This is a genomic window from Altibacter sp. HG106 (assembly GCF_028561755.1).
GTDB lineage: Bacteria > Bacteroidota > Bacteroidia > Flavobacteriales > Flavobacteriaceae > DFVG01.
This window is the reverse complement of record NZ_JAQQTD010000004.1, coordinates 1-57,671: the sequence shown is the minus strand read 5'-3', so window position 1 is coordinate 57,671 and position 57,671 is coordinate 1. Positions and strand designations below refer to the sequence as shown.

Here is a 57,671-nt window from a genome sequence, read left to right as displayed (position 1 = left end):
CCGCCCTTCAGGGAGTTCAACATTTTTTGACCGTAAGAAACGGTAACACCGGTTTCGGTCGTTTGCTTGTAAAATTCAATAGAAAGGGTGCTCATCGCCACCTTATCTTTCAGATAGTTTAAGCGGCCCTGTTTGGCTTCAATTTCTTCGCGAATAGTTGATAGCTCTCGTTCGATCTCAAGCATTTCCTTCACGTTTTTTGCCTGCCGAAGCAACTCCAAATATCGATTTTCGAGCTCTCGCTTGGCCTTTAACCGGGCTTGAAGGTCTACGAACTCTTCGGTTACATCTCGGCGCGAAATGTCCTTTTGATCGAAATATTCTACGCCTTCTGAAATCCCATCGAGCATGGCCTGGAAGTTATTCGTGGGGACGCGAACCACCATATTTCGATAGTAGCGATTGTAATTCTTTCCAGAATTATCGCTGGCAACAAAACCTTGATATTGTTGCGTGAGTGAAAGAATTTTTTGATGCGTTTCTTCCGGGTTGTCCGTTTCAAAAGAAAGGCGGCCTTCTTTAATGATTTGTTGTTCCGTCCTTTCATCATCTACTTGGGCCACATCTTCTTCCATTTCAGTTACTTCCTCCAGCAGGATCGTTTCATCATACGCCATCGATTTTTCTTCCGAAGGATATGGGATGTCACTACTAGAGCCATTAGAACAACCTAAAATAAATCCAAACAATAAAATAACCAGTGTTTTCATAAGGATACCGTTTTAAGCAGTGCGACGATGGAGGAGGACAAGGCGTCGTACGGCATGGGTTTTTTGTGTATATAGATAAAGAGCAGCGCAAATTTCGGACCGTTTTCGCTGAGATGTTCATTTTTGTGTAAGCGATAGGCCTCTTTAAGTTGTCGTTTGATGCGGTTGCGCGCTACAGCCGACTTAAAATTTCGCTTCGGAACGGCAAAAGCTGCTTGATGATATTCTGCTCCCGCCACCGGAACATAGACCAGCTGCACCGGAAACTTTTTGGCGCGTTGTCCTGTTGCAAACAATTGTTGAAATACAGTTTTGCTTTTTAGACGTTCGGCTTTAGGAAAGGTTTTCTTCACAGGTTAAAGATAACAAAAGACCCTACAGCTTTATGGCGGTAGGGTCTTAATACATTTTGAAAGAAGCGTTTATTGAGCCTCCCACATATTGTTTTCCAAATTAATATCGGCCATACGTTGTGTCGCATCAATTTGTAGCGCTTTGATTTTCTTTCCGGAAGTCACTTCCACTTGATAGGTTGGGTACGCCCAGGCCCAATCAGGCTGCACCTTCCATGTCATTGTTGGAAACGGGTTCTTTTTCTCTGCCCGTGCCATTTGTAATGGGATATGCATGATTTCTTCGGAACCATCTTCGTACATCACATACAGGTCAATCGGCATCGGCATGAGTCCGATTCGCTCCAAGGTCACCGTCGTATTTCCATTAGGAGCCGTTTCTACTCCTTTAATTCCGTAGTCGACGGTATTGGTGGTTTGTGCAAAATCGGTCAAATACCAATCCAATTCAAAACCGGAAGCTTTTTCCGCGACGCGGATAAAATCATTAGGAGTGGGATGTTTAAAAGCCCAGTCTTTATAATAATCGTGTAAGGTTTTCTGAAGATTTTCTTCTCCAATAACATATCCTAATTGCCCCAAAAAGACAGCTCCTTTACCGTAGGCAGCAATCCCATACGATCGATTGGAGGCATAGCGATCGGCATGGGTGGTTTGTGGTTGTTCTTCGCCACTGGTGGCCAAGAACCGATACCCGCGATATGATCCGCTCAATGGGTTGGGGGATTGTTGATCCATTACTTCATTCATGGCCAAGGCAGAAATATAACTGGTAAAGCCCTCATCCATCCATTCATGCTTTGCTTCATTGGTCGCCATTAAAAACTGAAACCAGGTATGCGCCAGCTCATGGGCGGTAACACCCACCAGGCTATTGAATTCGCGTTCTCCAGTAATCAACGTACACATGGCGTATTCCATTCCTCCATCACCACCCTGGATCACAGAGTATTGCTTATAAGGATACTCACCAATATGCTCATTGAAATACGTCATGAGCTCTGCCGTTTTTGGCTGCAGATTCTTCCAGTTTTCTATGATTTCTGGATTGTTCTTATACAAAAAATGAAGTGTTACGCCATTCGGTCCTTCATAGGTGTCATGTATGTACTCATCATCAGCGGCCCAAGTGAAATCATGCACTTTAGGCGCTTTAAAATGCCAGGTATATTTTCCATTTTTGGGCTTCATTGCTTTGAGGCCCTTAGGACCATAACCGTGCCCCACTTCACTTGGGTTTTGCAAGTAACCCGTTCCGCCAATGGTATAATTCGCATCAATTGAAATTTTCACATCAAAATCACCCCAAACTCCATGAAACTCTCTCCCAATATATGGATCGGCATGCCACCCCTGAAAGTCGTATTCGGCTAATTTAGGATACCATTGTGTCATGGAAAGCGCAACGCCTTCGGCATTGTCTCTACCGCTTCTACGAATCTGGATGGGTACCTGCGCGTCCCACTCCATATTGAATGTGGTCGTTGTTCCCGGTTGAATAGGCTTGTCTAACGCTACTTCTAACACGGTGCCCACCACTTCGTACGAAAGGGCCACCCCGTCTTGCGTAAGCTTCGTCGGTTTGATGTAACCAATTTCGGTTGGACTCAATTTTGAGATGCGATCGCCAACGCGGGCATCGGGATCTTTTATAGTGCGTGAACGTACGTCCATTTCGCTTCCCGGTTGAAAGGCGTTAAAATATAGGTGGTAAAACACTCTATCGAGCACATCCGGAGAGTTGTTGGTATACACCAGTGTTTGTGTTCCCTTATATTGATGGGTTTCCACGTTCATGTCGATTTCCATAGTGTAATCGGCATGCTGCTGCCAGTAGGTTGTGTTGTTTTGCGCTTCGGAAAGTACTATAGAAGCGATTAACAATATGCAAGAAAGAATACCTTTCATTATCGAGACATTTTATCTGCCATGATCAAGGCATTATACATGTTTACCATTTTTCCAGACTTGGATATAGCATTAAAGTTTTGCGAGTTGCTAGGATCTCCGCCCAATACCACCGGACTTTTAGATGATAGTCCGCTATCCATAATAATCTGCTTTACTTGTACCGCCGTCAAGTTTGGATATAACGACCGGATGGTAGCAGCAACCCCTGAAACGGCTGGAGCCGCCATAGAAGTTCCTTGCAAATACTCGTAGGTGTTTAAGGGAGTTGTCGCCCAAATTTTAACTCCAGGCGCAAACACATCCACGTTCGAGTCGCCATAGTTTGAAAAATTGGCTACGAGCTCGCTTCCATACTTGTAATTGAGGGCCCCCACGGTGAGGACGTTATTTGCGTATTCTGGACCGGTTAGGGACTGATCGTTTGGATATACTTCAGTTTCGTCAAGATCGATGCCCTCGTTTCCGGCAGCATTTACAATAAGCACGTCTTTAGAAGCAGCGTATTTAATGGCATCTCGAACCCATTCCGGATGTGGAGAATAATATTTTCCGAAGCTGGTATTGATCACTTTCGCGCCATTATCTACTGCGTATCGCAAGGCCAGAGCGATGTCTTTGTCGTACTCATCTCCATCTGGCACGGCACGAACCACCATAATTTTTACGTTATCGGCAACTCCGTCGATACCAATACCATTGTTGCGTTGTCCGGCGATAATTCCGGCAACGTGTGTTCCATGGCGAGCGTCTTCTTTTTTCACATCTGGACCGTCTACATCCCCGTTTCCGTAGTATTTTGAACTAAAATCATCGGCGTCGTCGTTCAACACAGCACGGAAATCGGCTTCCAGATTAAAATGCGAATCCAAACGACCGGCAAAATAATCAACTCCGCCTTCCAGCTCTTTAAGCACTTCAGGAACGGTGTCGCCATAATTCAACATCTGTGTAAGCCCGGCGATGTATTGTTGCTCTGTTGGCGTGGCATTGGTAATGCCTGCAAGATCCTGGGCAGTATAATCTTCTTTTCCAAGCTTTTCACTTATTGCCTCATGCGCGGGACGCACTTGCTGAAGGATTTGCTCATATTGGGTTTTATTAGCCAAGGTCTCCTGATACTCTTTTTCGTATTCAGCCTTTGCTTTTTGGAATAACGCAAACTCTTCGCGGTTCGCGGCACTGATGGAGGCTTCCGACTTCCCTTCGTATTTAGGGCCTAGTTTTTTGACGTAGCGAACGTATTCCATGTTCTCTGCTACGATATCACCTAAGAAATTCCAGCCGTGAATATCATCTACATAGCCATTGTTGTCATCATCTTTTCCATTTCCAGCGATTTCATCTTCGTTTACCCAGATTACATTCTTTAGGTCCTCGTGTTCAATATCAACACCACTGTCTACTACTCCTACGATGACCGTTTGGCCTTTCCGCTTGTTGAGAAGTTCGGTATAGGCTTTGTCTACGCTCATCCCTGGAATGGTGTCGGCCACCAAATCGGCCGCCCCCCAACGTTTGTATTGCTCGTCGTTTAGGGGAGCTGTTTTTAACGGGTTGGTGTCAATATTTTCAATAGGAGTAGCTACAATGGGAGCCACTGAGCTTCCACAACTTGATAATACCGCAAAGGCACCTGCGGCAAGCAAAGAAGATTTAAATAGATTCATTTTCGTATTTAATTAATTAAAGAGTTCGTTACATGTAAATGTTTGGTCGAGTCGGACCCCCTTTTCCGTATGCTTTACGGTGATTATTTCATTGTGGGCGTCGTGTTCTAAAAACAAATAATATCCTTTGTCGGCTGCTTCGTTGAGGAACTTCTCTTTTTCAGGAAGCGTAAGAAGCGGTCTGGTGTCATATCCCATCACGTAAGGAAGCGGCAAATGTCCTGCCGTAGGAAGCAGGTCTGCCATAAATACTATGGTTTTATCCTGATAGGTGATATGCGGAATCATTTGTTTATCGGTATGTCCATCTGCAAAGAAGATGCCGAAATCCATTTCATTGGGTTCGGCAAAATCGACTTCCGGTCCGTTGACAAACTTCAATTGACCGCATTCCTGCATAGGGAGGATATTCTCTTTTAAAAAAGAGGCTTTTTCCCGACGGTTAGGATGAACCGCCCAACTCCAGTGATCTTGATTGCTCCAGAACGTCGCGTTTTTGAAAGCGGGTTCGTAGCCGGTTCGGTCTTTGTTCCACTGAATGCTTCCACCACAATGATCAAAATGAAGATGCGTCATAAACACATCGGTGATATCATCGGGATGAAATCCGTGTGCTTTTAGAGATTTTTCCAAAGAATCATCGCCCCATAGGTAGTAATATCCAAAAAACTTGTCGCTCTGTTTGTCTCCCATGCCCGTGTCGATCAATGTAAGGCGATCGCCGTTTTCAATGAGCAGGCATCGTGCTGCCATGTCGATCATGTTATGATTGTCTGCGGGGTTGGTTCGGGACCAAAGGCTTTTTGGAACGACTCCAAACATGGCTCCGCCGTCGAGCTTAAAGTTTCCGGAAGCAACAGGATATAATTTCATAGAATGCGCAAATTACTAAAAGTAAGGCGAACAAGCGATTTCGTTAAGGTATAATTAAGAATTTGGCGCATTTTGGTGTACGATGTAATGCCATAACTTTAAAATAAATAGGCCGCGCTCTCAAAAAATAGGGAAGCAGCTGTCCTTCTTTATTTTTTCGTGTATCTTGTTTCTTTTATTTTTACCAAAAAGAACGTGTATGTTAGAATTGGCCGCAATCATTGTTTTGGGAATTTTGGCCCAATGGGTTGCCTGGAAGTTTAAGCTTCCTGCGATACTTCCTTTAATTTTGATCGGACTCTTCGTTGGTCCCATGTCTACCCTGCTTTCAGAAGACGGAACCCAATGGATACAACCTATCTATAATGGGAGCGACGGACTCTTTCCAGACGAGAACCTCTTTTACTTCGTGTCGCTGGCCATTGGAATCATTCTCTTTGAAGGCGGACTAACCCTGCGACGAGGAGAAGTTTCGAAAATAGGTCCCGTTATCGGAAAACTTATTAGTTTGGGCAGCGCCGTCACATTTATTGGTGGCGGTATCGCGGCACACTACTTTTTTGGCCTCGACTGGCGAATGTCCTTTTTATTTTCAGCCCTTATCATTGTGACGGGTCCTACGGTAATCACGCCTATTCTTCGAAATATTCCGCTTAAGAAGGATGTTTCAGCCATCCTAAAATGGGAGGGCATTCTAATCGACCCTATTGGCGCCTTGGTAGCCGTTCTGGTCTTTGAGTTTATTAGTGTTGAAGGAGACGCGGGGTATACCAAGCAAGCCCTCATTGAGTTTGGAAAGATTGTGCTCATTGGTTTTTCCTTCGGAATTTCTGCCGGATGGGCGCTGTATTTTGCCATTAAACGTCGCCTCATTCCGCACTACCTCTTAAATGTGGTGGCACTTTCCTTTGTGCTAATGATCTTCGTTCTAAGCGATTTGTTTGCGCATGAAAGCGGACTTCTAGCGGTAGTGGTTATGGGAATGTATCTGGGGAATAGCGACCTGCCTAACCTCAAGGAGCTACTTTATTTTAAAGAGTCGTTGAGTGTCTTGTTGATTTCCATCCTATTCATCTTACTGTCAGCGAACATTAGCATCGATGACCTATTGTTGATCTACAATTGGAAAACGGCAGTGCTGTTAGCGGTAATCATATTTGTGCTGCGTCCCATAGGTGTGTTTCTCAGTACGGCCGGAAGCTCACTCAAGTACAATGAAAAAATGTTCATCAGTTGGGTTGGTCCCAGAGGAATCGTGGCCGCCGGTATCGCCTCGCTTTTCGGAACCAAACTCGTAAAAGAAGGGTTTCCCGGTGCCGAATATATTACGCCATTGGTCTTCGCGGTAGTACTCGTTACCGTGTTGCTTAATGCTGCGACGGCGCGGCTATTCGCTTCTGCCGTAGGGGTTTTCTTAAAAACCTCGGAAGGGATTGTGATCGTAGGCGCTTCCAAAGCATCTCGCCTCATTGGAAGCTACTTGATGAAAAACAAGCATCACGTGGTATTGGTAGACACCAACCGCAATAATATCGATAAGGCGCGTGAATTAGGACTGGAAGCGCTAAACGCCAATATTTACGCAGACGATCTTACCGACAACATCGAATTGAATGATGTAGGGTACCTGTTGGCGATGACTGGAAATGATGAAATCAATAAACAGGCGATCAAGCGCTACGAAGAATCGCTTGGAGAAAACGGTTCGTTCCGACTCTTAAATGCGGATGAGATGCGGGCCAAGAATAACCTGAACAATACCAATGTCATCTCGAAAACACATGATTACATTCGCCTTGCCGAAGTTGCGAGAGACTTTCCCTCTATCCAAGAATTACCTGTGAACAGTAAAGATCAGCTCATTAAGTTGTTAGGACATATAGAACAAGAGGTGAATGCAGTCGCCTTATTTCTGAAATATGAGGATGACGACATCAAATTGTTATCTACCCGTGAAAACTTGGAAGTATCTCAGGGTTGTGAGTTAGTCTACATGGGTAAACCGATTGATTTTGAGGATGTGCTGTCGGTTGCGAATGAAGAGGAAGATGACGACAATCCACCGGAGTAATATTTTCGAATTACGCCCGTTGTAAAAGATACGTCTTACGAAATGAAAAGAACCGTTCTTATTTGCGCCTCTATTCTGTTCTTCTTCTCCTGCGAGGATGATGAGGGCCGCACCTGTACTACGTGTCGTTCCGATCAGACGGCCAACTTTGAATTGTGTCGCGAAGGCAACGGGAATGCTTCCGTTAATGGAGATGACACTAATACCCCATATGATCGTTACGTAGAAGACTTACGCGAAACCGGCGTAAGCTGCGGAGGAATTTAATCGTTCAGCTTTAAAACGGCCATAAACGCTTCCTGCGGAATTTCTACATTACCTACAGCGCGCATCCGTTTCTTCCCTTTCTTTTGCTTTTCTAACAGCTTTCGTTTACGAGAAATATCGCCCCCGTAACACTTTGCCGTGACATCCTTCCGAAGTGCCTTAACGGTTTCTCTAGCGATAATTTTTGCACCGATTGCTGCCTGGATGGGGATGTCGAATTGTTGCCTCGGAATGAGGGTTCGCAACTTTTCACACATCTTTTTACCGATGTCGTATGCGTTATCCTGGTGCAATAAGGCAGACAATGCATCTACCGTGTTTCCGTTTAATAAGACATCTACCTTTACTAACTTCGAAGTTCGCATACCGATAGGCGAGTAGTCAAAGGAAGCGTAGCCGCGCGAAACGGTTTTCAGCCGATCGTAGAAATCGAATACGATTTCGGCCAGCGGCATATCAAAAGACAACTCAACTCGTTCGGTTGTTAAATAAGTTTGGTTTGTAATTTGACCGCGTTTTTCAATACATAAAGACATCACCGGCCCCACAAAATCGGCTTTCGTGATGATGGTTGCCTTGATATAAGGCTCTTCTACGTGATCAAGCGTAGAAGGATCGGGGAGGTCACTTGGGTTGTTTACCAAGATCGCCTCTTCGGGCTCCTTGGTGGTGTATGCGTGATAGGAAACGTTAGGAACCGTTGTAATTACGGTCATGTCGAATTCTCGCTCCAAACGCTCCTGAATAATTTCTAGGTGCAACATTCCTAAGAATCCGCAGCGAAACCCAAATCCGAGCGCCGCCGAACTTTCCGGTTGAAAAACTAATGACGCGTCATTAAGCTGAAGCTTCTCCATGGAAGCACGCAGCTCTTCGTAATCTTCGGTATCAACAGGGTAGATTCCTGCGAATACCATAGGTTTTACATCTTCAAACCCTTCGATCATATTGGTAGTGGGCTGTTTTGCATCGGTGATGGTATCCCCAACTTTTACTTCCCTCGCATCTTTAATTCCGGTGATCAAATACCCTACGTCTCCGGTTTTAATGACTTGCTTCGGCAGCTGTTTCAGCTTTAAGGTTCCCACCTCATCGGCAAAATAGTTTTTGCCAGTAGCCATGAACTTTATCTGCTGCCCTTTTTTGATTTCCCCATTTAAGACGCGAAAATACGTTTCTACACCCCGAAACGGATTGTACACCGAATCGAAGATCAAGGCCTGTAGCGGCTCATCAGCTACCCCCTTGGGAGCGGGTACTCGTTCGATGATGGCGGCGAGAATTTCTTCAATTCCCAATCCGGTTTTTGCGCTGGCCGGAATTACTTCATCAGCATCACAACCCAAGAGATCAACAATATCGTCGGTCACCTCTTCCGGATTGGCAGAAGGAAGGTCTACCTTGTTCAACACAGGGATGATTTCAAGGTCGTTTTCCAGGGCTAAATATAGATTTGAAATGGTTTGCGCCTGAATACTTTGCGCGGCATCGACCACTAACAGCGCTCCTTCACAAGCCGCAATACTTCTAGAAACCTCATACGAGAAATCAACGTGACCGGGGGTATCGATTAGGTTTAATGTGTAGGTTTCGCCTTCGTGGGTGTACTCCATTTGAATGGCGTGGCTCTTAATGGTGATACCACGTTCTCGTTCTAGGTCCATACTGTCCAAGAGCTGCTCTTTTTTTTCACGGTCGGTTACAGAACCCGTAAAATCAAGCAGCCGATCGGCTAACGTACTTTTCCCATGATCGATATGGGCAATGATGCAAAAATTTCGAATGTTTTTCATAGTCAATAAGGCTTCCGGAATTCAACATAACTCCCGTCGAAAGCAGGATGCAAATATAACTGAAAAAGAGGGGAAACGATAGCAGATGAAGAATTCCTGTGCGTTTTTGGCAATTTAAGCCACATTATTTGTAATAACACTCTTTTTTAAAGTATACTTGTTATTACTTTGCACCGCTAAATGCAAGATTAACAGACCGCCAAACTTATGTCTCGAGCACTCATTCTCTTAGTGCTATGTGTTTTTATTACGTCACATGCCCAGCAGGTTTCCGTACAGGGAACTGTCGTCGATAATGCCAATAAGCCAGTATCTTTTGCGACGGTATTGTTGCTTGACGCTTCTGGCGAAACATCCTTGCAGGGAACCGCTACAGATGAGGACGGAAGCTTCCGCTTGCAGCCTGTAAATTCAGGGTCCTATACGTTACAAATTAGCTACCTCGGCTTTCAAACCCAAACGCTCTCGCTTTCGCTTCCGAAGGACAACCCGCTAGGAACTATCACATTAGTCGAGAACACCGAACAGCTTGGAGAGACCGTGATCACTTCTAAAGAACCGATACTCCGAAAAGAACCGGGAAAACTTGTTTTTACTATAGAGAATACGGCGTTAGCAACCGGCAATACCTTCGACCTTCTTAAAAAAACGCCAGGAGTAGTGGTGTTGGGGAATGATATTCAGATCAAATTTAGTACGCCGGTTATTTATATCAACGACAAGCGGGTCTACTTGTCCGCTTCGGAAGTGGCGTCGCTTTTACAAAACACCGATGCTTCAGCAATCAAAGAAATTGAGGTCATTACCAATCCTTCCGCACAGTTTGATGCGGAAGCGGGAACGGCGCTCAATATTAAGACCTCCCGAGCCATCGCTATTGGTTATAAAGGAACAGTTTCCGGAACCTACGAACAGGCGGTCTTTGCCAAATACAATGTGGCTACCTCCCACTTTTATAAAAATAACTGGCTAAACCTGTACGGAAGCTATAGTTTTAGTCCGAGAAAGGAACTGAAACAAGATGATAACGCTATTGAGTTTTTTAACCCAGATAATAGTACGAAGAGTTTTTGGGAAACCGACTTTTCAAGAATAACGCGTAGTTACGCGCATCAGGCCAACTTGGTGGCAGATATCGAAATTAATGAAGCCAATAGTCTCAATCTAAATGTGAGCGGACAGGTATCGCCGGACAAAACATATCAGAACGATGTGTTTGGGATTATCTCCAATGCCCAGCAGCAGCGCGACTCTACGTTCAATACCAACAGCTTTTTAGAAAATGACACAGCGACGTTTTCCACAGCTGTGACCCACGACCTCACCCTAAATGATAAAGGGGCCTCCCTTCGTACCACAGTTAATTATATTCGGTATCAGTTTGACCAAATGCAACAGGTGAACACACGTTATTTTTCGCCAGACAATGCGATCCTTAGAAACAACCGTTTTCGGACGGAAGCGCTGCAGGAAACAGCCATCTTTAGTGGTCAGACCGACGTAACTACCTCGATTGGCGGGATGTCGTTTTCTGGCGGACTCAAATATTCGTATATCGATACGGAAAGCGGTTTGGATTTCTTTGATTCCGATTTGGAAGCCACGCCACAGTTCAATGACGCATTATCTGACCTATTCTTGTATCAGGAGAAAATTTATGCCGCCTATGCCGAAGCCTCTAAAGAAGGAGAGCGATGGAGTGCGGTTTTCGGACTGAGAGCAGAGTATACCGATGTAAACGGAGATTCACAATCCTTAGGAGTGGTCAATACGCAATCGTATTTTGAGCTTTTTCCCAATGTTTCGGTGCAACACACCTTGAAAAATCAGAATACGATAGGTCTTAGCTATGCGCGACGTATTCAGCGGCCACGCTACCAGAGCTTAAATCCGTTTCGATATTTTTTGAATGAAAATAATTTCAGCGGCGGAAACCCAAACCTTCGACCTTCTATTGAAAACAAGATTTCACTGGAGTACGCCCACAAACGGAAACTTTTTATTGAAGCGTATTACCAGCATCATAAAAATTACCTTGACAAACTCACATTTCAAGATAACGAAAACAGCACGCTCTTTACTGTGGATGCCAATTTGATAGAAGAGTTTCAGTACAGCCTTGATATTATCTACAATTCGTATGTGCGTCCCTGGTGGTATTTGAGCGTGGTCACGTCAAGCTTCTACATTGAAAATGAATTTTTCAGTATTGCGAGTCCGCAAGAAACGGCGAGCAACAGTACCTATGGGTTTTTCGGTCAGACCTTCCACCGCCTTACCCTTTCAAAAGAAGCAAATTGGACGGCAGATATCGTAGCCTACTACTTTTCTAATTTGATCGCGGGCTCTTTTTCGTATAAAAATAGATTTAACCTGTCGGTCTCCTTCCGAAAATCCTTCTGGGACGATCGCGCTTCGTTAACCATGGGAGTCGATGATATCTTTTTTACCGACCCTATTCGCTTAACCTCTCGTTATTACAATCAGAACAATAGTTATTTAGCGCGTGGACCGTCCCGATTATTTCGCGTTGGGTTTCAATACAACTTCGGAAACGCGCGTCTTCGTGACAACCGAGGCACTATTGAAAGCGACGAAGGCGATCGATTGGAGTAATTTACTACCTACAAATTCCTTATTTTTGCAGCATGGCAATGATTGGCGATATCGATGTGGGCGACTTTCCGCTCTTGTTAGCTCCCATGGAAGATGTGAGCGACCCTCCATTTCGCGCCTTGTGTAAAGAGCAAGGAGCTGACGTGGTGTACACAGAGTTTATTTCTTCGGAAGGCTTAATTCGCGACGCAGCAAAAAGTGTTATGAAGCTCGACATCTACGAAAAGGAACGCCCGGTTGGAATTCAGATTTTTGGAGCGGTGCTGGAATCTATGTTGAAAAGTGTAGAAATTGTGGAAGCCAGCGGCCCGGATATCATCGACATCAATTTTGGATGTCCTGTAAAGAAGGTCGTTTCAAAAGGAGCCGGTGCCGGGATTTTAAAAGACATTGACCTGATGGTGTCTCTCACGGAAGCGATGGTAAAACACACCAAGCTACCCGTGACCGTAAAGACACGCTTAGGATGGGATCACGACTCTATAAAAATCGTTGAGGTAGCCGAGCGGCTGCAGGACGTTGGCTGTAAAGCCATTTCAATACACGGACGGACGCGAGCCCAAATGTACAAGGGCGAAGCGAATTGGAAACCCATTGCTGAAGTGAAGAATAATCCGAGAATGCATATTCCTGTCTTCGGAAACGGCGACGTCGATACTCCCGAACGTGCGGTCGAAATGCGAGATGTCTATGGGTTAGACGGCGCGATGATAGGAAGGGCAAGTATTGGGTATCCTTGGTTTTTTAAGGAAGTAAAACACTTTATGGCCACCGGAAAACACTGCGACCCGCCAAGCATGCAGGAGCGGGTTGACGCGGCTCGCAGACACCTGCAAATGGCTATCGACTGGAAAGGCGAACGGCTAGGGGTATTCGAGACAAGAAGGCATTATACAAATTACTTTAAAGGCATCCCCAATTTCAAGCCGTTTCGAATGAAAATGGTAACGAGCGACGAACCGCAAGGCGTTTTTGATGCCTTCGACGAGGTGCTGGCGGAGTTTGGAGATTATCAATTCGCCTAAGTAAGCAACGGAGCCCGTACCCGACTGGCGGCTATTTTAGAGGCGAGAAGTCCCAGGATAAAAATCGTTCCGAAGACCACAAGAACATTAGGCAAGGTGAGTTGCATGGGGTAGGGAAGCGTGGCCGTAATATACACCCACTTAAATTGAAGTTGCCCCCAAACGATGCCAATTCCCAGCAAGATACCCAATATCCCTCCCAAGGTGGTCATTAATACCCCTTGTAAGAAGAAAATATTTCTGATTTCCCCTAAGGTGGCCCCCAGATTATAAAGGGTTTTAATGTTTTTTCGTTTGTCGAGAATCATCATAATGATAGACCCAATCACATTGAACAGGGCAATAATCATAACCAGGGTAAAAATCAAGTAGACCGCAATGTTTTCCGTATTTAGCATTTTATACAGGGCATCATTCTGCTGAATGCGGTTTTTCACGCTAATCTCTTCGGAAAAAATAGATTGCAACTGGCCGCGAAGTTCTTCTTCATCGGCGGAGGGCGCCATCTTAATTTCTAAAGAGGAAAGTGTTTGCGCATCCATCTCAAGCAATTTCCGTGCGGTTTCGATATCGCTAAAAACGTAGGCATTATTGGCATCCTCATTCACATCATACACGCCAGAAACGACCGCAGAAGTGGTATTAAAAGCATTGGCGGCATCGAGCGCTGTAATTTGACCCGTTCCCGGTTTCGGAACATATAACTGTAAAAAATCGGTGTAGTCGTACGTGCCGATAGAGAGTTTATAGGCGGTTCCGAATCCCATAACAACTTCTCCGTCACCTGGCGTAAACCACTGTCCCACCGCCAAGATACTATCCAACGGCTTTACGGAACCATAAGAAGCACCCACTCCTTTAATTGAAGCGATGGCGTTCTTCCCTTTGAACTGCAAGAAAACGCGTTCCTGGACTACCTGCGCATAAGAAGCGACACCAGGCAAAGCCTTCAGCTTAGCTTCAGAGGCTTCAGAAAAACGAAGGGTTTTCCCTGATGCGGGAACCACTTTTAGATCACTATCGAAAAAATTACTGAACTGAAGACTAAAATCTTTCAGTCCTGAAAAGGCCGAAAGTACAATAAACAACGCCATTGCCCCTACGATGACACCCACTGCTGCGATAATAGAAATTATGTTTATTGCGTTGCTGCTGCTTTTTGAGAACAAGTACCGCTTTGCGATGTAGAGCGAGAACCTCACGCTATTTCTTCTTACGGCGATCCAAAAGATCTGGGTTTTCTAAAGGATTTTCACTGCCTTTTACCGCTTTTTCGATGTTCTCAATATAGTCAAGGCTATCGTCATTATAGAAGATAAGCTCTGGCATTTTTCGTAATTGATGCTTCACTTTCTGCGCCACGTCATGTTTTATTTTTGGCGCCATTTGCTTGATCTCAGAAACCAGCGACTCAGCTTTGTCGGATGGAAAAACACTTAGGTATACTTTAGCAACCGAAAGGTCTACCGTCACGGAAACTTTTGTAACCGTGACAATGATATGAAGCTGACCGGCTTGTCGGAGCAAGTTTTGGATGGTTTGTGCGAGGTCTTCTTGCAATACGCCCGCAATCTTCTTTTGTCGATTACTTTCTGTCATGCTACAAAAATACGACAATATCACTGAATAGTAGGAGGATCGGCTGGGTCTTCTTATTTTTGAGCAGAACGAATAATATAGCCTATGAACAAAGTAGAACACATCGGCATTGCCGTAAAAGACATTGTGTCAGCCAATAAAACCTACGAAGCCCTGTTAGGAGTGGCGCCATATAAATCGGAAACAGTAGAAAGCGAAGCGGTGACCACTTCTTTTTTTCAGTGTGGAGAGACCAAGATTGAATTGCTAGAAGCGACCCGAGAAGATAGCGCGATCGCAAAATCGATTGTAAAGCGCGGGGAAGGGGTGCACCACATTGCATTTTCGGTAGAGGATATCGAAGCCGAGATTGCCCGGCTCTCTGAGTTAGGTTTTACGGTATTGAACGAACGCCCAAAACGTGGAGCTGACAATAAATGGGTAGCCTTCTTACACCCCAAGTCGGCTCATGGAGTACTCGTAGAATTGTGTCAGGAGATACGAGAATAAGGTAGTACACACATTTTTAAGGAAATAATTTGAAGTGATTGCAAAGAGTTTTACATTTGCAGCTTATTTTTTAGGTCCCATAGCTCAGCTGGTTAGAGCACCTGACTCATAATCAGGGGGTCCTTGGTTCGAGCCCAAGTGGGACCACTATAATTGACAGATCCACTGATGCGCTGTTCGATGGGGAGAAGGAATGTAAAAGCGAGCAGTTGAAATGTCTTGTTTCTGTAACGAAAATATACTAGAAGTTTAAAAAATTCGTTTCTAGGAAGCATTTGCACGATCAAAAACATACTGTTAAAACGTTGATAACTAATTTTTTTCTTTGTTGTTAAAAAAATTTTGTTACTTTAGCCCACTAATATGCGACCCCAAATCGTAATCATACTAACCGTGGTATTCACTGGTTTGACAAACACTGCTATGCTAGCACAGTCTACCGGTATTGATTCTGGACCACCACCCCCTCCCCAAAGGACCACACCAGAGCTACCTTTGGATGGATGGATTCCTGCATTAATTATATTGGCTATTCTTTACGGAGGCTACATCGCTTACAAGCGATGGAGCGCTACCGATACGCCTGCATAATTCTACTAACATATTTTCCGATCACGTCAAATTCTAAATTGACCCGTGTTCCGTCTGCTAATTCTCGAAACGTAGTGTGCGCTAACGTATAGGGAATAATGGCAACACTAAACCGATCTTTTTCAGAATTGACCACAGTTAAACTCACTCCGTTAACCGTAATGGATCCTTTTTCCACTGTGATGTTGCCTTTGGAAGCGTCATAGGTGAAGGTGAAAATAGTACTGCCCGCAGCTTCTTCAATAGCCACACAAGTGGCGGTCTGATCTACATGGCCCTGAACCAAGTGCCCGTCCAATCGGTCGCCCAACTTCATGGCGCGTTCAAGATTTATCGGGCTGCCCTTCTGCAGTTCGCCCAAATTGCTTTTAACTAAGGTTTCCCGTATGGCGGTTACGGTATATACTGTTGCAGAGACATCCACCACCGTAAGACAAACCCCATTATGGGACACGCTTTGATCTATTTTCAGCTCAGTCGCCAAGCTACTCTCAACAGTAATGTGGAGGTTTTCGCGCTCAGACACCAATTTTTTTACCCTTCCAACTGTTTCAACAATTCCTGTGAACATTATAAAGCCTTTAAGTACATTTGTAGGAGATACAAAAGTAAGCATATAGCTTCGACAATTATGGGAAAGAAAAAGAAAATAGTTGTGGGAATCTCTTTAGGAGACCTTAACGGCGTGGGTAGCGAAATCTTATTGAAAACGTTCAAGGATACGCGGATGCTAGAGCTTTGTACTCCAGTTGTTTTCGCGAATACCAAGCTCATTTCGCATTATAAGAAGCTGTATCAAATCGACCTGAGCGTCCACGGTATCGACCAGGTGAAGTCTGTAGTACATCAAAAATTCAATGTGGTGAACGTCTGGAAGGAATCCGTGACGGTATCGCTTGGAGAAGAAGACAAAAACGCAGGAGCATACGCCATACGCTCCTTAAAAGCTGCGGTACAGGCATTGAAAAACGCAGAGATTGACGTTTTGGTCACTGCCCCTATTCACAAATCCAATGTGCAATCTGAGTCCTTTCAATTTCCCGGGCACACCGATTATCTCGCTCAGGAACTCGAAGGCGATAGTTTAATGCTTATGGTTTCAGGACCGCTACGGGTAGGGTTGCTTACCGACCACGTCGCTGTCAAAGATGTGCCCAAGCATATCACTAAAGAACGAATTCACAGGAAGATCCAAACCATTTACAATACGCTTATTCAGGATTTCAGAATACGCACGCCCAAAATTGCGGTATTGGGCATCAATCCACATACGGGGGATAATGGTGTTATCGGGAAAGAAGACGATGAGGTGCTGCGCCCTGCCCTGGAAGAACTCCGAAAGACAGGAAAAATCGTCATGGGTCCCTACGCGGCCGACAGTTTTTTTGGTTCCGGAAATTATAAAAATTTTGACGCGATCATTGCGTCATATCACGATCAGGGACTTATTCCGTTCAAAACGCTTGCCTTCGGAAAGGGTGTTAATTTTACGGCCGGATTGAATAAAATCAGAACGTCGCCCGACCACGGCACCGCTTTCGATGTGGCCGGGAAGAATCAGGCCAACCCCGAATCCTTTAAGGAAGCCGTATTTACAGCAATCGACATTTACAAGGCTCGGAAAGAATACCAGAAAATCAGCAAAAATGTGCTGCCGGTAAGCAAGAAAAAACCACATTCTAAAAAGAGAAGCTAAAAGCCTTTTCCATTCAATTATTTTTTTATCTTTGCACCCGCCTTATAGACAAGGTGATGGTGTAACCAAGGAGAGATTATGGAGGAATTGAAAGAATTTACGATCTCCTTCGCGGGATTGAAAGTTGGAGAACACCGGTTTGATTTTGACATTGACAATTCGTTCTTTACACATTTTGAATATCAGGAATTTAACGAAGCTAAGATTCACGCGGAACTGCTTTTAGTAAAAAAAGCGACCCTGCTAGAGTTGACGTTAACCTTTAATGGAGTGGTAAATGTTGCTTGCGATGTAAGCAATGAGCCGTATGATCAACAGATTGACGGATCGTATCACTTTGTGGTGAAGTATGGTGAAATGTATGATGATTCGGAAGAAGACATTATCATTCTTCCACATGGAAGCCATCAGATTAACATTCAACAGCAAGTATACGAATCGATAGTGCTTTCTATTCCGCAGAAAAGAATCCACCCTGGCGTCGAGGACGGCACCTTGGATAGCGAGATACTCAAAAAACTAGAAGAATTGCAACCGAATGCCGATCAGCATTCCAAAGGCGATGCAGATGAAACCGATCCCCGATGGGACGAATTAAAGAAATTATTAACGGATAAATAATAGAAGGTAATGGCACATCCTAAGAGAAAAATCTCGAAAACTAGAAGAGATAAAAGAAGAACACATTACAAAGCCACTGCTCCTCAAATTGCGACTGATCCAACCACTGGAGAGGCACATTTGTTTCACAGAGCGCATTGGCACGAAGGAAAACTTTACTACCGAGGCCAAGTTGTTATTGACGCTGCCGAAGAAGTAGAGGCATAAACTTCTGAACCCTATAAACATACAACTCTCGCATTTTTGTGAGAGTTTTTTGTTGTGTTATATTTTCCCAAAAAAAGCTATTTTCGCCCAGCTTTTGCGGTTTTTTTAGTAATTTTCTAGCCTTTTAGGTTCATTTTGAGCCTATTTCGAAACGGAAAACTCTATGAGTAATATCACTGCAGCCATTACTGCTGTTGGAGGCTATGTGCCTGAATACGTGCTTACCAACCAAATATTGGAAACGATGGTCGATACCAACGACGAGTGGATTACCACGCGAACAGGTATCAAAGAACGCCGCATTTTAAAAGATGCCAATAAAGGAACTTCCTACCTTGCCATAGAGGCTGCAAAAGATGTTTTAAAGAAAAGCAATACCAACCCAGCAGACATCGATATGGTGATTATGGCTACAGCCACACCAGACATGCCTGTTGCATCGACCGGCGTTTACGTTGCCACCCAAATAGGAGCCATAAACGCTTTTTCATTTGATTTGGTCGCGGCCTGCTCCAGTTTTCTTTACGGAATGTCTACCGCAGCACGCTACATTGAGTCTGGGAAATACAAGAAAGTACTCCTTATAGGAGCCGATAAAATGTCTTCCATTATAGATTACGACGATAGAACCACCTGTATCATTTTTGGTGACGGCGGAGGCGCGGTACTTTTTGAACCGTCTACGGAAGGCTTTGGCGTACAAGATGAAATTTTACGGTCGGATGGCATCGGGCGACAAAGCTTAAAGATCGATGCGGGCGGATCGCTGTTGCCGCCTTCCATTGAAACCGTTCAGAACAAGCAACACTACGTTTTCCAAGACGGTAAAACCGTTTTTAAATTTGCTGTTTCCAACATGGCCGATGTCAGTGAAAAAATTATGACAAGAAACGGTCTAACAGGAGAAGACGTATCCTGGTTGGTACCACATCAAGCCAATCGAAGAATTATTGACGCAACCGCAAAACGCATGAATCTTCCAGACGAGAAGGTCATGATGAACATTCATAAATACGGCAATACAACCTCAGCAACCCTCCCACTTTGTTTAGTTGACTACGAACAGCAACTGAAAAAGGGGGATAACATTGTGTTTGCCTCTTTTGGAGGTGGATTTACATGGGGAGCACTGTATGTTACCTGGGCGTATGACCCATCATAGAAACTAAACCAAAAAAACATGGAATTAAAAGAAATTCAAAACTTAATTAAGTTCGTGGCAAAGTCTGGCGCCAGTGAAGTCAAACTGGAGATGGATGATGTAAAAATTACCATACGCACAGAAAGTAAAGACGCCAAGGGTAAGGCTGAAACAACCTACATCCAACAATTGCCCGCCATGCAGGTCCCACAGCAATCGGCTCCACAAACAGCAGCTCCTGTGGCGACACAACCAGCGGAAGAAGCAGCCCCTAAGGCCGCAGCTGATGACGACGCTAAATACATTACGGTTAAATCTCCTATTATCGGAACCTTCTACCGAAAACCTTCTCCGGATAAACCGGCTTTTAAAGAAGTGGGAGACTCGGTGGCGACGGGCGACGTGTTGTGTGTTATTGAAGCCATGAAACTCTTCAACGAAATAGAGAGCGAAGTTTCCGGAAAGATCGTGAAAGTATTGGTAGATGACGCTTCTCCGGTAGAATTCGACCAGCCGTTATTCCTGATCGACCCATCATAACTGTTTTGATTCCGAAAAGCTTTTCGGCATTTACAAGTGCTGCTGATTTGTAGCTTCGGATTCCTAAAAACGAAACTATATGTTTAAGAAAATACTCATAGCAAATAGGGGGGAAATCGCACTACGTGTGATTAGAACCTGTAAAGAAATGGGCATCAAAACGGTGGCCGTATATTCCAAAGCCGATGAAGAGAGTCTTCATGTACGCTTTGCAGATGAAGCGGTATGTATTGGCCCGGCGCCTAGTAGCGAGAGCTATTTGAAAATATCAAATATTATTTCCGCAGCCGAGATTACGAATGCGGATGCCATCCATCCTGGATACGGATTCCTATCAGAAAATGCGAGATTTTCCAAAATCTGTGGAGAGCACAACATTAAGTTCATCGGCGCCAGCCCCGAGATGATCGAGAAAATGGGGGATAAGGCAACAGCCAAAGCCACCATGAAGGAAGCGGGAGTGCCTTGTGTTCCCGGAAGTGAAGGGGTGATTGAGGACTTTGAAACCTGCAAGAAATTAGCCAAAGAAACAGGCTATCCTGTGATGCTAAAGGCGAGTGCCGGTGGCGGTGGAAAAGGAATGCGTGCTGTATGGAAGGAAGAACACCTAGAAGAAGCCTGGGAATCGGCTCGAAAGGAAAGTAAAGCGGCCTTCGGGAATGACGATATGTATATGGAAAAGCTCATCGAAGAGCCACGACATATTGAAATTCAGATTGTGGGAGATAGCACCGGAAAGGCATGTCACTTAAGCGAGCGTGATTGCTCCATCCAACGTCGCCACCAGAAATTAACGGAAGAGACTCCAAGCCCATTTATGACGAAAAAACTTCGTGAAGACATGGGGAAAGCCGCGGTGAAAGCCGCCGAGTATATTCAGTATGAAGGTGCCGGAACGGTTGAATTTTTGGTCGATAAACACCGAAACTTCTACTTCATGGAGATGAACACACGAATTCAGGTGGAGCACCCAATTACAGAGCAGGTTATCGATTTCGATCTAATTCGGGAACAAATTTTAGTCGCGGCAGGAGTGCCCATCTCTGGAAAGCACTACACACCCAACCTCCACTCAATTGAGTGCCGTATCAATGCGGAGGATCCGTATAACAATTTTAGACCTTCCCCTGGGAGAATCACAACGCTACACGCACCAGGAGGCCATGGAGTACGATTAGACACGCATGTATATGCTGGCTATATCATTCCGCCGAACTACGATTCAATGATCGCAAAGTTGATTACGACAGCGCAAACCAGAGATGAAGCGATTAATAAAATGAAGCGTGCGCTAGACGAATTTGTGATTGAAGGTATTAAGACAACCATTCCATTTCACAGGCAGCTCATGGACCACCCGGACTATGTAAAGGGTAACTATACCACGGCTTTCATGAATGACTGGAAAATGAACGAGGTACCGGAAGAAGAATAAAGCGACGGTACACAGAATAATACAACACGGAAGCATTCATTGGGCGAATTACCCGGTGAATGCTTTTTTAATGACCACGCATGGTACACCATCTTTCTTATTGGGAGCAGAACACATGGCTAGAAGATATTGATCATGCTGTTATTGGAGGTGGAATCGTAGGCTTGAATTGTGCCTTGCAATTGCGCAAGCGATTTCCAGAAGCTAAAATTGTGGTGTTCGAACGCGGCATGCTTCCCAATGGTGCAAGTACAAAAAATGCTGGGTTCGCTTGCTTTGGAAGCGTATCAGAAATCTTGGCCGATCTCGAAACGCATTCTGAAGAGGAAGTGATTGCGCTCTTACGGCAGCGATGGGAAGGACTACAGTTTCTTCGGAACCAATTGGGAGATGATGTTCTCCAGTTTCAGCAGCTAGGGGGTTATGAAGTTTTTCTAAATAAGGATCGTGTACTCTGGGATCGCTGTACCGAACAGATGGAATACATCAATCAATTAGCAAAACACGCTATTTCTACTGAAAAAAACCTTTTTTTGATAAAAAACAGCTCTTTTTCGTTTCAAAACACTCATAAAGAAGTAATTTTTAATCGCTTTGAGGGGCAACTTCATCCCGGCGCGATGGTTCATGGGTTAACGCGAAATGCAATCGAGAAGGGAATATATTTACTAAATAATACTGAAATCAAGTCATTTTCATCAAAAAACGGCCAAAATGAACTGGTTTTGGATGGTTTTGGAGTTATTCCCGTAAAAAACATTTGTGTTGCTACGAATGGCTTCGCAAACCAATTTCTTTCCGAAGATATTACACCGGCCAGAGCGCAAGTAGTCATTACAAACCCTATTAAAGGTATGCCCATTCAAGGGACATTCCATTTAGACCGAGGGTATTATTATTTTCGAAATGTAGGCGATCGTTTGCTTTTAGGAGGGGGTAGAGAATTGGATTTTTCCGCAGAAGAGACAACGGAAAACGGACTTACTTCCTTGGTACAAAACAAACTAGAGACCTTATTGCGCACAACAATTCTACCTCATGCACCGTTCTCCATAGACCGTCGCTGGAGCGGAATTATGGGGGTGGGGCCACAGAAAAAGCCAATTGTTAAAAAAGTGGCGCCCCGGTGTTATTGTGGAATTCGATTGGGAGGTATGGGCGTAGCCATAGGAAGTTCTGTGGGGGTTCAGCTTGCGAATTTGGTGGAATCTAAATGATTAAACGACTCTTTACATTCATTTTAAAAGCTATCGGTTGGTTCGTGGTACTGAGCCTGCTTTGGGTTGTCTTGTACAAGTATGTACCCGTACCTTATACACCATTAATGGCGATCCGCAGTCTTTCAGAAGACGATTATCCTGAAATTCAACATGAATGGAAAGCAATTGAGGATATAGCCGTGGCTGCACAACTTGCCGTGGTGTGTTCTGAAGACCAGCATTTCATCCGACACAATGGATTTGACTACGAGGCGATTAAAAAAGCGTACGAAAAAAACCGAGAAGGAAAACGGTTAAGGGGCGGGAGCACTATTTCGCAACAGACCGCCAAAAACGTGTTTCTTTGGCCGGAGCGCAGTTGGTTGCGTAAGGGGCTGGAAGCCTATTTCACCTTTCTGATTGAGCAGTTGTGGAGCAAAGAACGGATCCTGGAAGTCTACCTCAATAGTATTGAAATGGGAGAAGGCGTGTTTGGGGTTGAAGCCGCCGCGCAATACTGGTTTCAAAAGTCGGCTAAAGAATTGACAACACGGGAAGCAAGTCTCATTGCGGCCGTTCTTCCAAACCCCAGAACCTATCGCGCTAACCCGGCGAGTAATTATATTCAAAAACGCAGTTCTTGGATTCAGCGGCAGATGAAGAATTATGGTAGCTTTTCACTCAACCCCAAACCCGATGACTCCCAAGATGAATAAAAAGGATCTTTTACAAGCCTGTTTTCTTCACGTACAGCAGAAGAAAGAGAGCGTAGAAAAACGCCTAGCGGCCATCGTAGAATCACTTCAACAAGCTACGAAGAGCAGTGCCGGGGATAAACATGAAACCGGAAGGGCAATGTTGCAATTAGACCGGGAGAACCTAGGAAAGCAATTGGCGGAGATTGAAAAAACACAGGCGGTGCTCAAGCGCATTGATTTATCTGGGGATTCAGCTCACATTAGGCACGGAAGTGTCGTGATCACCGATGCAGGAAACTATTTCTTGAGTGCTTCCGTAGGGGCTATCGAAATGAAGGGCGATACTTACTATTGCATTTCTGTTCAGTCACCTATGGGAAAAGCCCTGCTTGGCCAACAGGAAGGCAACTCGGTTTCCTGTAACGGTCGTAATGTACTAATACGTCAATTGCTGTAAAAGCTAACGAAATTTTAAATAGACCTCACTTGGTTCAAGGGCTTCCATGTGACTAAAATAAACGGGAAGTTCTTCCAAAACAGCTTCAATCAAATAATCAGTTCCCCGGAAATACGAGCGCAATACCTGTACTTTATATGGAGTTCTTTCCGCGGTTACTGCCCAATCGTTTGGGAGTAGTACCCGCTTTACCGCATTAGGATAATGGGTTTCAGGAAGGACGGTGACTTCATCAAAGAATCCAGCTTGATAGGCATTCGCTACATTATGATACAAGTGTTCGGGAGTAGCGAGCACTTCTATGGTGCCTTGTCGCAACATTAGGATTCGGTCGGAAAAGGCTAACGCCTCCTGAGCATCGTGGGTTGCGGTGATGCAGCTGATGGTATTCTTTTTTAGGTATTGGTATAACTGCCGTCTGAGTTTGTTTTTTCGAAAGGTATCAATATGACTAAAAGGCTCGTCAAGTAACAGCAATTCTGGTTTCTTGGCCAAGGCTCGAGCCAATGCTACCCGTTGTTTTTGTCCGCCGCTCAAGGTTTTTACCAAAACGTTTCGATATTCTGAAAGCTCCACAACCTTTAATAACTCTTCGATTCGCTGCGTCTCTTCCGGAAAGGACTGACCACTTAAAAAGTCACCCACATTTTCTTCCACCGTGGTAAATGGCATCACATTGGGCTCTTGTGCTACCAACTTCATAAAGGGTTCTCCCGGGACGAGGTGGTGCGAGGGTCCTAGCAAGGTTTCGCCCTTCCACGATAACGATGTCTGTTCTAACGGAAGCAATCCGTAAATAAGGTGTAGTAAGGTAGATTTACCGCAACCGCTTTCTCCCAGAACAGCGAGATGCTCTCCAGCGGGTAGCGTGAATGCTATCTCCTTTAAAATAAGGGAATCTTTATATGCAAAGCCATCTATGGCAACCTTCAGCATTCTTATAAATTATTAAAAAGGGGCGGTTCTGTACTTCAGAACACGCCCCCATTTTTTAGTGCATTGAGACCCCCTATTCTTTCAGGTTCTCGTTGACTTTTTCGGGCAACACCTCATAACCCATGTTGTATAGTGTGAACCCGAAAATATCGGCGTATTGTTCAATCGTTTTGCTCACTGGCGTTCCAGCTCCATGTCCGGCGTCGGTTTCAATCCGAATAACGACCGGGTTTGCGCCCGTATGCTTTTCTTGCAGCTCAGCAGCGAATTTGAAGCTGTGAGCAGGCACCACTCTGTCATCATGATCCCCAGTGGTGATCAAGGTTGCGGGATAGGAAACGCCGTCTTTTACATTGTGAACTGGTGAATATCCTTTCAAGTAATTGAACATTTCCTCACTCTCTTCGGCGGTACCATAATCATAGGCCCACCCGGCACCTGCCGTGAACGTGTGGTAGCGTAACATATCGAGCACCCCTACTGCGGGAAGCGCAACTTTCATTAAATCAGGTCGCTGCGTCATAGTGGCACCAACAAGAAGTCCGCCATTAGAGCCTCCTCGTATGGCGAGGTAATCACTTGATGTGTATTGCTCGTCGATAAGATATTCGGCTGCGGCGATAAAATCGTCAAACACATTTTGTTTGTTCAATTTAGTACCCGCTTTATGCCATTCTTTTCCATACTCGCCACCACCTCTTAGGTTGGCCACTGCATAGATTCCGCCTTGTTCCATCCACACGGCATTGGTGATGCTGAAAGAAGGGGTGAGACTAATATTAAAACCTCCGTAGCCATATAAGATGGTAGGATTTGTGCCATCTTTTTCTAGTCCTTTCTTATGGGTAATAATCATGGGGATTTTAGTACCGTCTTTCGAGGTATAGAATACTTGTTCGCTTACATAGTTGGCAGGGTCAAAATCAATTTCTGGCGCGCGATATAATGCTGAAGTTCCCGACTCAATATCATATTTATAAATACTCGATGGTGTCACGTAATTGGTAAAGGAATAATAGAGTTCTTTCTCCTCTTTTTTGCTTCCGAAACCATTGGCACTACCAATCCCAGGTAGGGAAATCTCGCGCACTAGATTTCCATCGTAATCGTACTGCATTACTTGAGATACCGCATCTACCATGTATTCGGTAAAGAAATACCCTCCTCCAGTAGACGGACTCAAGACATGCTCGGTCTCAGGAATAAAATCGGTCCAATGCTGTGGTGTTGGTTGATCGATGGTCGCAGTGACGATTTTTCTATTGGGAGCATTGAGATTGGTGACAAAGTAGAGGGTTTCTCCTTTGGTATCAATCAAATAGGTATCGCTATCGGTGTGGTCGAGCACTGTTATAAGCTTGCTGTTGGGACTCTGAAGATCTTTCAGGAATAATTTATTTCCAGAGGTAGATACGCTTGCTGTAATTTGCAACCAGCGATTGTCTTCGGAAACATTGGCGCCCACATAGCGATGTTTTTCGGCTTCAGTGCCACCAAAAATCAATTGATCGTCACGTTGTGAGGTGCCCAGTTTATGATAGTACAGTTTGTGTTGGTCGGTTTTGGCGGAAAGCTCACTACCCTCAGGCTTGTCGTAGCTGGAATAGTAGAAGCCTTCATTGCCTTTCCAGGCCAGATTACTAAACTTGATATCAACTAAGGTATCTTCAACAATTTCTTTTGTTTCAGCATTCATAACTAGCACTTTTCGCCAATCGCTACCGCCTTCAGAGATGCTGTAGGCGGCGACTTTTCCGTTTTCGGAAAAGCTCAACCCTCCAAGAGAAATTGTTCCATCGTCCTTAAAGGTATTAGGGTCTAAAAAAACCTCAGCAGAATCAGGGTCCTCCCCGGTTTTATAGCGATAGATAACATACTGATTCTGGAGTCCGTCATTTTTGTAGAAGTAAGTATAATCTCCTTCTTTATACGGAGCGCTTATTTTTTCGTAGTTCCACAATTTGGTGAGACGCTGCTTCAATTCATCCCGGAACGGTATGGTTTCTAAGTAGCCGAAAGTGACCTTGTTCTGTCGTTGCACCCAATCGGCTGTTTCGTCACTTCGGTCATCTTCTAACCACCGATAAGGATCTTTAACCTCCGTACCAAAATAGGTGTCTACAGTATCAACTTTCTTGGTGTCAGGGTAGGTAAGCACGGCGGTCTCTTTTTTGGGTTCAGTGTTGCATGACAGCATAGCGAGAGACGCCATTGATGCCACTAATAATTGCTTCATAGGAAAAGGTTTAAAGAAGCAATAAAGGTACAAAATCCGAGATCATATACCCCATCAATATTGAAAAAGAGGGCGATAGGCTTTCCAGTACTTATAAATTAAGAGGATGTTCAACGACACCACGACCAAGGCGCCCCAAATATCAGAAAGGTCGAGAAACAAGTGGAACAGTAAAATATTAAGGGAAATGGGAACCAGCAGCAGCAAAGCAAAAGCGACCCATTTATTCAGCAGTAAAAGCAATCCGATCAACAGTTCAAATAGGGCAATTAAGTATAGAACGTATCCGGTGGCATCTAGAGAGGCAATAAAGTCGGCAGCCTCTTCCGGAAATTCAGGAACGGGTAGAAAGCCGATAAATTTGTTGAGACCAAAGACAATGAGAAACAGGCCAAGGAGCCAACGCAGGATTTTGGTATAAGAAGCAGTCATAATGGGTTGGGTTAGTGGTTTGTTTTATTAAGATACGTAAAAAGTTGATATGTAGCGGTCAAGCGCCATTTTTGAGTATAAAAAAAGGCCTTTTCGCAAGAAAAGGCCTTCGTATATGTAGTAGTGTCTGTTACTTCTTAATGAAGCGTTGCGTTTGAATGTTTCCATCTTGCATGACCCGAAGGATATAATTTCCGGCGGTTAGTGCTGAAACATTTAATTGTTGGTTTTCAAGCGATCCATTCATCACACGACGTCCCTGGATGTCGAAGACCGAATAAATAGCGTTGTCGAGCCCATTAGGCATGTCTAAATTCAAAAGATCCTGTGTTGGATTTGGGTACAGGATAAGCGTTTCCGTCAAGAAATCTTCGAGGCCAAAGGTACTGCCTTCTTCCACCGTGATTACTTCATTGATGTTCGGGTTACTTACTTCATCTACAGCACCTGATGGCCAATAGATGGTAAGTCGGTCGATGCTAGTATCTGCTCCAATGCCAAAGTGAGTACGCATGGTGCTCATAAAACGGAATCCTTCTCCACTGCGTACATCACGAATTTGAACACCCGAGTCGGTTTCAATTTCCACACGCGCGCCGATCCCGTGAATATTACTTTCCACGCCTACAGTGTTGATCGCAATCCAATTATTGCTATTGCCCACGTTGTAGTAAATACTTCCTCCAATAAAGGCATCTAAAAAACCGTCATTGTTAAGATCACCAACGGCACCATTACTGGAAGATAACACATTGCTTTCCACGGTAAAGGTCATATCGCCATTTCCAAGAAGAATATTTCCGTTGGAAAGTACGTCCAAGTTTCCATCATTATTAAAGTCCCCGGGGCAATTTTCAATTCCGGTAGCGCTAAAGCCCATCAAACCAGAGCTTTCGATCACATCGGTAAACGTTCCGTCGCCATTATTTTGCATCAAGCGGTGAAACCCATCCGTGGTAGTACTGGCACCAATCCAAATATCCATGTCTCCATCGTTGTCATAATCTCCCCAAGCCGAAGACCAGGTTTGCATAGAGTCTTCGAGATTGGTTGCTGCGCCAATTTCTGAAAAGGTTCCGTCCCCATTATTGTTGTGAAGTTCATTATCGCGTCGGTCTGGGCCACCACCACACTTAGCGATAAACAGGTCCATATCACGATCGTTGTCATAATCAATCCAAACAGACCCGTAATTTCCGCCGGAAGGAAAGTCGCCTAACCCTCCCTGGAAGTGGGTTAAATTGCCATCACCATCATTGAGATAATACACGTTTGGTTCTACATCGTGACATACAAAAGCGTCCAGGTGTCCGTCATTATTGATGTCTACAAAATTAGAGCGCTGCGAAAACACAAATTCAGGCCCCGAAACTTCCGTAAAGCCGGTACCGTCATTGTTGGCGCGCATAAACGTAACGCCGCTTCCTCCTCCATACAGAAGGTCCGTATATCCGTTACGATCGTAATCTGCAGCCGCTAAAGACCAAGAAGGGTTGTAATCTGCGGGAGTGGTGGTAATATTTGTTTCCACAAACGAACCATCTTCTTGTTGGTAAAAGATTTGCACGTTCGTGCTAGTTACGGAAACCACATCGTCTAAATAGTCGCCATTCATATCCACAACTGCACGATCGGTTCCTGAGGTACCAATGGAAGAAATGGTAAAAGACAAATCACCGCCAGCGCGCTGTTGTCCAAAGGAATAGGTTGTCAAAAAGACACACAAAAGGAGTATTGATTTTTTCATAATGAAATTTTAAGCTAGATTATTAATCACAAGTTCCTGATAATGAGTTGATCCAGTCGGCCACTAAGGCAACGGCGTCATCGTGTATCAAGGTGCGCCCAAGCAAGGGCATTCTATATTCTTCGGCTTCCGTATCAATTCGGAAGTATAAAACAGATTCATTGATATTTCCGGGCACAACAATGTTGGTTTGTCCTGGAATAGGGGTGTCAGGAGTCACACAGATTCCCATATTTGCGGGGTCGTCATTTTCACTGAACGCAAAACGCAAAGGACGATAGTCACAATGTCCCCCATCCGAATGACAACTGGCGCAGTTGATATCCACATACGATCGCATTCTTAAATCGAGTGATTGGGAGGTATCTGTATAATCTACAACCGTATTGATGGTAGTAGGAAGGTCATTTTCTAGGTATCCTAAGGTTATAAACTTTTGCAATTGATTGGTCAATCCATCTGCATAGGGATACTCCTTATCGAGGTTTTGCGGTTTCATTCCGATGGGTGTGTTACTGTCAAACGACTTATGACAGGTAAAGCATTCACTTTCCGAAGGAATTCTGTATGTGGTACTTCGACTCATTCCGTCATCATCAATCCAAGAAATAGGAACATTGGCGCCATCCAAATTGAAGAACGCCTCGCTTTGATCTTCATTCCAAATATAGTCAGCAAAAATCCACCCTTCTTCCTTTCGGATCATCAAACGGGTTTCGAGAATTTGGGTTTCATTGGCTGGCTGCACATTATCGTAGAAAAATGATTTAATAAGAACGGTTCCTACAGGAAAATCTAACACATCAGCATCGGAAACGTAGGAGGCCCTCACGCCGTTGGGCATCCAAAGGTATCGGTTTTTATGCGCGTAGTCGGTAAATAGAGCACTTATGGGCTCATACGGTACGACACCGTAGACCGGATTTTGGTCGGCCATAGTACCTTCAAAAAAGTTGTATTCCGATAGGGTATCGTATGGCACTTCATTGATGTCGAAGTTCACTGGAGAAAACGGCAAAACATTTATCGTAACCGTTCCGGTATCGCAATTTCCCCCTTCAGCATCACATACGGTATAGGTAAAAGTGGTTTCTCCCACATAGCTCCCGTCCGGTTGATACGATGCGATATCGTCCAACACATTGGTGGGGGTGTTATTGGGGTCCAAGAGCGAAACCATTCCAGAACCGGGTTCGCTGAAGGTTATTCGTGCATCTTCGGGAACATTCTCGTCATTGCTTAATATGGCAAGTTCTAAGGTAGCATTCTGAAATGTTTCTCCTGAGTCCGGTTGCGCGCTAATAGGCAGGCTGATTCCTCCGCCATCATCGCTATCATCATTAACGTCGGAATATCCGTTGTCATCCGACTTACACGCTTGAAACAGCAGAAGTATTGTTGCAATAAATAAAAGTTTCTGAACCGTATTTTTCATCACCATAGCATCATGATTAGTAAAGACTTTACAATCAGTTATTGAAAGCCCCTAAATGTACTAAAAAGATTTTATTCCGAAGGGCTGAAATAATAATGGTCCTTACCCATACCTTCTCGACTTATTCGGAAGAAAATAACGGCCGATAGGCTCCCCGGTGAACATACATTAAATAGCCGTTTACCAAAAGCACCAAAGCGGCTGGAGCCATATTGGGTAGGTTCACAAAGAGGTGGAAAAGCACTAAGTTGATCGAAATAGGAACGAGCATCACCAAAGCGAAAGGCACCCATTTCTTTAAGATCAAAAGAACTCCAACCACAATTTCAGTAATTCCTACGGCATCCATAAGATAGCCTTTTCCTGTTGGCGACTGTCCTGAATAGCGAAGGGCCTTAAAGAGGTGTTCGGCTTCTGGAAAGCCGGTAAAGTCAAAATCTGCTAAAAACCAAAAAAACTTGTTGAAGCCAAAAGTGAGTAATAATAGTCCGAGACCCAGACGCAAGATAAGATGAAGAATTTTCATGGTAAGGTATTGTTTTAGGCCTGCTTAGACGGGTCCTATCCTCTACACTTACAAAAAGCCCTTACACCCACTGTTGGGAGACCAGATACTCGGCAATTTGAACAGCGTTAGTGGCGGCTCCTTTTCGAAGATTATCACTTACAATCCAAAGATGAAGTGTGTTGGGCTGCGTTTCATCCCGGCGAATGCGTCCCACAAACACCTCATCTTTATCATGCGCATACATAGGCATGGGGTAGGTGTTGGTGTGTGGATTATCCTGAACTACGATCCCCGGAGTGTTATGTAGTAGTTTTCGTACTTCGGAAAGATCAAAATCTTTTTGAAACTCAACGTTAACCGATTCACTATGTCCGCCGGAAGTTGGTATGCGCACCGCAGTCGCGGTTACTGAAAAGGATCGGTCCTCTAAAATTTTCTGTGGCTCTCTGGCAAGTTTCATTTCTTCCTTTGTGAAACCGTTCTCTTCAAACACATCGCAGTGGGGGAGTGCGTTTCTGTGGATGGGATAAGGATACGCCATGGGTCCCGAGACCCCGGCCATTTCATTTTCCATTTGCTGCACGGCTTTGACTCCGGTTCCTGAAACCGATTGATAGGTAGAAACCACGACGCGCTTCGCTTGATATTTACGATGCAGTGGTGCTAACGCCATTACCAACTGAATCGTTGAGCAATTGGGGTTTGCAATGATTTTATCTGACGCAGTCAATGCGGAAGCATTTATTTCTGGCACAATCAGTTTTTTGTCGGGATCCATGCGCCAGGCCGAAGAATTATCAATCACTGTGGTGCCCACTGCTGCAAATTGGGGCGCAAATTCTAATGAGGTACTGCCACCTGCTGAAAAAATAGCGATGTCCGGACAGGCTTCCAACGCTGCCTGAATAGAAATTACTGGGTATTCGGTTCCTTGGAATGAGAGTGTTGTTCCTACGGAACGTTCCGAAGCGACCAACAGCAATTCTGAGAACGGAAAGTTGCGTTCTGCCAGAACTTTAAGCATCACAGCACCTACCATACCAGTGGCTCCAACAACAGCGAGTTTCATATGTTCCTTTTGGTTCAAAAATACGGCAATGATCGAAAATAGTGCCCATGAAGGCACAAAAAAAGACCCTCCCGATGTTGGGAGGGTTTAGGGTTATGTATGTAGTGTAGCGGTCGCTACGGTTATTTCTTCTTCAATTCGTCTCGAATCTCGATCAAAATATCCTTTTCAGAAGGTCCTGGGTCTGGCGCCGGTGCTTCTTCTTTCTTTTTACGCACTTTCGCATACGACTTGACAATTAAGAAGAGAACAAATCCTACAATCACAAGATTGATAAGCGCATTCACCCATTTTCCGTACATCACTGCGTTTTCGGGCTCAATTACTTCACCGTCAGCGCCAACTACCGCTTCGTCAAGCACGTATTTCATGTCGGCGAAATCCAAACCGCCGGCAAAATGACCAACAATAGGCATCATGATGTCATTAGTAAAACCAGTGACCACCATTCCGACTGCGCCTGCTAAGATTACTGCTACCGCCAAGTCAACGACGTTACCAGTCATGATAAAATCTCTAAATTCTTTTAACATGTTACGAGGTTTTAAGGTTAGTGGGGTGAAGGTACGAAATAAGTTTAATTTGGGAAGGAAACTTTTACTCCTGCGGCCATTTTATGCATTGACGATAACGCGCGTAACACGTTGCGAAATAGCGGTTAACAATTCGTACGGAATGGTATGCGCGCGTTTTGAGAGTGTCGCCGCTGGTTGCTCGCTTCCGAAGAATATGGCCTCATCGCCTGCCTTACAATCGATATTTGTGACATTCACCATCAACATGTCCATACAGACGTTTCCTACAATTGGAGCCGGTGTCCCCTGAATCAAAAATTGTCCCACGCCATTGCCGTACGCTCTCGAGATGCCATCGGCATGCCCCAGTGCCAGTGTGGCAATGCGTTCGGGTCCAGCTGCTGTGTACGCTCGGTTATAACCAACCGTTTCTCCCGCTGCGACCTCGTGGATTTGTGTGATGACCGTTTTAAGGGTAGCCACCGGACGAAGTTTTTGGTTCAGGGCATCAGAGTTCCCATACCCATACAGTCCGATTCCCGTGCGGACCATATCAAAATGCGCTTCCGGATAATTAAAAATGGCCGAAGTGTTGCTTTGGTGTCGCCACGGACGATGGGGCAGGATCTTTTCAACACCATCAGCAAGTTCTTTAAATTGTTTTATTTGGTGTTGGGTAAAGGCTGCTTCGGAAGGGTCTTCACTAGCCACCAAGTGTGAAAATAACGAGGCTACTTTTAGGGCGTTCATTCTTGGTAGCTTCTCTTGCAGATAGGGAAGCTCTTCTTTTCCGAAGCCCAATCGATTCAAGCCAGTATTAAACTTAATATGAACGGGATAATCTGTTTGCTTTTTTTTCTGGGCGACCGTATGAAAATGCGCTAAAATATCGGAACTGTAAATTGCGGGTTCCAGACAGGCATCAATGATACGCTCGCAGTGAATGGGCAATGTGTGTAGCACCAGGATGGGCAGGGTAATTCCCGCCTTCCGCAAGGCGATTCCCTCATCGGCATAGGCAACAGCAACATAAGAAACCCCTAAGTCGATTAGTTTCCTAGCCACGGCAATAGCATCGCTACCATACCCAAATGCCTTGACGACCGCCATCACCTTGGTCTCTTCGGAAAGTGTCGCGGTAATGAATTTGTAATTATGGGTTAGGGCCTGAAGATCAATCTCCAAAACCGATTGTTGCGTCTGCATGTTAGGCCTGTTTTTTTGACGGAAGCTCTTCGGCATCTTTAACGTCCATCTTTCGCACCTTCTCTCGAAGCACCGCCTTAAAATAGGCAGCTCTGCTGAGCGGTTCGTATTCGTCGGTTTCTCCCAGCAGCACCAGATCGTCGCTCTGTGCCTTACGATAGCTGTAATTCGCAAGATTTCCTGTTCGGGTGCACACGGCATGGACTTTTGTGACATATTCGGCTGTGGCCATTAATGCGGGCATCGGACCAAATGGATTTCCTTTGAAATCCATGTCCAACCCTGCCACAATCACGCGAACACCCCGATTGGCCAGATCGTTACACACTTTGACGATCTCATCATCAAAAAACTGTGCTTCATCGATACCAATTACATCGCAATTATCAGCCAGAATAGGAATGTTGGCAGCAGCGGGTACCGGCGTCGAACGAATCTCATTACTGTCGTGCGAGATCACTTTTTCTTCGTCATAGCGTACATCGACCGTAGGCTTGAAAATTTCGACTTTTTGACGCGCAAATTGAGCGCGTTTCAAACGGCGAATCAATTCTTCGGTCTTTCCAGAAAACATAGAGCCGCAGATCACTTCGATCCAGCCAAATTGCTCTTTTTGATTGACGGTGTTTTCTAGAAACATAAGTTCTTTCAGAATAAAAAGGAAATCCTTGACGTTTACCTATAGGATGCGTAAATTTAACAAAACAATAGGGAGCGGAAAGCGATAACGATAAAAAATTATGAAGAAGCAACTTCTCAGTGAAATACAACAACTCGCACAGCATCTTGCCGGTGCCTCAGAGGAGGTCAACACGGCACAACTGAAGATCGCTGTGGGGGTCTTATATGAAAAATTGGCGGTGTTGGAATACCTCGAACACCAGTTGAAGGATGATGATAACGCGAGCTCCAAAGGCGCGGAATCGTTCGACTCGAAGTCGTTTCGGGAGCAGCAGTGGTTTGCAGATCCACAACCGGTGCCACAACCCGAGCACAAGGAAGATCTAGTGGAGCCGGTCATTGAAAAAATTAAGGATTTGGTGGCACAAATGCCCGAACAATCCCAAAAGGTAGATCAATTACTGGAAGAGATTCTTCCGAAGAAACACTATCAGAAGAACGATCTGGAAGAGTTTGCTTCCAATTTTCAAGAAATGCCCGTGTTCGAACGAAAACAGCAAGACAGTGCCTCCAATCGGTTACAGGAAAAGGAGCCTAGCAAAGGGGTGTCACCAAGCTCTGAAAAAAAGAAGCTCATCAACGATCTTGGGATGAGCGAAAAACCAAGGTCCATCAATGACTCGGTATCTAACGGAGTGCAAATCGGACTCAATGATCGCCTTGCGTACATCAAGCATCTTTTTGATGGCAGTGCCGAAGATTACAATCGGGTGCTGTCGCAATTGAGCGCTTTTTCCTCCTATGAGGAGGCCGAAACCTTTTTAAAAGGTAAGGTAAAGCCAGCGTATAATTACTGGCTTCAAAAAGAGGAATATGCCGATCGGTTCATGACCGCCGTGGAAAAACGATTTCAATAATCTTTTCATAAATGGGAAAACTCTATCTGGTTCCCACCCCCATCGGAAATCTGGAAGATATGACACTGCGTGCCATTACGGTGCTGCAGCAAGCAGATCTTATTCTGGCAGAAGACACGCGCACCAGTGGCAAACTCTTGAAACACTTTGAGATTTCGACCCCTATGCAATCGCATCATATGCATAATGAGCATAAAACGGTTCCCGCAATCGTTGCTCGCATTCAAGGTGGAGAAACCGTGGCGCTCATAAGCGATGCCGGGACTCCTGCTATTAGCGACCCAGGATTTCTTTTAGTACGGGCCTGTGTGCAGGAAGGAGTTACGGTAGATTGTCTACCAGGGGCGACCGCCTTCGTTCCGGCCTTGGTAAATAGTGGTCTTCCGAACGACCGCTTTGTTTTTGAAGGCTTCTTACCCGTAAAGAAAGGACGCCAAACACGATTGCTCACCTTGACGGAAGAAACAAGAACGATGGTTTTTTACGAGTCTCCACATAAATTGGTGAAAACTCTGGGACAGTTTGTGGAATACTTCGGTGGCGAGCGACCGGCCTCGGTTTCTAGAGAGGTTTCGAAGCTTCATGAAGAAACGATTCGGGGAACACTTTCAGATGTGCTTCAGCATTTCGAGCAACACCCGCCCAAGGGAGAACTGGTAGTGGTAGTGGGAGGAAAGAAGTGAGCACTTGAGAATTCTTACATTGCCTGTAAAAGTGAGAAATACTCACGACTTTTTGTAATTTCTTCCGCACTGTTGAAGCGGTCTATTTCCTTAAAGTCGGTATCAAAAATGTAAAAGACGGGTGTTTCCACATCAATCTCTTTTCCCATTATGAGTTGTGTCGTTCCAAATGCATCATACTTTCTAACCATTCGATATCGTTTGCCGTCAATCGTCTTTTCAAAATCTGAAAGCATCCGATTTCCTAAATAATATTGATGGGTGTATACGATTCCTTCTTTTACGACGATTTCCTGTTCGACCGTTCCTTCAGAATCATAAAATATTTTTTCTGTATCCTCTTCGCCGTTGGTAAAGGATCCTTCGGAACGCAAAATGCCATTTTTGTGATAGGTTAGTACCGGACCGTGCTGCACACTCGTTTTATAGGTTTCTAACGCTTCGGGTTGTTCGTTTTCATCAAACCGAATGAGTTGTCCTTGTAAAAACCCTTTTGACACATCGAACTCTTCAATCATCTTTCCGTTTCGCGTAATCACGTAATGACCATCCATTATTTCGTTGTCTTTGGTCACATAGCCCCGACGATTTTTCTTGTCAACTACGTAGCGGTATTCGGTGACATCCAGGGTATCTATAACGTCAACCTGTGAAGCGAGTAGCGCTTCAGGAAGGTGGTTGCAGGAAATTAAACTACTAAGAAAAAGGAAACCTAAAAAATACTTCATGCCGGCAAGATATCATTTTATTGGTGTTTCCCGCGCTCCCAACCGTGTTTTCCTAAATAGTGTTCGCCACTTTCCACGGCTCCCTCTTCTATAGTTGTTCCCATAGAGTCATTCCAACGGTTTAAATAACCGAACAACGAAATGACACCCAGCATTTCAACAATCTCACCCTCATCCCAATACTGGTGCAAGCGCTTTTGAATAGATTCGTCAACGGCGTTTGGTACTTGAGATGCGGCCAGGGAAAAATCGAGCGCAGCTCGTTCCGCTTCTGAAAATGCCGGATGAGTTCGATATTCCCAAATATTTTCCAGCTGCTCTTGCTCGGCTCCGTAGCGTTCGGCAGCCCGAATGGCGTGTGCCTGACAATAACGACAACCGGTGGCGTTGCTACTTACCCAGGCGATCATTCGTTTTAAGGCGGAGGTGACACGCCCTTCATTGGCCATGACGGCTTTGTTGAGGTTGATGAATGCCTTGCTGATGGCAGGCCTACGTTGCATAGTAAGCACGCTATTCGGACAAAACCCTAGCGTTTCATTGAAAAATTCGGCAAGTTCTTGAGTTTCTTGATCGTGATCAGGAGGCAAAGGAGTTACGAGTGGCATTTTTCAAAAGTTTATCCGAAACTACTGAAATATTTCAAATAGCTCACTGTTTAACCAGCTTTATTACACGGTTTTCGATTTTCAAAAAGTAGATGCCGTTTTGAACAGATGTCAAATCAATTTTTGAAGATTTTTCAGACAGGTTTCCTTCAGAAATCAACCTGCCACTACTGTCGAAAACAGCGTATTCAAAATGGTTGGTCTGAGATGACACTGTAAATATTCCTGTAGCAGGATTTGGATATACAGAAATAGCACCTTTTTCTTGGTCTGCAACCCCTAAAGGATTATTCAGCAACTTGGTTAATACAAAATCGATATCATTATTAAACCAATGAGACCACCCAACACCTAAAAGTGAGCCATCATTCAGCAATACAGTATCCTTTCCATCAAAAACGTCCGTATAATACGTTCCATCATTTGCAAAAGATGTATCAATCGCACCATTGGAAAAATATCTTTTTACCGTATAAAAGTGAGTTTCAAAACATTCTGAGGTATTTCCTGACAGTAAATACCGACCATTAGGCTGCACCATAATTTTATTTGGAAAAAAGTGAACGCCTTCTATCGGGATACTTCCCTTATTCCCAAAACCTTGATCTACAGTTCCATCAAATAAAAACCTGTGCAGGGTGCGTTGTTGACCAGAAAGGCAGAGGTTGGAGGTTCTAGCTAAAAGAATACCATCTTCAGTAACGTGTCCTAATATTCGCAAAGGCCCAGGCACAAAATACTGAACAATGGCTCCTGAAACTCCGAAGGACATATCTAAATTTCCTTCCAAATCCACTTTAGCAATCCTGGCAAAACTATTTGTTGGGCTCGCCATTTTCATAAACAGGTAGAAATGACCCTCAAAAAATTCAATATTAACCAATTCATCTTCATTGGCTGCCACTAACGTTCTTTTATACCCGTTATCTCCATACGTCACATCAACTGCGCCATCTTCCAGAAATCGCCTCATTTCAATGTATAAAGCATCGTTTATATAGCTCGTACCCACCAATAGAATTTTTCCATTTTCTACGACCATCATTTTTTTTATCGTTCCTTCAGGAACTTCGATATAGGTGGATCCACCTGTTCCAAATGACAGGTCTACAGTTCCATCCTCAAAAAATTTGGTAAGGCTAAAAGTAGTGTATGTTGACGTAGGCCCTAGCACCAAAAAATCATTGTTATCAATAAATTCAAAATCAAAAAAGCGCTCGTAGTCAATTATCCCGTCTCCTAAGAATATACCGTCTGATCCAAAAGAACTGTCAAGCGCTCCATTTGGCAAATAGCGTGCTAGGGTATAGAAGTTTCCAGAACTTAACCCTGAATTTCCGCCAATCAATATTTTTCCGTCATCTTGTACAATTGCGCTACTAATCATATCGTGGTCTCCCGTAATATCGGTTTGAATGTACCCTTCTATTCCGAAGGAAGTGTCAAGGATTCCGTCTTGCGAGAACATCGAATATACGCAGAACAGTGAATAAAGAATAAGCAGCTTTTTCATAACACAGATTAAGATAAGGGAAGTATTCTCTAAATGTAGGGAATTCACAAATAACTAAAAAACCGCGACACATAAAGGGATGTATCGCGGTTTAATTGGTTAGTTAGAGATTAGATTATCTGCAGAACAGCACACGATCTTCAATGTTATCGTGCTGATGCTCGCCATTGGTGAGTTTTAGTTCCACACTCAACCTAACTTCATAAGCACAGGGCTCTAGCTTCTCAAATGGTCCTGTGTATCCTGAAGAGCCATACGCTTCTGCTCCCGGAGTAGCGTAATTAATCGGTTCAAAATTCTGAGTGGCTCCCTTCCCTTTGAAGTGAATTGAAACGTTCCCTAGGTTTGGATTGGCCGCCGTATAGTTCACATGAAGACTGTTCGAAATTTTATTACAACCGTTTCCGGGGCCGGTCAATTCTTTTAAATCTACCGTTGCAACTCCCAGTTGTGAAGAATTCGTCGTGGGCGACCAAGATCCTCCCTTTTTTACATTTAGATACGTGATATTGAACATTGCCAACGGGCGAGAGTAGCCGGCTGCAACTTCGGTAGTACTACCTTGCTCTCGTTTCCACATGCGCAACGCAAAATATTCATTCTCTTGTAAAGAGTCAGGGGGCGACTGTCCGGGCTGTACAGCGCTTTGCCCTGGCGTTAGCCAGTTCATATCTACAGTGCCACCAGATAGTTTGCTAGTCACTAATTTGATTAGCGAACCATTCAAGTGAAGTTGTGCATCCTGAGGCACCTGAATCCAATGGTCTGCGGTCATTGTTACTTTTTTAATAGTTCCAAACGAAGTTACGCTGTCATTTCTTTTGATTCGATATGAGGTGTATTTCCATACCGGAAATATTTGAGTGACCTTAGTACCGATTTCATTTTCTGCCATTTCATCTTCTGTTATGGGTTTCCATGCGGCCTCAGGAATGGTACTGAGGTCTACAGACGGGCTTGCTACTTTTACATATTCGAATTTATACTCCATAGGCTGCCCGTTTAGCTTTTTAGTGAGGGCACCCCGAAGATCTAAAGTGCTGTAAAATGCTTGTTCGTTAAAGTTGGCCTCTACTTTCCCAGTCGTTCTTCCGGTAGAAGGGTCAATGTTTAAGACAGGATGGTATTTACGTGCATTCCCTATTTGGTAGAACCCTGCGATTGGGTCGTCTGTTCCGCCCGGAATAGAGGGAGTGTCGTCTAGACAAAGCCGCACACACAAACAATTCCCTACGTTTTTTCTTCCGGTCTTTTGCGCTTCGGAAGGACTCTCGGCATAGAATTCTTGTCCTCCTACAGAATATTTGAAATATACATCGGGACCACTGTCAAAACTAAATGGCGGCGTAGTTTCTAAATTGATAAAAGGCGAGAGGAAGGTCTTTTTGAAGTCGATAGAGCGATATACAATGCAAAAACGACCTTCGCTATTGGTGATCGCGGTTCCCAGGGTATCGTCTGTGATGATATCATCATCCATGGCCGTCACTTCAATGCCTTGAATGGGTTCTTCCGACTTACAATTAAGCACCGTTCCGCAGATGACCCAAAGGTCTAATCGCTTCAGGATATAACACCAGATACGTTGTAGAATGGTGTGGTTCCAACTGGCTGCTAATCCGTTGTTGGTTTCTCGCCACTTGGGTTGCACGACATCCAGCAACACTTCAAACATGGTGAAGTTTTTAGGGAGCGCATCTCCATGCTGGCCGTAGTCGGGCATTTCATTATAATACAATACTACGGCTACGGCGCCTCCCTGGTAGTCGTTCTTTTCGCCGTCAATCTCAAAGGAAAAGTTCCCTTTTCGGTCGGTGGTCGTTTCCGCTAACAGTAGCTTCTTTCTGCTTTTTACTTGTTTTTCATCAAAAACCTGTGATACTTCTTTGCTCTGCGCGGCGGTATAGGCCGTAGCGGCGTTCGTAGTATCTTCTAAACGATAGAGCCGCACCACGGTGTTTGGTACCGAGTCACGCTGACCGTCACAAATGGAGGCAAAAAGCCTTCCGTTAAATACGTAGTTCATAATAATTGAGTTTTAGGTTATGCATTTCTTGAATTTCGAGAGGGTAAAGGTATTTTATGAAAGGAAGCTTCGGAAAGGATAACAACTGATAATCAACACGTTAAATACATGATACTTGTACGGTGAAAATACTATGTATCATAGGAAAAACCCTTTTTCAGAAATTGACATACATTTTTGTAATTTTAAGGTCTGCTCCCCAATCAATCCATTTTCTATGCGCTGGACCCTAAAACCGAAACCTAATCCTGAGGTGGTGCAGCACCTTGCTGAGGCCTTAGGAGTAAATACTACGATTGCCTCATTGTTAGTCCATAGAGGAATTGAAACTTTTGAAGATGCCAAGAAATTTTTCAGACCTTCCCTAGAAGACCTTCACGATCCTTTCCTTATGAAGGATATGATGGCTGCCGTACAACGCGTCGAAAAGGCTATTGAAAAGGAAGAGCACATCCTAATCTATGGCGACTATGATGTTGACGGAACCACTAGCGTAGCCTTAGTAACATCGTACTTGCGGAGTCTTTATCCGAAAGTGAGCAATTATATTCCAGATCGCTATGCAGAGGGATATGGAGTATCGTTCCAGGGCATTGATTATGCGGATGATAATGACATTTCCCTCATTATTGCCCTAGATTGTGGCGTGAAAGCGATCGATAAAGTAGCTTATGCGGCGGAGAAAGGCATCGATTTTATTATTTGTGATCATCACCGACCAGGCGACCAGCTTCCCAGGGCGGTCGCAGTCTTAGATCCCAAGCGAGAAGACTGTGACTACCCCTATAAAGAGCTTTGCGGTTGCGGCGTTGGGTTTAAATTGATCCAGGCGTTGGGGCGTCGGCGTGATCAACCTATGGAAGCGTTGATTCCGTATTTAGATTTGGTAGCCACAGCGATCGCGGCAGATATTGTGCCCATCACCGGTGAGAATCGAGTGCTGGCGTATCACGGACTTCAAGTAATGAACACCCAACCACGTACCGGAATCAAGGCGCTACTGCAACAAGTAAAAAAAACGACACTTACCATAAGCGATGTTGTCTTTATTATCGCCCCCCGGATTAATGCGGCCGGACGTATGGAGCATGGAAATCGAGCCGTAGCCTTGTTGACGGAAGAAGATGCTGAGCAAGCGGAAATAATTGCTTCGGAAGTGGAAGCCTACAATGCCAGCAGAAAAGATACCGATCGAACTATGACGGAAGAAGCCCTCGAGCAAATCCTTCAGAATCAAGAATCCGACAAGCATGCCACCGTGGTATTCGATCCGTCCTGGCATAAGGGCGTCATTGGGATTGTGGCCTCTCGACTCATAGAAACCTACTATCGCCCTACTTTGGTATTTACCCAAAGTGGCGACAAGCTCGCGGCTTCGGCACGCTCTGTACGAGGCTTCGACGTGTATGAAGCCTTAACCCAATGCGAAGCGCATATCGAACAGTTTGGGGGCCATACCTATGCCGCCGGATTAACCCTAGATCCGGCCAATTATGAGGAGTTCAAAAACGCCTTTGAAGCCGTTGTGGCAGACACAATGGATCCTAAATATCGCACTCCAGAATTGTCAATCGATGCCGAGATAGCGCTTTCAGAGATTACCCCTAAATTTTACCGGATCTTGAAACAGTTTGCACCCTTTGGCCCAGGAAATCGGACTCCAGTTTTTATGAGTTCTGAGGTCCGTGATACGGGCTCGGGTCGTTGTGTAGGAGAAGATAAAAGTCATTTGCGATTAGTACTGCAGCAAGACGGGAGCCCAACATTTGTGGGAATAGGCTTTGGTATGGCCGAAAAGGAACCGATCGCCTGTGCCGGGACTCTGTTTCAGGCTGCTTATGTGATCGATGAGAACCATTGGCAAGGCACTACACAGCTTCAGTTGCGATTAAAAGATATTAAAGCGTGAAGGTTTTAAGCTGAAAATTAGTGCCGTCAAAAACGCCATAGGTAAAATGGGTGATCCAATCGCCCAAATTATAGTACATGGAACCTTCGGTAAGTTTAATTTCTAACGGCAGGTGCCGGTGTCCAAACACGAAATAGTCATAATGTTGTGTTTCAAGCTTTCGTTTGGCATACTGCGCGAGCCATTCTTTTTCTTCCCCTAGAAACTGCTGATCCTCCTCACCCGAGATCAATTTGTTTTTTACCGAAAGATGCTGCGCTAAGCGAACGCCCCAATCGGGGTGTACCCATCGATACAACCATTTTGAGAGCGGATGCACAAATACTTTTTTCATTCGCTTGTAGCCCTTGTCTCCGGGGCCTTTACCGTCGCCGTGCCCAATCAAAAACTTCTTGTTATTGAAGGTAAACGCTTCAGGTTCTCGATAGATAGGAATGTTTAATTCGGTTTCAAAATAGTCGCGCATCCAGAGATCGTGATTTCCTACAAAAAAATACACGGGAATCCCTTGGTCGGTTATTTCAGCAAGCTTTCCTAAAACTCGTACAAAGCCTTTGGGCACAACGGTTTTATATTCAAACCAAAAATCGAACAGATCACCTAATAAAAAAATAGCCGCGGCGTCTTTTTGTGCGATATCTAACCACTGAACGAAGCGTTTCTCTCGTGGCAAACTAGCTTCCCGAGTAGGGGCTCCCAGATGGTTGTCGCTAGAGAAGTATATTTTTTTACCGGGTGGAAGTATCATTGATGAAGTGTCTTTCACTAAGAATCGTTTTCAGCTGCAAACCACGAGGCATAACTGGATTCGGTTTCTTGCAGCTTTAAAGAGTGTAACGCGATTTGTTCAGGCAAACGCGCTTTTATCTTTTTCGCAAAATCAATTACCATCATCTCGCTGGTGGGTTGGTAGTTTACCAAGAGGACATTGTGTCCGCGTTGCTGCAATTCTTTCGCGAGTTCCACATGCGGCGTATTCTTGTTGAATACTGTGGCGTGATCGAATACATCAACAATCTCTTCTTTCACAATTTTCTTTAGATCTCCAAAATCGATGACCATTCCGTATTTCACATGGTTGGGGTCGTCAATAGGGGTGCCAATAACCGTGACCGATAATTTATAGCTATGACCGTGTACATTTCGGCATTTCCCATCATATCCATACAGCGCATGGCCGGTTTCAAACGAAAACATTTTGGTTATTTGGATAGTACTCATTTTCGGTTTCTGATTTTACTGATAATCACCACTACGATTACGAGTATGGCCAATAGTAAGAACAATCCGGGGCCGCCGATAAACTCAATAATTTCCATGCGTTTCTTTCTGTAAAAGTATCGAATTTTGAGCAATGATGCTTTCGATACCTTTAAAAACATCAAATTACCGTATGCGCATGCTGCGGCTATCGCAGTGGATAATAGGCGCGTGCGTACTTAAGTACTAGTGCCCCTCCGCGATAGGCAATCCACACCAGTAGGGCAATCCAAATGCCGGTGAGTCCCCACCCGATATATTTGCTGAAGTACAACACCGGAACAAACCCTAAGAAGGTAGCACCCAGCAGGACGTTTCTTAGATACCGCATTTCTCCCAGACCTTTGAAAATGGCATCTAAGGTAAAAGCGATGGCGTTTAGTGGCTGACTCAATAGCACCAGATAAAAGATAGAACTAAACACGGTAAGTACCTCAGGATCCTTATTAAAGAGGCGCCCAAGCGCTTCATAGCCTAATGCACCCAGCCCCATTAGAAGGATAGAGACAATAAGATTATAGCTGTTTACTCGTTTAGTCAACACCCATAATTTCTTGTAATCTTTAGCCCCTAACAGTTTTCCGCCCAAAATATTCCCAGCGGCACCATACCCATCTATAAAGAAGGCAGAAAATAACCAGATATTGATGGCAATGGCATGCGCTGCAATGTATTCTTTCCCTAAGGAAGTGGCTTCACGGACCGCCAGTAATAAAGCAGCATTAAGCGCCACAGAACGTAAGAAGAGATTAAAACTCATGCTTACAAGTCTATTGATCTCAGGATGAATCGGGAAGGTGAGTCCAAGGGTGATTTCCGTCTTCCGAAGCAATAGCAAGAGCGACAACAGCGCCATAATTGCTTGCGAGATCAAGCTGGCCCAGGCAGCCCCTTTGATGTTGAGGGGAGGGATCCAGCCGTCTATTCCGTATACTAAAGCAAAGTCTAGTCCGATATTAATACTGGCCCCAACTATCGCAATGATCATGGGCCAAAAGGTGTTTTGGAGTCCGCGAAAAAGTCCGAATACCGCAAAGGTGAAGAGGGTTAAGGGAAACCCCCAAACCCGAATATTGTAGTAGTCAATGCTAAGTTGAAGAATAATTCCTTCGGCATTCAGAAATCGAAAAATGGCTTCCACAAAAAAGTAGGTGCTCGCCAATACTATAATACTGAGCCCGATATTGAAATAAATCGCCTGCGCGGGAAAACTTTTTAGATCTTTCAGTTTTCCTGCACCCAGATTCTGAGAAACAATGGCAGAGATGGCGCTGCGTGTTTGAGCCAATATCCAGATTAACATCGATAAAAACGCTCCTACTACTCCCACGGCAGCCAGCGATTCTGTCCCTAGCTCAGGAATGTTTCCAACGACGGCCGCATCGGTGCTTGAGAGTACAGGTTCTGCAATGCCCGCAATGATAGCCGGAAGCGCTAATTGCTGAATACGCTTGAAGGAAATGGAAGTGGGTGCGTTCGTCAAGCTGTAAAATTAGGAATTCAGTGGCAATTCATAGCAATAAAAGGGTTGCTCACTTTGCTTCGGAAAATAAATTTCACCTAATCGATGGTATCCTCGAGATTCGTAGAATCGCTGGTTTCGGAGGTTTTTACTGAAGGTGTCGAGCCGTACCGAAGTCGCGTCTGCCTCTTTCGCTTTGGCTTCGGCGAAATCCATCAATCTTCGGGCGTTGCCTTGGTGTTGCGCCATTGGGTGCACTGCGAGGCGATGTATGTATCGTTGGTTATCTGTGGGTGTCAACCACGTAATCGGTTCGTATTCAGCATCCATAAAAGAAGAGATGGTGATACAGCCCACTACACTTTCAGTTTGGATCAATACATACAGCTCACCACGTTCTTGGTCCGTTTCAAAAGCACTTTCGGAGGGATACTGTTCGTTCCATTGATAAATTCCTTGAGCTTGCATGTGTTCCGCGCAAGCTCTGGTGATTGTTATAATTTTCTGAATTTCGGAAGCTTTCGCCAAGCGTATCATTATAAAGCCTTAATTTTGCAGCAAGGTAAATATATCAGAAGGATTTCAATATGAAAAATATTTTAGTGCCTGTAGGTACTGTCGATAAGGGAATTACGAATTTACAATATGCGGTTAACCTGGCTGCCATGAGTGGTGCAACGGTGTATCTTGTGAGCATGTATAAGGAGTTTTCTAAAGTAGGTACCCTAACGAAGGTGAATCAATTGATTGTGGAAGACACCGAAGCGCAATTACAGGAAGTATTGGATGGTGTGGATACTAAGGGGGTTAAAGTGATTACACGGCCTATTAAAGGAGATGTCTATGAGGGCGTAAAGCGTATCAACAACGCTATGAAGATTGATCTGATGATTTTGTCGCCACAAAGCATTGAGATTAAAGATGAAGTATATCTGGGCCCGATCACTGGAAAATTAGTGAAACAAACAGAAGTTCCGGTATTGATCGTTCCCAAAGAATACATTTTCAGAAAAGCAAACACCATTTTATTGGCCTTTAAAAATGGAACTTTTGATAATCCAAAGGTATTAACCCCACTGAAAGAAATAGCCTCTCTCTTTAGTTCAAAGGTCAATGTATTGCACGTTCGAACTCCTGGAATGCAGGAGGCTGAGGAGCCCATCGATCCAGAGATTGACGCGCTCAAAGATCAGTACACAGAAACCGAGAATGCGACCATTTTTCAAGGTGTGCTGGAACATTTTCAGTCCAATAGTCCAGATATGCTCTGTGTGTTACGACGCAAACGCGGATTCTTTGAAAAGCTATGGGAAAAAAATGCCGTGCTCAAAAAAGAGTTTCATACCAGTAAACCTTTGTTAATTTTAAGAGGTCAAGATTAAAAGAAATTTATTATTTTCGCACCCACTCTGGGGCATTAGCTCAGCTGGCTAGAGCGTTTGGCTGGCAGCCAAAAGGTCATCGGTTCGACTCCGATATGCTCCACGACAATAGAAAATCCGTACCCAGTACGGATTTTTTTATGCGAGTTCTTTTTCAATGATAGGTTGCGACACCTCGCAAATTTCTTGAATGACTTCGGAAAGAATACTTCCGAAGGAAGCTAAAACCGATGGAGTGACGGCGGTGTCTTTTGCTCTGCTGCCTGGTTCTTTTTTAGCAAAGGGCATATACCCTTCCTGTAGGTTTTTAAAGGAAATGATACCGGCGGACACTGTTTCTTCTGAATATTTGTTTTGAAGTAAGGTGGCATAGGCAAGCACTTGGAAGGCCTTGCTGTATTTATAGTCTTCTTTTACATCTTCCCAATGGGTAATATGCAAATCGGTGGGTGTTACGCGCCCGGTTTTATAGTCAATAATTCGAAGGGTGCCATCTAGTCGATCGATGCGATCTACAATCCCTCTTAAAGAAACTTTATGCGACACGCCTGGCAGGGGCCAATCCATAGCGAGTGACTCCTCTACGCCCAACAAAACGAGTTCGCTTCCAGATTGCACAGAAGTAATATCCATTCGAATTAAATTTTCGACATAGCGTTGAGCGACCTGATAAATAATCAGGTTCTTTCCACGTTGAAAATGCTCTTGCTGAAAGCTTGCTTCAAACTGCTGCTGAATAATATTAGGAGTTTCATGTAGGGCGCTCTTCAACGCAGTAACAGAAAGCCGGCTACCTACTAAAGGCGAATACAGGGTTTCTAGCGCATTGTGAACAATGGTTCCAAGGGTGTTGTAGGCGACGGTTTCTTCCACCTCTTCTAATTCTTGTATTTGCAGAATTTTCTGATAGTAGAACTCTAACGGGTTGCGAATATAGCTAGTCAAGGCTGAAGGGGAAAAGCCTTTGGTTGCGATCGCCGCAATGCGTTCCATCATTTTTGGGGTCTTATCGATTTGCTTGAGCGATATTTCATGTACCCCCACCTCTGGGTCAGCGATTTTCTGGGTGAATTTATGGTTGGGATGGCCATCAATTTCAAGTTGCAGCAAAAACCTACTTTTTTCACCGCTTCCTAAGCCTTCTGCAAAACTATTGTAGAGAAGCGAAATGTTGTCTGCACGTTGTAACAATCGATAGAAATGATAGGTATAGATGGCGTCCTTTTCCGTGTAGAGGGGAAGTTCGAAGGTCTTCTTCATGTCGTAGGTGATAAAGGAAGCATTCGATTTTCCGGCAGGCAAGATGCCCTCATTGACGGAAAGCATAATGATATTCTCAAAATCCAAACAGCGCGTTTCAAGAAGCCCCATAATTTGAAGTCCCTGATACGCATCTCCCTCAAAATCTAACCGCTGGTTGGCGGCCAGTTCTTGAAACAGTTGCAAAAGTGTTTTTGGGTTTGTGATGTGGTTAAAATGTTCGGAAAGCCCTTTGATTTTTAACATCAATTGATAGATTTCATAGAGCACAATACGATCCATTCGTGCTAAGGAAGTGGCGTCCTTTAGCCTTACTAACAGTTGGATAATTGTATCAACCATTACAGTGGCCGATGATTCCCATGGCTGAAACAACACCTGCACCCAATCCTTATCCTGAGCATGGGCCATTTCTACCAAGTCCGCTAACGAGACCGAAGACAGATTGTTGAGGCTGATCGAGTTCTTGATGTCTTCTGGGTGTGATAGAAAAAGACGGCTCACCGGATGGTTGATGATTTGAAAAACCTCCTTATAATAGTAAGTTGTTTTCGGGCTCACATGAAGGTGTATCAATACTTCAAAAAAGCGATAGAGCGGAAATTGTTGTAAGGAAACTCCCATGGTCACGTTGACGCTTCCAATACTTTCAGGTAAGGCGTACAATAAGGGAACGAGTAAGCTTTCATCGGCGAGCACTACCGCCGTGTTTTCCGATTGTTGCGCGGTCATCTCGGCGAGCAGCGCTCCCACCGTTTGTACCTGACTCATATTCTTTTGCGCCGCGATAGCTTGTATGCGCTTAGGCTTTGCGTAGGAGGGCTTCGGAAGGGAAATCGAGTTGGTTTCAAAATAATGCCAAGTTGTTACATACGAACGTATAAAGTGAGAAGCACTATGATGGGTGTCCTCAAAGAAATAAGGATCTATGTCCCAATAGACTGTATTTTCCGGCTTCGTCAAAAAGGATTGAATTAATCGTTGCTCTGCTGTATTTAAAGCGTTGAAGCCAATAAACACCACCGGGTTTGTACGAGCCGTCAAATAATGTTCAACATCTTCTACCGCCTTTCGATACACCATGCCCTGATAGCCTATAGATTCTTGGCTTAAGGTATCATTTAAGAGCTCGTAAAATGAAGGAAGCAGCTTCCAAAAGGCCAAATAGTTCTCTATCATTTCGGTTCGTTCCTCTTGAACGTACCAATGTTCCATATCCTGAATGGCGCTGAGATAATTAAAGAAAGCCTCTTGTGGTACAAGATAGCGATCCATTTCATTAAAGTCGTTGAGAATGGTTTGGGCCCAGTTGAGGTAGTTTTCAAACGATTCTGGTTCTGAAACTTCAGGAAGACCTTTATATACGGCATAGCCTTTAAAGAGCAGTTCGGTGGGGTCAATAATCTTTAGCTGAGCTATTTCCTCAATAAACTGTTCGATGCTAACGATAGCGGGCGAAAATTGGGTTTTTGTTGTGTGTTTTAGCAGGTAACGCTGAAAGAAGGCGCCCGCCCTTTTACTGGGGAACACTAGGGTAAGCTTAGAAAGGTCCTCGTATTTGGAAGTAAGATCGAGTAGCGTTTCTTCTAAAAATGATTGCATGCTCTAAAATAAGAAACGCCTCTCAAATTGAGAGGCGTTCCCTGATTATTTATTCAGAAGTGTTTCTGATTATTCGTCTTTCAACGAGATCTCAACACGACGGTTTTGCTGTCTTCCGGCTGCTGTGTTATTTGTAGCAATCGGATTTGCTTCACCATATCCTTCAGAAGTCAAACGATCTCCTGGGATACCGATAGTAGTCAAGTAGTTCATTACAGAAGCAGCACGACGCTTAGAAAGATCTAAGTTGTATGAGTCGCTACCACGGCTATCTGTGTGACCTTCAATATGGAATCCAGTAGTTGGGTATTCCTTCATGATGTCAGCGATGTTTTGTAATGTAGAGTAAGACTCTTGACGGATGGTCGCTTTGTCGTAGTCGAACAAGATCGTACGAGAGTACTCATTCAATTGGTTGATAACCTCAACCGTTACTTCTGGACAACCATTGTTTGCAACAGTACCAGGAACATCTGGACACTCATCGTCTTTATCTAGTACGCCGTCACCATCACGATCTGGCCATGGGCAACCGTTGTTAGCCGCAGGACCTGCTTCGTTAGGACACTCATCTTCCGCATCGGTGATACCATCACCGTCTGCGTCAGGACATCCGTTCAATTCAGCAAGACCCGGTACAGTAGGACATTCGTCTTGATTGTCTGGGATTCCGTCACCGTCAGTATCAGGACATCCGTTAAATTCAGCTAAACCAGGAGTATTAGGACAAGCATCGTTACGATCCTCGATTCCGTCACCGTCAGTGTCAGGACATCCGTTAAATTCTGGAAGACCTGGAGTTTCAGGACATTCATCTTCGCTATCGTAGATTCCGTCACCGTCAGTATCTTTTCCACCGAACTGGAACATTACACCAGCAGAGTGCTGGAAGTGCTGGATTCCGTATTCATCTTCAAAAGCGTGCTTGTAAGTAGACTGAAGATTCACACCCCAGTTTTCTCCTAACCAAATACGCACAGAAGCAAGTGCGTTAGCGGTACCAAATCCAACGTCATCAACCCAGGTGTAACCACCACCAATACCTAGCGATGGGTCAAACCATCCGCCGGGGCCATTGATTAGATCACGAAGGCTGTATTTCACTTCACCATCAGCAGAGTAGTAAGGTAGGTCGTCTACACGAACGTCTCCTACTTGGGTAATTCTGTTTACAGATCCTGCAGCGGTAAAGATAAATCCGCTACCGATATAACGGGAAACTGAGACTCTGGATACAGATGGGATGATGTTCCAGTGATCATTTACGTTGAAGTATTCGTCAAACATATCGCCTTTAGTGGCGGCAGGTAGTCTTCCTTCATCATCAACTCCAACAGGAAAGGTATCAACTGCGTTGAAACCTATCTCAATTGCCCAAGGATTATTTTCGTCCTGTGCATTTGCTACACCCACTCCAAAAATGAGAAGCGCAGCAACTAAAATACTGTTAAGATGTTTCATATTCGATTGTTTAAGTTTTAAGTGTTAATAGAGCAAATGTAACTTGTTAATACAGATTAACAAAAGCAAATCTATTAAAATTTTTATAAATACGGTCTAAATGTTAAAGAAATAAAACTACGTGTTTTCAATTACTTTCAGTTCTTTTCCTACTTTAATAAAGGCATTTATTGCCTGATCTAGATGCTCTTTTGTGTGGGCGGCTGAAAGCTGCACTCGTATGCGGGCTTTTCCCTTGGGAACTACAGGATAGAAAAAACCAATCACATAAATCCCTTCTTCCAAGAGCCTATCTGCCATATTTTGAGAGAGTTTCGCGTCATACAGCATCACCGGAACGATGGCTGAGTCACCGTCAATGATATCGAACCCCGCGGCTTTCATTCCTTTTTTGAAATAGGCCGTGTTTTCCATCAACGTATCTCTCAGTTGGGTATCATTTTCAAGCATTTCGAACACCTTAATAGAGGCCCCAACAATTGCCGGCGCTAATGAATTAGAAAAAAGATACGGTCGGGAGCGTTGACGAAGGAGATCGATGATTTCCTTTTTTCCGGTGGTATAACCACCCATGGCACCTCCTAGCGCCTTTCCAAGGGTTCCTGTTATAATATCGATACGGTCCATAACCCCTTTTTCTTCTAAGGTGCCTCGTCCGGTCTCCCCAATAAAGCCGGTGGCATGACACTCATCGATCATCACCATGGCATCATACTTTTCCGCAAGATCACAAATAGCATCCAGAGGCGCTACAAGTCCGTCCATCGAGAAAACGCCGTCGGTGACAATAATCTTATGGCGAGCTCCCTGTTCGTTAGCTGCGATCAATTGTTTTTCAAGATCCTGCATATCATTGTTCTGATACCGAAAACGAGCTGCTTTACATAGTCGTACCCCATCAATGATAGAAGCGTGATTTAAGGAATCTGAAATGATCGCATCCTCTTTTGTCAGCAAAGGTTCAAAAACACCTCCATTGGCATCAAAAGCAGCGGCATAAAGTATGGTGTCTTCCGTTCCGTAGAATTCCGCAATCTTTTGCTCCAATTTTTTATGAATATCCTGAGTTCCGCAGATAAACCGAACGGACGACATTCCAAACCCGTGACTGTCCAACGTATCTTTGGCTGCTTGAATAACCTCCGGGTGCGATGAGAGCCCCAAATAATTGTTCGCACAAAAGTTAATTACTTCTTCTCCAGTATCGATGGTGATGGCTGCGCCTTGAGGAGAAGTAATCACCCGCTCTTTTTTGTAGAGACCGGCCTCTTTAATATCTTCTATTTCGTTTTGTAAGTGTTGTTTAATACTCCCGTACATAGACTTTTCATGTTTTTTTCAAAGGTAACTTTTATTTATTTCAATGCCTTGTTCTGAACAGTAGATTATGAGTTTCTCGGATATGGCATAGCCCATTTCCTCAAGGGCGGAGGCATATTGTTCTATCTGATCGACATGAGTAGACCGAGGAATGCCGGTTTTATAATCCATAACCGTAACGCTTCCGTTGTCATGGAAGTGAATGCGATCGGGTCGCAAGACGTGTCCGGTTTTCGTGATAATATCTTTTTCGACCGCTACCTGGGAAGCATTCGCATTAAAAAAAGGTTTCAATTGAGGATGGCCTATTAATTGCGCGACCACTTGACGCAACGATATAACGTCTTTCTCTGGTAGTGTTTTGCGAGACACGAGCTCTTCTAAGGCCCATTCGGCATCTTCTTCATGTAGAATAAGCTCCATCACCCCGTGTAACTGGTCTCCCCAGGCGATGGCTTCTCCGGGCGTGGTATCCCAAAGTAACGCATCTCTTGAGACGGCATGCAATTGATGCGTTTCCGGTAAAACACTTCGGAATGTTGGAACGATCGAGGCAACGGTTGCATCCAAATGCTGAGACTGCTTAGAAGCAAAACTTCCATACGCGAAGGTGTCTGTGGTGTCATCCCAACGGCCGTCAGTTTCGAGAAACCCAGCTAAGAACTCGTTGAAACTGCTTGGGGCGTCTTTCAACTTCGAAGGTTTGTTAAAATATACGTACAATCGCTCCACCGCTCGAGTAAGCGTTACATAGAGGAGATTGATTTGATCGAGTTCCAGGATGCTCTGCTGTTCCGCCACCATGCTAGCCCCTATATCGCCATAATAGGCAAGCTCTTTTTTGTAATTTATAAGGAGGTGTTGTGTTTCTGAAGTCGTTGTCCATGGGTACCATACCTTGGCATTTCGGTGATCATACAGTTTCATGTCGGCATACGGAAACAAGACCACCGGAAATTCCAGTCCTTTCGACTGATGTATGGTCATTACGCGAACGGCATCCCGGCCCCCAGGAGCACTTACCGAAGCCTTCTCTTGTTGTTGCTCCCAATAGGGTAAGAAGTTGTGTTTACTAACTAAGGGCTGCTGTTCAAATTCAAACACCAAATCCATGAAATGAAAGACATACGTATCCGCTTCAGACTCTAATGCAAACGATTGAAGGCAATAGGCAAACATTTCGAAAAGCGAAAGCTGGGTGGCCACGGCAACATCAAATATCAGTTCTTTATCTCGCAGCATCGTTTCAAGTTCTTCCGAAGTAGCATTGAGATAATGCTCCACAAAATCGTGTTCTTTTTCAGTAAGCCCCAGGTGCCCATGAAGAAAAGAAAGCCAGGCGGCCTTTGCCACCAGGTCTTGTGCATCTGAAATCATGCGTAAGGTATGTACCAGGAATTGCACTACAGGCGACTGGACAAGCAGTAAACTTTCCGAAGAGATCACTGCAATGCCTTGTTCCATCAAGAACCTGCTCAATCGTACGCCATCGTTTCGTGTTCGACTTAAAATGCACAGGTCGCCCAAAGCGAACCCATCGTCGGCAAGTTCCTGTATCGAACGCAACACGCATGTCCCGTAGGCTTCATGAAGCTCCTCCTTGTTTTCCGCAGTAACCGCATGAAGTTTAATGCCGCCCCCTTGCTTCGGATTTACCTTTTGTTGATTGCCTGATAAAAATAATTCTTGATGAGTGTCGCGCTGAAAAAACCGGGCGACATATTGAAAAAATCGATTGTTGAAGTCAATAATTTCAGAAAAACTTCGAAAATTGGTATCGAGATTTTCGATATGCTTGGCTACCGGGAAGGGATTTTCGTCACTGTAGAGGGAAATAAATTGTTCGGGTAATCCGCCGCGCCAGCGGTAAATAGATTGCTTAGCGTCACCTACTATCATCAGACTCCCGGGCAGTCCGTGCGGGTATTGCTGGGTGAGGGCATTGGCAATAAGCGGTTTTAGATTCTCCCATTGTAACAAGGAGGTGTCCTGAAATTCGTCGATAAAAAAATGGCGGTATTTTTCTCCCAAGCGTTCGTAAATAAAAGGCGCGGGTTGCTCTTTGATGCTGTCATGGATGAGTGCATTGAATTCGGAGATCAAAATGAGTCCGTTTTCTTCCTTTAGAGCGTTCAGTTCTTTTTGCACTTCGTGAAGTAGGGCAAGCGGGGTAAGATTGTTCAGAATATTTTCCAGTAGAAGAAGTCGGAATAGACTCTCTCGAATGGCGAGAAAACTTTCAATAAGTTGCGCAGCAATGCTGTCGACACGCGCCTTTTCGGCTTCAGAAATCTTCTGCGGATACAAAGGCTTCTCTTCCAGGTTGCGTTGCCAGGCAGTTTCAAAGTTATGCTGAAAGATTCCTTCGGAAACTTTTGTGAGAAATTTATAAAAATAACCGCCGCTGAAATGCGAAGAATCCAGGCCTTGTTCGTGTATCAGGTGAATGGCTTCGGAAGCGAGCTGCACCACGGCCTGCTCTCGGTCTTTTTTCTCCTGCTGAACCGTTTTTCGCAATGCGGTAAAGTCTTCGAGCGATTTGTGCTGTAGGCGCTTTACATAGGCCGCATCATTTTCTGAAAAAAGCAAGGCAGCAACCGTTCCGATATCGCGGGCAATATCCCAAGATTTATCATCATCTGTTTTTTCCAAAGCAAAAGCGATAAGAAGCGATGTAAGTGCTGGGTCGGTTCCGGCCTTGTTAATGAGTCGGTCTACTGCTTCGGCCAGCAGCTCATCTACCTCCATAGAGACTTCGAAATTGGCGGGCAAATTTAGGTCCCGTGCAAACGTTCTGAGCAGTCTATGATTAAAGTGATCAATGGTTTCAACACTAAATAAAGCGTAGTGATGTAGCAAGTGGCGTAGGATGGCTCTAGATCGTTGTTGTAATTCTTCAAACGTAATGTCCAGCTCTTGCGCTACTGAAACGAATAAGGAAGATGGGGTGCTAAGAGATTTGGGTTCGCTAAAACCGACCAACGTCCACACAATTCTACTTTTCATTTCGGCTACCGCTTTGTTGGTAAATGTGATTGCTAACGAATAGCGGTAGTAGTCTTTTTCTGAAGTGGCTAATACATTGATTAAGTATGCCTTCACTAATGTGTATGTCTTTCCACTTCCGGCAGCGGCATCGTATATGGTAAATGGTGGCTTATTCATGAGAAAATTCAGCTTGAAAACTAAAATACAATGATTTTCTCGAGTATTGATCTTTTCTATACGACTATTAAAATCTTATGGATTTTCTAACATAATATTACTACCCATATCCCTACCTTTATCCTTGAAAATAAAGAGTTAACCAAAAAACACATACTATTATGGCTTTCGAATTACCGAAACTAAAATACGCGCACGACGCATTGGAACCACATATTGATGCTAAAACCATGGAAATACATCATGGGAAACATCATCAAGGATACACGAATAAATTGAATGACGCCCTGAAAGGAACAGAGGATGAAGGAAAAACCATTGAAAATATTTTGAGAAATCTTGATATGGACAATAAAGCCGTTCGTAACAATGGTGGTGGTTACTTTAACCACAGTTTGTTCTGGGAAGTAATGTCGCCTAATGGCGGCGGAGAGCCTTCAGGAGATTTGGCTGCGGCCATTAATAGCGCATATGGAAGCTTTCAAGATTTTAAAGAAAAGTTTTCTGAAGCTGCCAAAGGGCAATTCGGATCCGGGTGGGCCTGGTTATGTGTACACGATGGAGGAAAAGTAGAAGTTTGTTCTACTCCGAATCAAGATAACCCATTAATGCCAGGCGTAGGTTGCGGTGGACACCCAATTCTCGGATTGGATGTTTGGGAACACGCCTACTATCTGAATTATCAAAACCGTCGACCCGATTACGTTTCTGCATTTTTTAATGTTATCGATTGGGACGAAGTCAGTAAGCGTTACGCGAATAACAAATAAGAAACGAATAACACCAACAAGAAGGCCACTTGAATTCAAGTGGCTTTTTTTTTGAAGTTATTAGGAACTATCTTGGTGCTTTCTAAACTCGAAAAGCGCATGCATCGATCTGTACTATTTTTACGTGGAATTAATGTAGGCGGGCATCATAAAGTTCCCATGGCCGATTTGCGTACTGAACTTATAACCCTTGGAGGAGAACAGGTGGCCACAGTCCTAAATTCGGGCAACGTCTTGGTTGCAATGCCGAAAAAATTAGATGAACAAACCCTATCGAATCATTTAAAGACCGTTTTTGGCTTCTCCATTCCCACGATGATTCGACCTTTTGAAGCGATTAAACAGCATTATGAACAGGATCCGTTTCGAGAAGTCGTGCTCACGAAGCAAATTCGACGGTATATTACATTTCAGAAAGAATTCAGACAGCCTAACATTACCTTGCCATGGAAGAGCGAAGACGGTTCTTTTCGTATTCTTCAGCAAAAAGCATCAGACGTTTTTAGTGTTTTAGACCTATCCCGCGCGAGTACTCCCAAAGCAATGGATGTTCTGGAGCAGTTTTACGGCACCGAGGTCACTACCAGAAATTGGAACACTATAGAAAAAATTATGATAAAAGCTGAGAAGCTGGGCTGGCGCTAACATATAAATCAGGTCAGAAAAAAGCCTTTTTGCACAGACCATTGTTCTTGTCATGCTCGCCACCCCGTTGACGATTTGGTCCATAAAAAAAGGTGGATGAGAATCTTGTAAGAGGCTGTTACGGCTCGCTGAGGATATCGATTGCAAGTGACTAAGGTTTTTGTCATGCTCGCCACCCCGTTGACGATTTGGTCCATAAAAAAAGGTGGATGAGAATCCTGTAAGAGGCTGTTACGGCTCGCTGAGGATATCGATTGCAAGTGACTAAGGTTTTTGTCATGCTCGCCACCCCGTTG

52 protein-coding genes and 2 tRNA genes (1 of these 54 running past the window's edge) are annotated in these 57,671 nt (G+C 44.5%); 23 read left to right on the top strand and 31 right to left on the bottom strand.

From position 1 onward, the window contains the following. The 5 genes from PO830_RS07555 to PO830_RS07535 form a co-directional block, all read right to left on the bottom strand. Positions 1 to 710: the 5' portion of a DUF4349 domain-containing protein gene (locus tag PO830_RS07555; protein WP_272852940.1), read on the bottom strand. 139 nt of this gene lie to the left of the window's left edge; the window shows 710 of its 849 coding nt (coding positions 1-710); its start codon is at positions 708 to 710; its stop codon lies beyond the left edge, outside the window. Then, entirely contained in the window at positions 707 to 1,063 is a 357-nt protein-coding gene (gene rnpA, locus PO830_RS07550; RefSeq protein ID WP_272852939.1) for a ribonuclease P protein component, read from the bottom strand. The genes PO830_RS07555 and rnpA overlap by 4 nt, the downstream gene beginning before the upstream one ends. Before the next feature lie 69 nt (positions 1,064 to 1,132). Continuing rightward, positions 1,133 to 2,971, bottom strand: coding sequence for a M1 family metallopeptidase (locus tag PO830_RS07545; RefSeq protein WP_272852938.1), 1,839 nt, complete (start codon positions 2,969 to 2,971; stop codon positions 1,133 to 1,135). After that, on the bottom strand, positions 2,971 to 4,641 hold the full coding sequence (locus PO830_RS07540; RefSeq protein WP_272852937.1) for a S8 family peptidase: 1,671 nt from the start codon (positions 4,639 to 4,641) through the stop codon (positions 2,971 to 2,973). The genes PO830_RS07545 and PO830_RS07540 overlap by 1 nt, the downstream gene beginning before the upstream one ends. 12 nt (positions 4,642 to 4,653) lie before the next feature. Further along, entirely contained in the window at positions 4,654 to 5,514 is an 861-nt protein-coding gene (locus PO830_RS07535) for an MBL fold metallo-hydrolase (RefSeq protein ID WP_272852936.1), read from the bottom strand. Positions 5,515 to 5,713: 199 nt separating this feature from the next. Here PO830_RS07535 and PO830_RS07530 point away from each other — a divergent pair, with 199 nt between their 5' ends. Beyond that, entirely contained in the window at positions 5,714 to 7,585 is a 1,872-nt protein-coding gene (locus PO830_RS07530; RefSeq protein ID WP_272852935.1) for a cation:proton antiporter, read from the top strand. A gap of 42 nt (positions 7,586 to 7,627) precedes the next feature. Next, on the top strand, positions 7,628 to 7,852 hold the full coding sequence (locus PO830_RS07525) for a hypothetical protein (RefSeq protein WP_272852934.1): 225 nt from the start codon (positions 7,628 to 7,630) through the stop codon (positions 7,850 to 7,852). Here the strand turns inward: PO830_RS07525 and lepA are convergent. After that, on the bottom strand, positions 7,849 to 9,645 hold the full coding sequence (lepA, locus tag PO830_RS07520; RefSeq protein WP_272852933.1) for a translation elongation factor 4: 1,797 nt from the start codon (positions 9,643 to 9,645) through the stop codon (positions 7,849 to 7,851). The genes PO830_RS07525 and lepA overlap by 4 nt on opposite strands. A gap of 207 nt (positions 9,646 to 9,852) precedes the next feature. Between lepA and PO830_RS07515 the strand changes: the two genes are divergently transcribed. Next, positions 9,853 to 12,261, top strand: coding sequence for an outer membrane beta-barrel protein (locus tag PO830_RS07515; protein ID WP_272852932.1), 2,409 nt, complete (start codon positions 9,853 to 9,855; stop codon positions 12,259 to 12,261). Positions 12,262 to 12,293: 32 nt separating this feature from the next. Further along, positions 12,294 to 13,286, top strand: coding sequence for a tRNA dihydrouridine synthase DusB (gene dusB, locus PO830_RS07510; RefSeq protein WP_272852931.1), 993 nt, complete (start codon positions 12,294 to 12,296; stop codon positions 13,284 to 13,286). On the opposite strand, the gene PO830_RS07505 is transcribed toward dusB, so the two are convergent. Beyond that, entirely contained in the window at positions 13,283 to 14,488 is a 1,206-nt protein-coding gene (locus PO830_RS07505; protein WP_272852930.1) for an ABC transporter permease, read from the bottom strand. The genes dusB and PO830_RS07505 overlap by 4 nt on opposite strands. Before the next feature lies 1 nt (position 14,489). Beyond that, entirely contained in the window at positions 14,490 to 14,885 is a 396-nt protein-coding gene (gene rbfA, locus PO830_RS07500) for a 30S ribosome-binding factor RbfA (RefSeq protein ID WP_272852929.1), read from the bottom strand. A gap of 84 nt (positions 14,886 to 14,969) precedes the next feature. Between rbfA and mce the strand changes: the two genes are divergently transcribed. The 3 genes from mce to PO830_RS07485 all read left to right on the top strand — a co-directional run bounded on the left by mce (position 14,970) and on the right by PO830_RS07485 (position 15,965). Next, on the top strand, positions 14,970 to 15,374 hold the full coding sequence (gene mce, locus PO830_RS07495) for a methylmalonyl-CoA epimerase (RefSeq protein ID WP_272852928.1): 405 nt from the start codon (positions 14,970 to 14,972) through the stop codon (positions 15,372 to 15,374). A gap of 73 nt (positions 15,375 to 15,447) precedes the next feature. Continuing rightward, a tRNA-Ile gene (locus PO830_RS07490) sits at positions 15,448 to 15,521 on the top strand. A 216-nt stretch (positions 15,522 to 15,737) separates the two neighbouring features. Next, on the top strand, positions 15,738 to 15,965 hold the full coding sequence (locus PO830_RS07485; protein WP_272852927.1) for a hypothetical protein: 228 nt from the start codon (positions 15,738 to 15,740) through the stop codon (positions 15,963 to 15,965). Here the strand turns inward: PO830_RS07485 and PO830_RS07480 are convergent. Beyond that, complete coding sequence (locus PO830_RS07480; RefSeq protein ID WP_272852926.1) at positions 15,946 to 16,536, bottom strand: riboflavin synthase; 591 nt, start codon at positions 16,534 to 16,536, stop codon at positions 15,946 to 15,948. The two genes, PO830_RS07485 and PO830_RS07480, sit on opposite strands and share 20 nt — an antisense overlap. Positions 16,537 to 16,596: 60 nt before the next feature. Between PO830_RS07480 and pdxA the strand changes: the two genes are divergently transcribed. From pdxA to PO830_RS07435, 9 genes are all read left to right on the top strand, one after another. Beyond that, a complete protein-coding gene (pdxA, locus tag PO830_RS07475) occupies positions 16,597 to 17,661 on the top strand; it encodes a 4-hydroxythreonine-4-phosphate dehydrogenase PdxA (RefSeq protein ID WP_272852925.1) in 1,065 nt (354 codons plus the stop codon). A gap of 78 nt (positions 17,662 to 17,739) precedes the next feature. Continuing rightward, positions 17,740 to 18,282 carry a YceD family protein gene (locus PO830_RS07470; RefSeq protein WP_272852924.1) on the top strand — a complete coding sequence of 181 codons (543 nt, stop codon included), beginning with the start codon at positions 17,740 to 17,742 and terminating at the stop codon, positions 18,280 to 18,282. A 9-nt stretch (positions 18,283 to 18,291) separates the two neighbouring features. Beyond that, a complete protein-coding gene (rpmF, locus tag PO830_RS07465; RefSeq protein WP_272852923.1) occupies positions 18,292 to 18,489 on the top strand; it encodes a 50S ribosomal protein L32 in 198 nt (65 codons plus the stop codon). Between the two features lie 163 nt (positions 18,490 to 18,652). Further along, entirely contained in the window at positions 18,653 to 19,651 is a 999-nt protein-coding gene (locus PO830_RS07460; RefSeq protein WP_272852922.1) for a beta-ketoacyl-ACP synthase III, read from the top strand. Between the two features lie 18 nt (positions 19,652 to 19,669). Continuing rightward, positions 19,670 to 20,170 carry an acetyl-CoA carboxylase biotin carboxyl carrier protein gene (accB, locus tag PO830_RS07455; protein ID WP_272852921.1) on the top strand — a complete coding sequence of 167 codons (501 nt, stop codon included), beginning with the start codon at positions 19,670 to 19,672 and terminating at the stop codon, positions 20,168 to 20,170. 79 nt (positions 20,171 to 20,249) lie between these two features. Continuing rightward, positions 20,250 to 21,605 carry an acetyl-CoA carboxylase biotin carboxylase subunit gene (gene accC / locus PO830_RS07450; RefSeq protein ID WP_272852920.1) on the top strand — a complete coding sequence of 452 codons (1,356 nt, stop codon included), beginning with the start codon at positions 20,250 to 20,252 and terminating at the stop codon, positions 21,603 to 21,605. Between the two features lie 80 nt (positions 21,606 to 21,685). After that, positions 21,686 to 22,822 (top strand): NAD(P)/FAD-dependent oxidoreductase, encoded by a 1,137-nt coding sequence (locus PO830_RS07445; protein ID WP_272852919.1) that lies wholly within the window; start codon positions 21,686 to 21,688, stop codon positions 22,820 to 22,822. Further along, the gene (gene mtgA / locus PO830_RS07440) at positions 22,819 to 23,520 is read left to right on the top strand and encodes a monofunctional biosynthetic peptidoglycan transglycosylase (RefSeq protein WP_272852918.1); all 702 of its coding nucleotides are present in this window, start codon (positions 22,819 to 22,821) and stop codon (positions 23,518 to 23,520) included. Before PO830_RS07445 ends, mtgA begins: the two co-directional genes overlap by 4 nt. Continuing rightward, positions 23,513 to 23,959: a GreA/GreB family elongation factor gene (locus tag PO830_RS07435; protein WP_272852917.1), complete on the top strand. Its 447-nt coding sequence runs from the start codon at positions 23,513 to 23,515 to the stop codon at positions 23,957 to 23,959. Before mtgA ends, PO830_RS07435 begins: the two co-directional genes overlap by 8 nt. 3 nt (positions 23,960 to 23,962) lie before the next feature. On the opposite strand, the gene PO830_RS07430 is transcribed toward PO830_RS07435, so the two are convergent. From PO830_RS07430 to PO830_RS07385, 10 genes are all read right to left on the bottom strand, one after another. Next, a complete protein-coding gene (locus PO830_RS07430) occupies positions 23,963 to 24,895 on the bottom strand; it encodes an ABC transporter ATP-binding protein (RefSeq protein WP_272852916.1) in 933 nt (310 codons plus the stop codon). A gap of 73 nt (positions 24,896 to 24,968) precedes the next feature. Continuing rightward, positions 24,969 to 27,131 carry a prolyl oligopeptidase family serine peptidase gene (locus PO830_RS07425; RefSeq protein ID WP_272852915.1) on the bottom strand — a complete coding sequence of 721 codons (2,163 nt, stop codon included), beginning with the start codon at positions 27,129 to 27,131 and terminating at the stop codon, positions 24,969 to 24,971. Positions 27,132 to 27,185: 54 nt separating this feature from the next. After that, positions 27,186 to 27,563, bottom strand: a complete 378-nt coding sequence (locus tag PO830_RS07420; protein WP_272852914.1) for a DoxX family membrane protein — start codon at positions 27,561 to 27,563, stop codon at positions 27,186 to 27,188. 130 nt (positions 27,564 to 27,693) lie between these two features. Then, on the bottom strand, positions 27,694 to 29,310 hold the full coding sequence (locus tag PO830_RS07415; protein ID WP_272852913.1) for an FG-GAP-like repeat-containing protein: 1,617 nt from the start codon (positions 29,308 to 29,310) through the stop codon (positions 27,694 to 27,696). A gap of 22 nt (positions 29,311 to 29,332) precedes the next feature. Continuing rightward, entirely contained in the window at positions 29,333 to 30,751 is a 1,419-nt protein-coding gene (locus PO830_RS07410; RefSeq protein ID WP_272852912.1) for an Ig-like domain-containing protein, read from the bottom strand. Between the two features lie 115 nt (positions 30,752 to 30,866). Beyond that, positions 30,867 to 31,271: a DoxX family membrane protein gene (locus PO830_RS07405; protein WP_272852911.1), complete on the bottom strand. Its 405-nt coding sequence runs from the start codon at positions 31,269 to 31,271 to the stop codon at positions 30,867 to 30,869. A 61-nt stretch (positions 31,272 to 31,332) separates the two neighbouring features. After that, on the bottom strand, positions 31,333 to 32,322 hold the full coding sequence (locus PO830_RS07400; RefSeq protein WP_272852910.1) for an aspartate-semialdehyde dehydrogenase: 990 nt from the start codon (positions 32,320 to 32,322) through the stop codon (positions 31,333 to 31,335). 122 nt (positions 32,323 to 32,444) lie between these two features. After that, positions 32,445 to 32,855 (bottom strand): large conductance mechanosensitive channel protein MscL, encoded by a 411-nt coding sequence (gene mscL, locus PO830_RS07395; protein WP_272852909.1) that lies wholly within the window; start codon positions 32,853 to 32,855, stop codon positions 32,445 to 32,447. Between the two features lie 81 nt (positions 32,856 to 32,936). Next, positions 32,937 to 34,043 carry an alanine racemase gene (gene alr / locus PO830_RS07390; protein WP_272852908.1) on the bottom strand — a complete coding sequence of 369 codons (1,107 nt, stop codon included), beginning with the start codon at positions 34,041 to 34,043 and terminating at the stop codon, positions 32,937 to 32,939. Position 34,044: 1 nt separating this feature from the next. After that, positions 34,045 to 34,683 (bottom strand): thymidine kinase, encoded by a 639-nt coding sequence (locus PO830_RS07385; RefSeq protein WP_272852907.1) that lies wholly within the window; start codon positions 34,681 to 34,683, stop codon positions 34,045 to 34,047. Positions 34,684 to 34,783: 100 nt separating this feature from the next. Between PO830_RS07385 and PO830_RS07380 the strand changes: the two genes are divergently transcribed. Both PO830_RS07380 and rsmI read left to right on the top strand, forming a co-directional pair. Beyond that, positions 34,784 to 35,581: a hypothetical protein gene (locus tag PO830_RS07380; RefSeq protein WP_272852906.1), complete on the top strand. Its 798-nt coding sequence runs from the start codon at positions 34,784 to 34,786 to the stop codon at positions 35,579 to 35,581. 11 nt (positions 35,582 to 35,592) lie between these two features. Then, positions 35,593 to 36,264, top strand: a complete 672-nt coding sequence (rsmI, locus tag PO830_RS07375; protein ID WP_272852905.1) for a 16S rRNA (cytidine(1402)-2'-O)-methyltransferase — start codon at positions 35,593 to 35,595, stop codon at positions 36,262 to 36,264. 14 nt (positions 36,265 to 36,278) lie between these two features. Here rsmI and PO830_RS07370 read toward each other — a convergent pair whose 3' ends face one another. The 4 genes from PO830_RS07370 to PO830_RS07355 all read right to left on the bottom strand — a co-directional run bounded on the left by PO830_RS07370 (position 36,279) and on the right by PO830_RS07355 (position 41,139). Beyond that, a complete protein-coding gene (locus tag PO830_RS07370; RefSeq protein WP_272852904.1) occupies positions 36,279 to 36,992 on the bottom strand; it encodes a toxin-antitoxin system YwqK family antitoxin in 714 nt (237 codons plus the stop codon). A 17-nt stretch (positions 36,993 to 37,009) separates the two neighbouring features. Then, positions 37,010 to 37,600: a carboxymuconolactone decarboxylase family protein gene (locus PO830_RS07365; RefSeq protein ID WP_272852903.1), complete on the bottom strand. Its 591-nt coding sequence runs from the start codon at positions 37,598 to 37,600 to the stop codon at positions 37,010 to 37,012. Positions 37,601 to 37,643: 43 nt separating this feature from the next. Then, a complete protein-coding gene (locus tag PO830_RS07360) occupies positions 37,644 to 39,113 on the bottom strand; it encodes a T9SS type A sorting domain-containing protein (protein ID WP_272852902.1) in 1,470 nt (489 codons plus the stop codon). A gap of 115 nt (positions 39,114 to 39,228) precedes the next feature. Further along, positions 39,229 to 41,139: a hypothetical protein gene (locus PO830_RS07355; protein WP_272852901.1), complete on the bottom strand. Its 1,911-nt coding sequence runs from the start codon at positions 41,137 to 41,139 to the stop codon at positions 39,229 to 39,231. 217 nt (positions 41,140 to 41,356) lie between these two features. Here PO830_RS07355 and recJ point away from each other — a divergent pair, with 217 nt between their 5' ends. Further along, positions 41,357 to 43,048 (top strand): single-stranded-DNA-specific exonuclease RecJ, encoded by a 1,692-nt coding sequence (gene recJ / locus PO830_RS07350; protein WP_272852900.1) that lies wholly within the window; start codon positions 41,357 to 41,359, stop codon positions 43,046 to 43,048. Here the strand turns inward: recJ and PO830_RS07345 are convergent. The 4 genes from PO830_RS07345 to PO830_RS07330 all read right to left on the bottom strand — a co-directional run bounded on the left by PO830_RS07345 (position 43,038) and on the right by PO830_RS07330 (position 46,307). Continuing rightward, positions 43,038 to 43,796, bottom strand: a complete 759-nt coding sequence (locus PO830_RS07345) for a UDP-2,3-diacylglucosamine diphosphatase (protein WP_272852899.1) — start codon at positions 43,794 to 43,796, stop codon at positions 43,038 to 43,040. The two genes, recJ and PO830_RS07345, sit on opposite strands and share 11 nt — an antisense overlap. 17 nt (positions 43,797 to 43,813) lie before the next feature. Continuing rightward, complete coding sequence (locus PO830_RS07340; protein ID WP_272852898.1) at positions 43,814 to 44,269, bottom strand: 6-pyruvoyl trahydropterin synthase family protein; 456 nt, start codon at positions 44,267 to 44,269, stop codon at positions 43,814 to 43,816. Between the two features lie 187 nt (positions 44,270 to 44,456). Then, positions 44,457 to 45,791, bottom strand: a complete 1,335-nt coding sequence (locus tag PO830_RS07335) for an MATE family efflux transporter (RefSeq protein WP_272852897.1) — start codon at positions 45,789 to 45,791, stop codon at positions 44,457 to 44,459. Positions 45,792 to 45,800: 9 nt separating this feature from the next. Further along, complete coding sequence (locus PO830_RS07330) at positions 45,801 to 46,307, bottom strand: GNAT family N-acetyltransferase (protein ID WP_272852896.1); 507 nt, start codon at positions 46,305 to 46,307, stop codon at positions 45,801 to 45,803. 50 nt (positions 46,308 to 46,357) lie between these two features. Here PO830_RS07330 and PO830_RS07325 point away from each other — a divergent pair, with 50 nt between their 5' ends. Continuing rightward, complete coding sequence (locus tag PO830_RS07325; protein ID WP_272852895.1) at positions 46,358 to 47,152, top strand: universal stress protein; 795 nt, start codon at positions 46,358 to 46,360, stop codon at positions 47,150 to 47,152. 29 nt (positions 47,153 to 47,181) lie between these two features. Continuing rightward, positions 47,182 to 47,255, top strand: a tRNA-Ala gene (locus tag PO830_RS07320). 35 nt (positions 47,256 to 47,290) lie between these two features. Here the strand turns inward: PO830_RS07320 and PO830_RS07315 are convergent. The 4 genes from PO830_RS07315 to PO830_RS07300 all read right to left on the bottom strand — a co-directional run bounded on the left by PO830_RS07315 (position 47,291) and on the right by PO830_RS07300 (position 55,960). Continuing rightward, positions 47,291 to 50,014, bottom strand: a complete 2,724-nt coding sequence (locus PO830_RS07315; RefSeq protein WP_272852894.1) for a PD-(D/E)XK nuclease family protein — start codon at positions 50,012 to 50,014, stop codon at positions 47,291 to 47,293. A 69-nt stretch (positions 50,015 to 50,083) separates the two neighbouring features. After that, complete coding sequence (locus PO830_RS07310; RefSeq protein ID WP_272852893.1) at positions 50,084 to 51,475, bottom strand: OmpA family protein; 1,392 nt, start codon at positions 51,473 to 51,475, stop codon at positions 50,084 to 50,086. Positions 51,476 to 51,592: 117 nt separating this feature from the next. After that, on the bottom strand, positions 51,593 to 52,795 hold the full coding sequence (gene kbl / locus PO830_RS07305) for a glycine C-acetyltransferase (protein WP_272852892.1): 1,203 nt from the start codon (positions 52,793 to 52,795) through the stop codon (positions 51,593 to 51,595). Positions 52,796 to 52,813: 18 nt separating this feature from the next. Next, positions 52,814 to 55,960 (bottom strand): UvrD-helicase domain-containing protein, encoded by a 3,147-nt coding sequence (locus PO830_RS07300; RefSeq protein WP_272852891.1) that lies wholly within the window; start codon positions 55,958 to 55,960, stop codon positions 52,814 to 52,816. A 161-nt stretch (positions 55,961 to 56,121) separates the two neighbouring features. Between PO830_RS07300 and PO830_RS07295 the strand changes: the two genes are divergently transcribed. Together PO830_RS07295 and PO830_RS07290 are read left to right on the top strand one after the other, a co-directional pair. Then, a complete protein-coding gene (locus PO830_RS07295; protein WP_272852890.1) occupies positions 56,122 to 56,730 on the top strand; it encodes a superoxide dismutase in 609 nt (202 codons plus the stop codon). Positions 56,731 to 56,829: 99 nt separating this feature from the next. Then, a complete protein-coding gene (locus PO830_RS07290; RefSeq protein WP_272852889.1) occupies positions 56,830 to 57,375 on the top strand; it encodes a DUF1697 domain-containing protein in 546 nt (181 codons plus the stop codon). Positions 57,376 to 57,671 lie beyond the last annotated feature (296 nt).

Coding starts and splice junctions, on each gene's coding strand:
- PO830_RS07545 (WP_272852938.1), bottom strand. CDS start 2,971: ATGAAAGGTATTCTTTCTTGCATATTGTTAATCGCTTCTATAGTACTT.
- PO830_RS07540 (WP_272852937.1), bottom strand. CDS start 4,641: ATGAATCTATTTAAATCTTCTTTGCTTGCCGCAGGTGCCTTTGCGGTA.
- PO830_RS07535 (WP_272852936.1), bottom strand. CDS start 5,514: ATGAAATTATATCCTGTTGCTTCCGGAAACTTTAAGCTCGACGGCGGA.
- PO830_RS07530 (WP_272852935.1), top strand. CDS start 5,714: ATGTTAGAATTGGCCGCAATCATTGTTTTGGGAATTTTGGCCCAATGG.
- PO830_RS07525 (WP_272852934.1), top strand. CDS start 7,628: ATGAAAAGAACCGTTCTTATTTGCGCCTCTATTCTGTTCTTCTTCTCC.
- lepA (WP_272852933.1), bottom strand. CDS start 9,645: ATGAAAAACATTCGAAATTTTTGCATCATTGCCCATATCGATCATGGG.
- PO830_RS07515 (WP_272852932.1), top strand. CDS start 9,853: ATGTCTCGAGCACTCATTCTCTTAGTGCTATGTGTTTTTATTACGTCA.
- dusB (WP_272852931.1), top strand. CDS start 12,294: ATGGCAATGATTGGCGATATCGATGTGGGCGACTTTCCGCTCTTGTTA.
- rbfA (WP_272852929.1), bottom strand. CDS start 14,885: ATGACAGAAAGTAATCGACAAAAGAAGATTGCGGGCGTATTGCAAGAA.
- mce (WP_272852928.1), top strand. CDS start 14,970: ATGAACAAAGTAGAACACATCGGCATTGCCGTAAAAGACATTGTGTCA.
- PO830_RS07485 (WP_272852927.1), top strand. CDS start 15,738: ATGCGACCCCAAATCGTAATCATACTAACCGTGGTATTCACTGGTTTG.
- PO830_RS07480 (WP_272852926.1), bottom strand. CDS start 16,536: ATGTTCACAGGAATTGTTGAAACAGTTGGAAGGGTAAAAAAATTGGTG.
- pdxA (WP_272852925.1), top strand. CDS start 16,597: ATGGGAAAGAAAAAGAAAATAGTTGTGGGAATCTCTTTAGGAGACCTT.
- PO830_RS07470 (WP_272852924.1), top strand. CDS start 17,740: ATGGAGGAATTGAAAGAATTTACGATCTCCTTCGCGGGATTGAAAGTT.
- rpmF (WP_272852923.1), top strand. CDS start 18,292: ATGGCACATCCTAAGAGAAAAATCTCGAAAACTAGAAGAGATAAAAGA.
- PO830_RS07460 (WP_272852922.1), top strand. CDS start 18,653: ATGAGTAATATCACTGCAGCCATTACTGCTGTTGGAGGCTATGTGCCT.
- accB (WP_272852921.1), top strand. CDS start 19,670: ATGGAATTAAAAGAAATTCAAAACTTAATTAAGTTCGTGGCAAAGTCT.
- accC (WP_272852920.1), top strand. CDS start 20,250: ATGTTTAAGAAAATACTCATAGCAAATAGGGGGGAAATCGCACTACGT.
- PO830_RS07445 (WP_272852919.1), top strand. CDS start 21,686: ATGGTACACCATCTTTCTTATTGGGAGCAGAACACATGGCTAGAAGAT.
- mtgA (WP_272852918.1), top strand. CDS start 22,819: ATGATTAAACGACTCTTTACATTCATTTTAAAAGCTATCGGTTGGTTC.
- PO830_RS07435 (WP_272852917.1), top strand. CDS start 23,513: ATGAATAAAAAGGATCTTTTACAAGCCTGTTTTCTTCACGTACAGCAG.
- PO830_RS07430 (WP_272852916.1), bottom strand. CDS start 24,895: ATGCTGAAGGTTGCCATAGATGGCTTTGCATATAAAGATTCCCTTATT.
- PO830_RS07425 (WP_272852915.1), bottom strand. CDS start 27,131: ATGAAGCAATTATTAGTGGCATCAATGGCGTCTCTCGCTATGCTGTCA.
- PO830_RS07420 (WP_272852914.1), bottom strand. CDS start 27,563: ATGACTGCTTCTTATACCAAAATCCTGCGTTGGCTCCTTGGCCTGTTT.
- PO830_RS07415 (WP_272852913.1), bottom strand. CDS start 29,310: ATGAAAAAATCAATACTCCTTTTGTGTGTCTTTTTGACAACCTATTCC.
- PO830_RS07410 (WP_272852912.1), bottom strand. CDS start 30,751: ATGGTGATGAAAAATACGGTTCAGAAACTTTTATTTATTGCAACAATA.
- PO830_RS07405 (WP_272852911.1), bottom strand. CDS start 31,271: ATGAAAATTCTTCATCTTATCTTGCGTCTGGGTCTCGGACTATTATTA.
- PO830_RS07400 (WP_272852910.1), bottom strand. CDS start 32,322: ATGAAACTCGCTGTTGTTGGAGCCACTGGTATGGTAGGTGCTGTGATG.
- mscL (WP_272852909.1), bottom strand. CDS start 32,855: ATGTTAAAAGAATTTAGAGATTTTATCATGACTGGTAACGTCGTTGAC.
- alr (WP_272852908.1), bottom strand. CDS start 34,043: ATGCAGACGCAACAATCGGTTTTGGAGATTGATCTTCAGGCCCTAACC.
- PO830_RS07385 (WP_272852907.1), bottom strand. CDS start 34,683: ATGTTTCTAGAAAACACCGTCAATCAAAAAGAGCAATTTGGCTGGATC.
- PO830_RS07380 (WP_272852906.1), top strand. CDS start 34,784: ATGAAGAAGCAACTTCTCAGTGAAATACAACAACTCGCACAGCATCTT.
- rsmI (WP_272852905.1), top strand. CDS start 35,593: ATGGGAAAACTCTATCTGGTTCCCACCCCCATCGGAAATCTGGAAGAT.
- PO830_RS07370 (WP_272852904.1), bottom strand. CDS start 36,992: ATGAAGTATTTTTTAGGTTTCCTTTTTCTTAGTAGTTTAATTTCCTGC.
- PO830_RS07365 (WP_272852903.1), bottom strand. CDS start 37,600: ATGCCACTCGTAACTCCTTTGCCTCCTGATCACGATCAAGAAACTCAA.
- PO830_RS07360 (WP_272852902.1), bottom strand. CDS start 39,113: ATGAAAAAGCTGCTTATTCTTTATTCACTGTTCTGCGTATATTCGATG.
- PO830_RS07355 (WP_272852901.1), bottom strand. CDS start 41,139: ATGAACTACGTATTTAACGGAAGGCTTTTTGCCTCCATTTGTGACGGT.
- recJ (WP_272852900.1), top strand. CDS start 41,357: ATGCGCTGGACCCTAAAACCGAAACCTAATCCTGAGGTGGTGCAGCAC.
- PO830_RS07345 (WP_272852899.1), bottom strand. CDS start 43,796: ATGATACTTCCACCCGGTAAAAAAATATACTTCTCTAGCGACAACCAT.
- PO830_RS07340 (WP_272852898.1), bottom strand. CDS start 44,269: ATGAGTACTATCCAAATAACCAAAATGTTTTCGTTTGAAACCGGCCAT.
- PO830_RS07330 (WP_272852896.1), bottom strand. CDS start 46,307: ATGATACGCTTGGCGAAAGCTTCCGAAATTCAGAAAATTATAACAATC.
- PO830_RS07325 (WP_272852895.1), top strand. CDS start 46,358: ATGAAAAATATTTTAGTGCCTGTAGGTACTGTCGATAAGGGAATTACG.
- PO830_RS07315 (WP_272852894.1), bottom strand. CDS start 50,014: ATGCAATCATTTTTAGAAGAAACGCTACTCGATCTTACTTCCAAATAC.
- PO830_RS07310 (WP_272852893.1), bottom strand. CDS start 51,475: ATGAAACATCTTAACAGTATTTTAGTTGCTGCGCTTCTCATTTTTGGA.
- kbl (WP_272852892.1), bottom strand. CDS start 52,795: ATGTACGGGAGTATTAAACAACACTTACAAAACGAAATAGAAGATATT.
- PO830_RS07300 (WP_272852891.1), bottom strand. CDS start 55,960: ATGAATAAGCCACCATTTACCATATACGATGCCGCTGCCGGAAGTGGA.
- PO830_RS07295 (WP_272852890.1), top strand. CDS start 56,122: ATGGCTTTCGAATTACCGAAACTAAAATACGCGCACGACGCATTGGAA.
- PO830_RS07290 (WP_272852889.1), top strand. CDS start 56,830: ATGCATCGATCTGTACTATTTTTACGTGGAATTAATGTAGGCGGGCAT.